Source organism: Thermoactinospora rubra (genome assembly GCF_002093975.1).
Lineage (GTDB): Bacteria > Actinomycetota > Actinomycetes > Streptosporangiales > Streptosporangiaceae > Nonomuraea > Nonomuraea rubra_A.
Window position 1 is genome coordinate 1 of sequence record NZ_KZ084327.1, and the last position, 54379, is coordinate 54379.

Here is a 54379-nt window from a genome sequence, read left to right on the forward strand (position 1 = left end):
GACCTCCCGCGGCGGGCTGGCGGTCAACGTCATCGAATGCTGACGGCGTCACCGATGCGCGTGGCGGTCACCGGTCGCCGTCCAGCGTGGACCGGCGTGAGCGGGTGAGCCTCATGATCGCCCATATGCCGATGAGAGCGATCAAGATGTCGAGCAGCAGGATGGAGACAACCACGATCCGGGGTCCTTCCAAACCGGATAATTCTACCTCAAAGGTTCTTAACAGTATCTTATTCTCAAAGCAACCCATAGGGGGTCGATCGTTGGCTTCCCGGGTGTGGAACTCCGTCCCTCGTCATCCGGTTTAGCCCGGATGGCAGGCGGTAGAGGCCAGGGAGTCCACCCAACGAGGACGGCCACTGATCATCTCATCCCGTGGATGCCCGAGGGCTGTCCTCACCGCCACGGAGGAGAAGATCCATGCTGGTCGTGGCACTGGCCACCCCTGTGGTGGTCTTCCTCTGGCTGATGCTCATGCAGGTCCTGGAGGACAGGCTGCTGCCCGTGCACGCGCCGCTCCAGCGCGAGGGGCCCGCTCCGGAGCCGGCGGGCGCCGCCGACCGGGAGGTCCCGGTCCCCTAGCGAGCGAGGTCACCCCCGCAGCCAGGTCCACACGCCCACCCGGACCCCTACGCCGGGGGAGGCCAGCACGCTCGCCGGCTCGCCGAGGTCGGGCAGGCCGGCCGCCCGTGTCAGGTCCTGGTCCAGGTCGAGCAGCCGCGCGCGGTGCAGCGGCCAGGGCGGATGCTCCACGTCGGCGGCGGCCAGCCGCCCCGCCACGAGGGAGAACAGCCGGTACCTCGCGGTGAGGAAGTGCGTCAGCTCATCCTGCTCCTCGCCCTTGAGGGGCTCCCCGACCTCCACCCGGGCGTCGCAGCGGGCGCCGGGGCTGCCGGGCCAGCGGCGGCGCGACCGGTAGGTCAAGCGGCCGTCGGCGGCCTGGACCGACATCGAGGACCAGTGGTACGGCAGCCAGTACCCGGCCCGGCCGCTCAGCGCGGCGGGCAGCAGACCGGCGTCCAGCGAGAAGAACCAGATGCCGCTGCGTCCCCGCGAATCGCGCGCGTAGGTGCGCAGGTTCGTCTCGGGGAAGGACGACACCCACGGCAGCGCGGGCAGCCCGGGGACGCGCACGTTGCGCATGTGGAACGGCGTCAGGCCGACCCAGGCCGCGCCGTCGAAGGTCTCCACCGTCAGCTCGCCGGGCACGAACGCCTGGACGTCCGGCACCGGCAGCCGCCAGTGGATGAAGGTCATGGCCGACCAGTCGTGGCACATGATCGGCCAGGCGACCCGAGGTGAAGGAGGAGCCTGCATGGAGTGCTCCTACCCTGGCGCGGGCTCCCTACAGGTGGACATTTCCCGCTATATATGCCGTTTTGCGTGTTTTGTTGGCATTTTGTAGGAGTGCTGTAAGCGCCTGCCGATCCAATGCCGGCTCGAAGCCATGCAGCGTGCCGGTAGGGGGCCGGAGAGTCACGCGGCTTCGGGAAGAACGATCTCTCGGGAGAACCATGAAGAAGCCGGCCACAGGCCTGCTCACGGCCGCTGTCACGGGAGCGGCGGCCCTTTCACTGACCGCCACGACCGCCAGCGCCACGACCGCCAGCGCCACGACCGCCAGCGCCACGACCGCCAGCGCCACGACGGGCGGCGCCACGACCGCCCAACCGGCCGCGGCGACGACGAGCGATGTCAGGTATTGGGGGCCGTACTACGCCGCGAACAAGATGGCCATGGCCAGAGGCATGATCCGCGTCATCACGCACGAGGGCGGCGGCACTTACGCCGCCATCCGGGTCACCCTGCGGGACATGGACACCCGCTCCTCGGAGCAAGGCGGACAGTGCGCATACGTGAAAATCCAGTGGAGCGACGCCAACGGGAACAGGCGCGGATACCGCAGCCAGTACCTCTGCGGCGATCACGCCACGAAGAGCTACCAGATCGGGGCGAAGGACGTGGGCACGGTCCGCGTCCAGGTCTGCTCCTACAACGAGGCGACCAAAGGCGTCACGGGATGCGATGGGTCGCATGTGATCTACCGGGCGTCCCCGCAGACGTCCGGGGGGAGCGAGGCCGCCTTCGCCGCCGAGGTCATCAAGCTGACGAACCAGGCCCGCGAAGCGGCGGGGTGCGCACGGCTGGCCCAGGACTCGCGGCTGCGGGCCGCCGCGCAGGGGCACTCCACCGACATGGCGGGCAAGGGATACTTCAGCCACACGTCGGCCGACGGCCGCACCCCGGCCCAGCGGATCGCGGCCGCGGGATACGCTCCGGTCTCCGCCTGGGCCGAGAACATCGCGAGGGGTCAGAGCAGTCCCGCCGAGGTCGTCAAGACCTGGCTGGAAAGTCCCGGCCACGCGGCCAACATCAAGAACTGCGCCCTGACCCACATCGGGGTGGGCTACGACGCGCGAGGCTCCTACTGGACCCAGGTCTTCGGGCGCCACTGACGGTGTGAGATCCGAGCTGTGACATCCGACCTGTGACATCCGACCTGCCCCGGTGTCGTCCGCGAGCGAGCCGGGGCAGGCGCCTGCGCGGGCCCACCCTCGAGACTTCGAGCTCCTCGAGATCGGCGACCCGCCGGGCCGATCGACGTGCGGGGATCCCCCGGAGCGGAACCCGGCTAGGGCGCCCTCGTCGGAGAGGCGGTGGCCGTGGGGGTGGGCGCGGTCGTCGTCGACGTGCCGCCGTCGGAGGCGGCGAGCACCAGCACCCAGGCCCCGACGGCCGTCAGTGTCATGGCCGCGGCCGTGCCGTACAGGACTCTCCGGACCGCGCGCCCGCGCCGCTCGCGCCGCAGGGCTTCCTCGCGCCGCTGAGCGGCACGCCTGAGCTTCACCTTTCGTTCTGACATGGACACTCCCGAAACATCCCGCGGGCGTCACCCTAGGCCGGAGCGCGTAATGCGGAGCTAAGCGCTCACCGGTCCGGCAGCGCGTCGCGGGCCGTACGCTCCTCCAAACCGGGGAAGTTGTGGCACAGTGGAAACCGGAAGCTCGGCAAGTCGCGGGCGGGATGATCACAACGCGGGACGGCTGGGACGGACAACCGCCTTCCGTGCACCGACATCCCGAGGATGTCACGGCAGGCGACAGCAGGAAGGCCCAGCGTGGATCCCACACCTCCGTCACGCCCCGCCCCATCCTCCCTCCGGGTCTGCGTCCAGGCCTGGCCCGAGGCGTCCGCGACGGTGGTGACGTTGTTCGGCGAGCTGGACTGGACGACCATCGACGTGTTCGCCGCCGAGCTGGCGCTGGTGCCCGGCGAGCCCGTCCCTCCCCGGATCGTGCTGGATCTGGCCGGCCTGGACTTCTGCGACTCCGCCGGTCTCAGCGCGCTGATCAAGGTGTGGAACGGCGTCCAGCAGTCCGGAGGCGCCCTGGTGATGGCGGGCGTGCGCGGCCGGTGCGAGCGGCTGTTCCAGGTCACCGGCCTAAGCCGGGTCTTCGCCTTCTACCCGACCGTCGCCGACGCCCGCGGCGCCCTGGGAGCGCCGCCCGTCGAGCCCGTCTGACGGGCGGCCGGCGGGACGGTCGTGCGGGTTTTCGCCGCTTCGGGTCTCCAGCTGGTCGATGATGGCGTGCGCGAGCGCGCTGCGGGCCCGCAGCCACTCCTCCAGGGTCTGCTCGGCGGGTCGGCGGGCCATCACGACTCCATCTTCCGGGTGTCGCGCGGTTCCACGTACGGCTCCCGCTCCGGCGGGTGACCGGCCTCGATGGCCCGGCCTCGGGCGAGCTCGGCGTCGAACTCCACGCCGAGCAGCACGGCGATGTTGGTGATCCACAGCCAGACCAGGAACACGATGACGCCGGCCATGGCGGCGTAGGTCTTGCTGTAGGAGCCGAAGTTGGCCACGTAGAACCCGAACGCCGCCGAGGCCAGCACCCACAGCGCCACCGCCAGCATGCTGCCGGGCGTGACCCAGCGGAAGCCCGGCTGCCTGACGTTGGGCGCGGCCCAGTACAGCAGCGCCAGGATGAGCGTCACGATGACCACCAGGGCGGGCCACTTGGCGATGCCCCAGACGGTCAGCGCGACCTGGCCGATGCCCAGCACGCGGCCGGCCTGGTCGGCCAGCTGCCCGGTGAACACCACGGCCACCGTGCCGGCGGCCATCAGGATCACCAGGACGGTGGTGATGGCGACGCGCAGCGGCAGCGTCTTCCAGATGGGCCGGCCTTCCTCCATCTCGTAGACGATGTTGCCCGCGCGGATGAAGGCGCCCACGTAGCCGGAGGCCGACCAGATGGCGACCGCCAGGCCGATGACGGTGGCGATGCTCGCGGCGCGTGGCTGGCCCTGCAAGCCCTGCAGGACCTGGCTGAGGATGCTGCGGGCCGGTCCGGGGGCCAGCGCGCCGACGTTGTCCAGCAGCGGCTGGGTGGCGACCGGGCCGAAGAAGCCCAGCAGCGAGATCGCGGCCAGTAAGGCGGGGAACAGGGACAGCACGCCGTAGTAGGTGAGCGCGGCGGCCCAGTCGGTCAGCTTGTCGTCTTGGAACTCCTTGACGGTGCGTTTGAGCACCCCGATCCAGGACGGCTTGGCCAGATCGGTGGGACCTTCCGGAGGCCGCCGGCGATCGGCGAGCCTGCCGTCCGGGGATCGCCTGTTGGACGAAGGCATGGTCGTCGGCCCTTCCTGACGAGGATCTCCCACCACGGGATCCCCTGCGGGCTACCCGTCAGGAGCGGCTTCAGGCATGGGCGGCGGCCACGCCGCGGAGACGTTCCCCGCAATCCGGAAGAATGCGGTTACAGCGGATCAGGACTCGAGGCAGGGACGGGCGCGCATGGACAACGTGGTGGGAACGGTCGCGGCACTGTGCCGCTACCCGGTCAAGTCCATGCTCGGCGAACGGCTGGCCGCCGCCGAGGTCACCGAGCGCGGCCTGGCCGGCGACCGGCGTCTTGCCGTCCTGGACCGGGAGACGGGCAAGATCGCCAGTGCCAAGAATCCGCGGCTGTGGCGGGCCCTGCTGACCTGCGCCGCATCGCTCACCGAAGACGCCACGCGAATCACCGGGCCGGACGGCAAGACGCTGTGGAGCACGGACGCCGACGTCGACGAGGCGCTGTCGGCCATCCTGGGACGGGCCGTCACACTGACCGGCACGCCGCCGCCGCGGGCCACCCTGGACCGCGCCCAGCCCGACCGGGTGCTGCGCGAGGGCCTGGACGCCGACGTGCCGGCCGCCGTCGTCCAGGTCGGCTCGGCGTCTCCCGCGGGCACGTTCTTCGACTTCGCGCCGATCCACCTGGTGACCACCTCGACGCTGCGCCGGGTGGCCGCCCTGAGCCCGCGCGGGGCCGCCGAGGCCGAGCGGTACCGCCCGAACCTCGTGGTCGACACGGACGGTGAGGGCTTCGTGGAGCACGAGTGGGTCGGCCGGGAGCTGCGCGTCGGGGACGGGCTCACGCTGCGGGTGGTCGCCTCGACGCCGCGCTGCGCGGTGCCGACGCTCGCGCACGGCGGCCTGCCGCGGGACCCGTCCGCCCTGCGGGTGCTCGCCGCCCACAACCGCGTCCCCGCCATGCCCGGCCGCGACCCCGAACCGTGTGCCGGGGTGTATGCGCAGGTACTGCGGGGCGGACGGGTCGAGGTGGGGGACGTCGTGCGCCGGTGACCGGCGCGGCCGTCAGTCGAGGCGCGGGACCACGATGGCGGTGAGGAGCAGGCCCCGCTCGCCCAGCCAGCGGCCGGAGAAGCCGCGAAGCTCGCGGCCGTTCACCGCCGGCCCGCCGACCAGCAGGCGGGCGGAGAACCGCCCCGCCGGGTCGACGGTGACGTGCGCGTCCTCGAAGCCCAGCCGGCGGCCCGTGAGCGGGAACCACGCCTTGTAGACGGCCTCCTTGGCGCAGAACACCAGCCGGTCCCAGCGCACCTGCGGCCGCTCGGCCAGCAGCCGGGCGATCTGGGCCCGCTCCTCGGGCAGGGAGACGGCCTCCAGGACGCCTCTGGGCAGGGGCTCGTCGGGCTCGGCGTCGATGCCCACGGCGGCGGTCCGCGCGGACTCGCCCAGCACCGCGCCGCGGTACCCCGCGCAGTGCGTGATGCTGCCGACGACGCCGGCGGGCCAGCGCGGCTCGCCGCGCGGCCCGGGAAGCACCGGCGCGGGCGGCCTGCCCAGCAGCTCAAGGGCTCGCCGGGCGCAGGCGCGTCCGGTGACGAACTCCCTGCGCCGCTTGTCGACGGCCTTGCCGATCACGGCCTCCTCCTCGGGGAAGAGGATCCGCTCGCCGGGATCCACGTCGTCGAAGGTGTCGGCGGACACGACGAAGGGGGGCAGGATCGCCTCGATCACGCCCTGATCGTAAAGCGGCCGGGAAGGCGGTGGCGTCTCGGAGCCGGCGTCTCGGAGCCGGCGTCTAGGAGGTGGCCGCGAACGAGTGGTGCTCGTGCGCCACCACCCACCGGTCCCGCTCCTTGCGCAGCCCGAGCGTCAGCCGCAGGCGGCTGTCCGGCCGCTCGGCGAGCTCCTCCGGAGTGCCGCACCGCAGCAGGGCGTAGGCGTAGGCCACCGTGTCCCCGGCGGTCACGTCGAGGGACACGATCTCGAACCGCGCCCCCTGCCGCAGCCACTCGAAGAACGGCGGCCACGTCGCGCGATAGGCCTCGATGCCCCGCACGCCCTCATGCGGCGGCGGCACGTCGAACATGACGATGTCGGCGGCGTGGTGCGCCAGGACCCCCTCGAGGTCGCCCCGGCGCACCGCCGCCGCCCAGTCCTCGATCAGGGTGCGGATCTGCTTGTCGTCCTCGGACATGCCGGCCTCCTGTGAGATGTCCGTCCTACCGGGACGGACTCGCCGGGGCCGGGAAACTCATCGGCGCGCGTCACCCTTGGTAGACGATCACCACGCGCCGGTTCCTGGCCCTGCCCGCCGGGTAGTCCTTGCCGTCGCGGGTGTTGGGCGCGATGGGCCGGGCTTCGCCGTACCCCACGGCGACGATCCTGACGCCGCCGCCGGTCAGCCGGTCCAGCTCCTGCTTGACCCGCAGCGCGCGCAGGCGCGACAGGCGCAGGTTGTAGGCGGGCGTGCCGAGCGCGTCGGTGTGCCCCTCGACCCGGACCGTCCCCCGCAGGGCGGGCGCCAGCGCGGCGATCTCGCGCTTGGCGGCCTCGGTCAGCTCGGCCTTGCCGAAGGCGAACAGCACGTCGGAGGAGATCGTCACCCGGGTCCGCCCGTTCTGCGAGACCTGCGAGCGCAGCGACTGCACCGGCAGCTCCAGGCCGCGGACCGACTCCTCCATCGCCAGCGGCCTGATCGACTCCTGGAGCGCGGAGTCGGGCACGGGGGCGGGGTCCAGCAGCGCCAGCGCGAGCAGGACGTGGCCGATCACGAGCTCACCGGGACATCGCGGAAGGGCGCCCAGTCGGAGACGTGCACGTCCATCGACGTCACGTTCTCCGGCGGGGCCGCGAACGTGTAGGTCATGACGAGCTGCTGGCCGACCAGGATGTTCGTCCACACGTCGTCCGGCTTGAGCTCCTTGCCCGCCGAGTCCTTGACCACCATGTGCCGCTTGAGGTTGACCGTGTCGATCAGCGTCACCTCGAAGCTCTTGTCGCCCACGATGTCGTACGGGCTGACCTTCCTCTCCTTCGGCTCCACGCCGGAGGGCAGCCGTGGCGTGAGGGAGAAGACCAGGTCGACGAGCTTGCCGCGGCGGGTGAGGCTGTGCACGGCGACGTCGACCTTCCCCTGCTCCTGGAACGGCGAGTCGTAGGTGGCCTTCGCCAGCACGGTGGCCGGGTCCGTCGTGACCGCCCTGCCGTCGGAGTCCTGCTGCTCGGCGTCCTTCTTCGGTTCGGTGTCCTTCTTCGGCTCTGCGTCCTGCGGCGACTCGGCGGCGGGCGGCGACGCGCCCTGCCCCGGCAGCAGCCCGCATCCCGACGACGCCGTCACCATGGCCATCACCACGCCGGCGCTCACGAACAGACTTCTCAACTCGACATCCTCCACGATCAGGGACAGGTGATCACTTGGGCCGCCCAGTCCGGCTCGCGGTGGCCCAGCGGAAGACGGTCCGCCCCTCCTGCCGGAACCGCGGCTCCCAGCCGCCCTCGATGCGTGCGGCGTGGCCCGGCGAAGCGTCGCCGCCGCGGATGGCCAGGTCGGCGTTGGTGGGCACTCGCTCGGGCTGGTAGTGGCCCACCGAAACCACTCGCGATCCGGACATATCGCCTCCCTTGCGCCGAGGACTATAGCGTCCGAACGATCGGTCGCTAAACTCGGGACGTGAGTCCACGCCGATCAGCGGCGCAGGCGCGGAACACGCGGGCGGCCATCGTCGCACGCGCGATGGCCGTCGCCTCCGTCGAGGGCCTGGAAGGGCTCACCATCGGCCGCCTGGCCGACGACCTCGGGCTGAGCAAGTCGGGGCTGCTCGGCCACTTCGGCAGCAAGCAAGGGCTCCAGCTGGCGGTCGTCGAGGCGGCGGCGGAGGTGTTCCGGCGCGAGGTCGTCGCGCCCGCGTCCGGGAACGCTCCCGGGCTGCCCCGGCTGCGCGCCCAGTGCGAGGCGTGGATCTCCTACCTGGAGCGTGCGGCGTTCCCCGGCGGCTGCCTGCTCACGGCGGCCGCGGTGGAGTTCGACGACCGGGACGGCCCGGTGCGCGAGGCCGTGCTGGCGCAGCAGGACGCCTGGCTGGCGGAGCTGCGGAGCCAGGGCGAGCGGGCGGCCCGCTCCGGCGACCTGCCGGCGGGCGCGGACCCCGAGCAGCTGGCTTTCGACCTGCTCGGCGTCATGCTGGCGCTCAACCAGCGCCTGCGCCTGCACCGCGACCCGGAGGCGCCGCGCCGCGCCCGCCGGGCCGTCGACCGGCTGCTCGGCGCTCGCGAGCCGGCGTGACCCGGCTCCTCACCGCTCGTGACGGCCCGGCGCAACGTCTTTCGGTGGGGCGAAGGCCGCGCGACCATGGAGGAGTATCCGCCTGGAGGAGGCCCGCGATGAGCCGCTACAGCGGGCCGGCCACCCTGGTGACCGGGGCCGGCGTGGAGATTGCCGTGGAGGTCGACCTGGAGGAGGAGCCGGGGGCGCCGAGCCGCTGGCGCGGCCGGGCCGTGACCGACGACCCAGCCGGCCTCGATCCCTCGGACGACGTCGGGAACGCCGTGCTGCGCCTGCCCGACGGGCGCGCGGGCCGGGTCGTGGTCGCGCACGTGGCGTTCGGGCGTCCCGTCACGATCGAGCTCGCCGGGGGAGGCCCGCCGCCCTTCGGCTGACCGGCCCGGAAAGGCCGGCACAGAAACCGACGCGGAAAAGAACCGACGCGGAAAAGATTCGGCGCGGCCTTCCGAAGGTGATTCCACCTGTGGCGGGGATCCAGCGGAGGGGATTCCCTCAGTCCAAGGTGGACGCAGTGAAGGCCGCGCAGGGGTGTCGTACCCGGCCGGATGGCGCTCTAACGCTCTCCGGCCTCCTGCATCTCCCTCGCGAGGGCGGTCAGCATGGCCAGCGCGTGGTCCCAGTTCTCGGCGCTCCACGGCGGGACGTCGAAACCCGTCTCGACCACCCGCACCCGCGTCCGGCCGCCCTCCCCGGTCAGCGTGAGCGTCACCAGCGTGGTGCGGTCGTCCTGCACCGAGTGCCCGGGCGCCAGGCACCACCGCCACGACAGCAGGCGCGGCGGATCGACGCGCTCGACGACGCCGTTGATGATGTCCTCGGCCCCCAGGTCGAACCGGGCGGGCGCGCCCTCCCTGAGCTCCATGGCCGCGCCGGGGAACCAGCGGGCGAGCGACGCCGGACTGGCGATCAGATCCCAGACCCGCTCCACCGGGGCCGCGATGGCGATCTCGCGCTCGATCCTGTCCACTCGGGCCTCCTCCGGCCGCAATCCCCTCAAGGGGAGCGTAGGCCCGCGGCGGGCGGCCCCTCAACGAAGCGGCGGTCAGCCTTTGGTGAAGGTGAGGCGACGGTGAAGGTGGGGCGATGCCGTACCGGAAAGGCGCCGTGACCGGACGCGCGGGCAGCCGGTGGCCGGGACGCGCCCGGGCCACCGGCTGGACAGGGCCGTCAGGCGGCCAGGGAGGCGACCAGGCTCTCGTTGACCACCTGCTCGTAGACCTTCTCGTACCCCTCGGCCATGCTCGTCGCGTCGAAGCGCAGCTCCACGTGGGTACGGCAGGCGGCCGGGCGCAGCGCCCCGGCGGCCTCGACCGCGGCGGGCAGCTCCTCGGCCCGGGTGCAGACGATGCCCGTCACCCCGTCGTCGACCACCTCGGGCACCGAGCCCCTGCGCAGCGCGACCACCGGCGTGCCGCAGGCCATCGCCTCGATCATGACCATGCCGAAGGGCTCCTCCCACTGGATCGGGAAGAGCAGGCAGCGCGCGCCGGCCAGCAGCTCGCGCTTGAACGTGCTGTCGGCCTCGCCGACGTACTCGGCGTCCGCGCCCAGGCGCGGGCGGATGAACGTGTCGAAGTACTCGTGCTCGGCCGGCTCGTTGATCTTGCCGGCCAGGACGATCCGCCGGCCCGCCGCGCGGGCGGCGTCGATGGCCAGGTGGGCGCCCTTGTCGGGGCTGAACCGGCCCAGGAACAGCGTGTAGTCGTCCTTGTCCTCGCGGAAGGGGAAGGTGGACACGTCGACGGCGTTGTGGACGGTGCCCACCCAGTTGAGGCCGGGGGCGCGCAGCTGCTGGGCGTCGGAGATCGACACCAGGCTGATCGAACGGCCCAGCAGGCGGTAGTACTCGGCCAGCTCGCCCTCGGCCGGGCCGTGCATCGTGACCACCGTCGGCGTGGCGCGGTTCACGGCCAGGAGAGGACCGGCCAGCGAGTGGTCGTGCACCACGTCGGCGTCGAGCTCGTTGAGGATCTTCGCCACGGACGCGGCGTGGACGACCTCGGGCATCGGCTCACCCAGCCGCGAGGAGGGCGGCTCCTCGTAGGTGGCGACGAAGTCGGCGGGCGTGCCCGAACGGCCGGCGCCGATGAGGGTGACCTGGTGGCCTCGCCGTACGAGGGCGCGGACGAGGTCGTTGAGCACAGCCTCGATGCCTCCGTACGCGCGTGGCGGCACCTCGAACCACGGGGGCGCCACCATCGCGACGTGCAGCCGAGACCGTCCGGGCATGATCATCTCCTCTCAAAGCTCCACATGCACCTTGCGTAAAGCTGCATCCAGGATTATAAGTTCTCTCAAACTAAAGAGACAGAGTTGGTTCTCCCATCAACAGGGAGACTCCGACCGAACGGACGGCTGGTCACGATGTCGCTGCTTCGCCTCCTGCCGTGCGCTCTGGCGGCCCTGCTGGGCGTGACCGTCCTCGCCCCCGCGGCGCACGCGCAAACGCTCACGTTGTCCACGCCCTATCCCTCGATCGAGGTGGAGCCGGGCGAGACGGTGTCACTGGACGTCGAGGTCAAGGGATCGCCGCCCGGCCGGGCCGACCTCGACGTGGACGCGCCCAAGGGCTGGAAGCACAGCCTGCGCGGCGGCGGTTTCGTGGTCTCCAGCGTGCACGCGGGCAGCGCCGAGGTGACGCTGGACGTCACCGTCCCGGCCGAGGCCAAGGGCACCCACGAGGTCACCGTCACCGCCCGCGGACGCGGCGGCGAGCGCGCCCGGCTGCCGATCACGATGGCGGTGCGCGGCGGCGAGGAGGCCGGCGTGCGCCTGGAAGCCGAGTTCGGCAAGCTCACCGGCAAGCCGGGCGACACCTTCAGCTACAACGTCACGCTCCGCAACGGCGCCCCCAAGGCCATCACCTTCGCCCTGGCCGTCCGCGGCCCCTCGGGCTGGAACGTCTCGGCCAACCCGGCCAGCCAGGCCCGCGCCACCACCGTCAAGGTCGACGGCGGCAGCACGGCCGCCCTCACCGTCACCGCCGACCCGCCGGACGGCGTCACCGCCGGCGGCTACCCCATCCAGCTCGGCGTCACCGGCGGCGGACGCCAGGCGGCCATCGAGCTGACCGCCGAGGTGACCGGCACGGTCGAGATGGAGCTCGGCACCCCCGACGACCGGCTCAACGCCTCCGGCTCCACCGGGCAGCAGACCCGCGTGTCCCTCGTCCTCACCAACAAGGGCTCGGCGCCCCTGACCGGCGTGACGCTGTCGGCCTCGCCGCCCAGCGGCTGGGAGGTGAAGTTCGAGCCCGAGACCGTCGACGTCGCGCCCCGGCAGACCGCCCGCGTCACCGCGCTCGTCACCCCCTCCGACGACGCCGTGACCGGCGACTACATGGTCACCCTCACCGCCGACAAGGACGGCACGCGCTCCTCGGCCGACATCCGTTTCACCGTCGAGACCTCACGCTGGTGGGGACTGTTCGGGCTGCTGGTCATCCTGGCCGTGGCCGGCGGGCTCTGGTACGTCTTCCGCACCTTCGGACGCCGCTGACATGGAGCCGACATGGTCGACACGGACGCCCCCGTCATCTCCATCCACCGGCTGACCAAGCGGTACGGCCCGGTCACCGCCGTGCGCGAGCTGGACCTGGAGGTACGGCGGGGCGAGGTCTTCGGCCTGCTCGGGCCCAACGGGGCGGGGAAGACCACCACCATCCTCACGCTCCTCGGCCTCGCCGAACCCACCTCGGGCACCGTGCGGGTGCTCGGCCTCGACCCCACCCGCGAGGCCGTCAAGGTCAAGCGGCAGGTCGGCTACGTGCCCGACAGTGTCGGCTTCTACCCCGGCCTCACCGCGCGGCAGAACCTCCGCTACACGGCCCGGCTGAACGGCCTGCGCGACGTCGAGGACCGCATCACCGAGGTGCTGGAGCAGGTCGGCCTCGGCCACGCCGCCGACGCCAGGGCCGGCACCTTCTCCCGCGGCATGCTGCAACGCCTCGGCATCGCCGACGCGCTGGTCAAGAACCCCTCGGTGATGATCCTGGACGAGCCGACCATCGCCATCGACCCCGAGGGCGTCCGGCAGGTCCTCTCGCTCATCCGCACCCTGCGCGAGGAGCACCGGATGACCGTGCTGCTGTCCTCCCACCTCCTCTACCAGGTGCAGGAGGTCTGCGACCGGGTCGGCATCTTCGTCAAGGGCCGCCTGGTGGCCGTCGGCTCGGTCGCCGAGCTGGCCGACCGCCTGTCCGAGGGCCGCGTCGTCGTCGAGGTGGGCGTCGCCGGCGACCCCGACGCCGCCGCCCGCCGCCTGGCCGAGGTGGACGGCGTCCAGGAGGTGTCCAGGGAGGGCGACCTCCTGCTGGCCGTCTGCGGCGGCCAGTCCCGCGCCCGGATCGCCGGCGCCCTCACCGGCGCCGGCCACACGCTGCTGCACCTGCGGCAGCGCAGCAGCCACCTGGACGAGATCTACCACAGGTACTTCCACCATGAACGGACCGAGTAAGGGCTGGTGGGTGGTCGCGCGCAAGGAGATCGCCGACCACCTGCACTCGGCGCGCCTGGCCGTCGTCGCCGCGCTGCTGTCCCTCAGCGGGATCGCCGCCGTCTACGCGGCCGGCGGCCGCATCAGGGACGTCGCCGCCCAGGCCGGCGACGACCCCGCCCTGTTCCTCAAGCTGTTCACCGTGGCGATCGAGAACACCCCGTTCGCCTTCGTCAACTTCGTCGCGCTCATCGGCCCGCTGCTGGGCATCGCCTTCGGCTTCGACGCCGTCAGCTCCGAACGCGCCCAGCGCACCCTGCCGCGGCTGCTGGCCCAGCCCATCCACCGCGACGACGTCGTCAACGGCAAGTTCGTGGCGGGGCTGGCGGTCATCGGCGTCCTGCTGGCGGCGCTGATGGCGCTGGTGGCCGCGATCGGCATCGTCCGGCTCGGCATCGTGCCGCGCGCCGAGGACGTGGGGCGGCTGCTGGTCTACCTCGTCGTCTCGATCGTCTACATCGGCTGCTGGCTGGCGTTCGCGCTCATGCTGTCCATCGTGCTGCAGCGCGCGGCGACCGCGGCGCTGACCGCGATCGGGACGTGGCTGGTGTTCTCGCTGCTGGCCGCGTTGCTGGCGCAGATCCTCGCCGGGGTGTTCGCCGAGCCCGGCACGGTCGAGCACGCGGGGTTGGAGCAGGCGTTCGGGCGGGCCTCACCGGCCATCGTGTACGAGGAGGTCACGGCCGCGCTCCTCACGCCGGAACTGCGCACGCTCGGGGTGATCCTGCCCGAGCAGGCCTTCCGCGCCGTGCCCGGCCGCCTGCCGCTGGACGAGAGCCTGCTGCTGGTCTGGCCGCAGATCACGGGCCTGGTGGCGCTGGCGGCGGTGCTGTTCGGCGTCGCCTACGTGGCGTTCCTCCGCCAGGAGGTGCGCGTCTGACGGGCTCTGGGGTCACCGTACGGCGTAGCCGGGCACCGAGGGCCAGCGGACGGTCAGCACGAGGGAGTCCTCCTCCGAGTGCCAGGAGTGGTCGACGCCCTCGCCCCAGACGACGTAGTCGCCCTGCCGGGCCAGCAGGACGCTGCGTCCCGGCAGCTCGACGCGGAACCGCCCGCTGATCAGCATCAGCATCGCGGTGCGCGTCTCGCCCGTGACCCATCGCGCCCGCCGTTCTCCCGCCGGGTGGCGGCCCCACTTCACCTCGACGTCGCGGCTGTGCCGTACGTCGTCCGGGGGTTTGAAGTGCCCCAGCAGCCACCCGCGGTCACCGGGGGCGTCGGCGTCGGCGTTGCCCACGTAGACGTTGCCCACACGGACGTCGTCAGTCATGAACGCCGACCCTACCGCCCGCCCGTCGGTCCCCGAAAGCGGCACAAGCAGCGAAAAGCTTTGCCATTGGCGGTGCTGGTGTGGCCGATGGTGCGGGGTAGAACGCGGCCATGGGCACACTACGACACGCGCTGGCCGTGGCGGTCGTCCTGCTGGCCGTCACCGCCGCGCCCGCGGCCGCGGACAGCGTGAAGGTCAACCCCTACCGCGCCGAGCCGGGCGACTCGGTGCGGATCGTCGTCTACGGATGCGAGGACGCCGACCAGGTCTTCGCCGTGTCGAGCGTCTTCGAGGAGGACGTGGAGCTGGTGCCGACGGGCGACTTCTGGTCCGGAGCCGCCGAGGTGAACCGGGACGCCCGCACGGGACGCGCCTGGGTCGAGGTGGGCTGCGACGACGAGGCCGAGGTGCTGGAGGGATCGTTCGTGGTCGTCGACGGCTTCGGGCCCGACACCGGGAGCGGCGGGCTGGCCATGGGCGCCGAGGACCACTCCGGGCTGGCGTGGGGGGTCGCCGTCATGGTGGCCGCGGGCGCCGCGGTGGTCGCCGTGTCCGTGCTGGCGGGCCGCCGCCGTGCGGCCAGGATGCGTGGCTGAGGCGCGCCGCCTGGCGGGCGTCCTGCTGCTGCTCGCCGCGGCGGTCGCCTGCAAGGCGGACGGCGCGGCCCGGCTGTCCCTGCCGGTCGTGGTGCAGGCGAGAGCCTGGCCGCGCCCCGCGGCGCAGGCGAGGGCGCAGTGGGCCCGCCCCGTGCGCGTGCTCGTGCCGCGGGCGGGCGTCGACGCCCCCGTGATCGGCCTCGGCGGCGAGGACGGCCACCTGGGCGCCCCACCGGCCGGCGAGGCGAACCTGGTCGGCTGGGACCGGCAGGGCCCGGCGCCCGGCGACCCCGGCGCCGCCGTCCTCGTGGGCCACCTGGACACCCGCGCCGGCCCCGCCGTCTTCGCCCGGCTGCGCCAGGTCAGGCCCGGCGACACGGTCGCGGTGGTCCGCTCCGACGACCGCGTCGCCGTCTACCGCGTGACCGGCTCGCAGGAGGCGGGCAAGGAGGACTTCCCGGTGCGCAGGGTCTTCCGGGCCTCGCCCAGGCCCGCCATCCGGCTCGTCACCTGCGGCGGCCGGTTCGACCGCGTGCGCCACGCCTACGAGGACAACCTCATCGTGTACGGCGAGCACGCCGGAACCTACCGCCTGGCCGATCTCGTCGAGCGTCCCGGCGCGGCCTGACGGTCAGTCCCACCAGAACGACCAGGCGTGCCGGCCGACGATCTCCTCGGCGTACCCGCGCAGGTCGCCGCTGCCCTGCAGGATGTTGTCGGGGCAGAACGCCCAGTGCTCGGCGGCCACGTGGACGGCGTGGTCCAGGTCGGTCGGCGGGGCCGCCACGCTCATCTCGAGCGTGTTGAACCCCAGGCACACGACCCGGGCGCCGAACCTGTCCTCCCAGCTGCGCACCACGGCCGCCATCGGGACGATCCACTCGTTGTGGTGCAGGGGGCCCTGCCAGCCCAGCGTCACCAGGGCGTCCGCGCCCCTCGCCCCGGCGGCCAGGCCGATCGGCATGCCGCGCTGGGCGAGCTCCTTGGCGTACCACTCGGCGACCAGGTCGGGGTCGGCGGCGAGCACGCCGGCCTCGGCCAGCCCCGGGCACAGCGCGCCGAACGGCTCGATCTCGCCCAGCGCCTCCTCCGGCGCCTGCGCCACCCACTCCTGCCAGACCTCGGCCATGAAGCCCTCGGCGGTGAAGTGGTCGATCAGCATCGGGTCGTCGGGCGCGACGCGGGCCACCGACCAGGGCTGGGCCGACTCCTCCAGCAGCAGCGGCCACAGCCCGGAGCGCGGGTGCTCGGCCCGCAGCGCCGCCCACAGCGCGCCGGTGGCGGGCGTGTGGCTCATCCAGAAGGCCGGCCGGCCGTCGTCGGCGCACATCACCTCGCCGGGGGGCAGGTCGGCAGCGAGTGCCCGCCCCTTGCCGCCGTCGGCGAACAGCCGGCGCAGGTCCGGTGGCAGCTGGTGATCGTCCATGTCCAGGCATATCGTAGTGGCCCGGTCCGGCGCGATCCTGGACAATGGGGGGCCGTGATCCCCTATGACGCGATCCTGTGCGACTTCGACGGCGTGCTGCGCCACCACGACCTGTCGGTCCAGGCCGACATCGAGCGCCGGTACGGCATGGCCTCCGGAACCCTGCTGGGAGTCGCCCTGGCGCCCGAGGTCGTGACCCCGGCGATCCTGGGACGGATCACCGAGGAGGAGTGGCGCGCGGCGATCGCCGAGGCGCTCGGCGGCGACGAGCGCGCCCGGCGGATCGCGGCGGAGTTCGCCGAGGTTCCCTCCTGGATCGACGAGGAGGTCAGGAGCCTGCTGGCCAAGGCGCAGGAGCACGTCCCGATCGTGCTGGTCACCAACGCCACGACGAAGCTGGAGGAGGACCTCGAACGGCTGGGCCTGGCCTACTTCGCCGACGCCGTGGTCAGCAGCGCCAGGGTCGGCGTGGCCAAGCCCGACCGCCGGATCTTCGAGATCGCCGCGAAGGAGGCCGGAGCCGCGCCCGAGCGGTGCCTGTTCGTCGACGACTCGCCGGCCAACGTCGAGGCGGCCAGGGCGCTCGGCATGACCGGCGTCCACTTCACCTCTGTCGCCGACCTGGCCACCGCTCTCAGGCTCGGGTGAGCGCCCGCTCCAGCGAGCGGAACACGTGCGAGCGCCAGCCGCGGCCCATGTTCCTGAAGGCGAAGGCGTGCACCGGATCGTCCAGGTCGAAGCCATCGTGGACCAGGAACAGCCGGGTGCCCCGGCCCTCGGGCACGAGCGTCCACGTCACGACCGTGTCGAGCGCGTCGTCGCCCCACCGGATGCTCAGCCGCCGCTCCTGCTCGATCTCCAGCACCTCGCAGTGGATGACGCCGTCGAAGCCCACCGCCGGGATGGGCTCGGCGGTGAAGGTGAAGCGGTGCCCGGCGACCGGCTTGAAGTCGTTGGGCATCAGCCAGCGGGCCAGCAGATCCGGATCGGTGAGCGCCCGCCACACCTTGGCCGGCGGGTGCGGCAGGAACTCGTCGACCTCGATCGCGTGACTCATGACTCGTCCTCCTCCAGGACGGCCCGCAGCCCGGCGAGCTTGTCACGCCAGAACCGCTCGTACGGCCCCAGCCACTGCGACAGCTCGCGGAACGGCTCGGCCTCCAGCCGATAGAGCCGCCGCCTGCCGTACCGCCGCTCGCTGACCAGGCCGGCGTCCCTGAGCACCTTGAGGTGCTCGGAGACGCTGGGCCTGCTCATCGAGAAGTTGGCGGCCAGCTCGCCGGCCGACCGCGGCCGCTCCAGCAGCAGCTGGACGAGCTCGCGGCGGACCGGGCTGGCCAGCGCGCCGAAGACGTCCATCACCACTTCTCGGTCAGGACGATCTCGTTGCCGTCGGGGTCGGCGAAGGTGGCCTGCCGTCCCCAGGGCAGCCGGTCGGGGCCGTCGACGGCCACGCCCGCCTCGCGCAGCGTCGCGCAGTCGGCGTCGAGGTCGGAGCTCTCCAGCATCAGCCCCCGCATGCCGCCGGGGGTCGCGCCGGGGAGGGCGGCCAGGACGATGCTGGTCGCCGCGCCCTCGGGCGCCACCTGGAGCCACCGCATCGGGCCGTCGCTGTTGTCGGCCAGCACCTGGAAGCCGAGGGTGCCGGCGTAGAAGGCCTTGGCGGCGTCCTGGTCGGAGACGGGCACGGTCAGCACTTTCACCTGAGTGATGGTCATAGAGCCGACAATATGTAGGAGAATTCCTACCTGTCAACCGTAGGAGATTTCCTACGCTTCCATGGCCATGTCGAAGAACCGGCGCTCCAGCGCGACGGCCCGGCGGAAGACCGCCAGCACGTCGTCACGGTGCGCCGGTCCGACCCGGTCCAGCTCGCCGCGCAGGAGCCGGCGCAGGCCACGGCGGCCCCCGGCAGGGCGGTGAAGGAGTCGACGGACTGGAAGTCCTGCATCAGGTAGCGCCGCATGCCGGCCTCGCCCTTGAGGATGGCCGGCGAACGGGTGCCCGGCCACCGCCTCCCAGTCCTGCGCGCACTGCTCGCGCAGCCAGCCGGTGAATCTCATGCCGCCATTTCGGCCGCGGCTGTGCTGCGGTGCTGTTGTGTCCTTCCGGTACGGCCCGCGCCCGCCGTACCGAAAGGGGCCGGTCGGGCCGTCCCAGGGAGACGGGCGGGTCAGTAGCCCCCGGGCGGTTCCTGGGACTGCCGCTGGTTGCCGGACTGGGACTGGGACGGCGAGGAGGAGGGAGTCGGCTGGACGGCGGGGCCGGAGCCGGCGGGACGGATCATGCCGACCAGGCCGTGCTTGGCGCCGTCGATGCCGGCGGCGAACCACAGGGCGTTCGTGCCGCCCGTCTCGGCGGTGCCGGGCTCCAGGTCCCACAGGCCGGGCAGGACGATCTTCTGGCCGTTCGCCTGGCGCAGCGGGCCCAGGTGCCGGCCGCGCTTGAACACGTGGACGGTGCCGTCGCCGAAGTTGCCGATCAGCAGCGCGCCGGAGTAGGCGCCGAAGTCACGAGGCGCGAGCGTCACGGCCCACGGCGCGTTGAGCGGGCCGCGCCCGATGCGGCCGGTGAGGCGGCCCTCCTCGGTGAAGCGGCTGACGAACCCCTTGCCCCGGCCGGGCACGGCCTTGCCGGTGTTCGGGTCGCGCAGGGCGTAGGAGACCCAGACCGCGTCGTTGATCACCGAGACGTTGAAGGGGTGGTAGTTGTCCGGGAGGAACGGGTCGCGGAACTGCCAGCGGGCCAGCCGTACCCGGCGGAAGTCGTCGTCGAAGGCGTGGATGCGGCCGCCTGCGAAGTCGGCGGCCAGCAGGAACCTGCCCTCGTCGGTCTCCAGCATGGCCAGGCCCTTGTAGTCGGCGCCGCGGGTGAAGGCCCCGATGACGGCGTTGGCGGGGTCGGCCTCGGCGTTCCACCCGGTGATGGCGCCGCTGGGGCTCGCGAAGATGAACGTGGCGGGCTTGCCCTTGACGGTGAAGCCCTCGCCGGAGGTGTTGGCGACCTGGCCGGTGGGCGCGCCGCCGGGGACGGCCACCTCGGTGGCCTCCTTCCTGCCCTGGCCCGAGTAGACCGTCGCGGTGCCGGTGCCCGTGTTGGCCACCCACAGGGTCTTGCCCATGGCCAGCCCCCAGGGGTTGACGACCTTGGGATCGTGGACCGCGGCTTTGCCCTTGACGTCCGAGACCAGATTGACCACCTCGAACCTGGCCCGCGTCGTGGTCGCCTCGGCGGGGGGTGCGAGGAGAGCCCCGAGGGCGATCGTCGCAGCGCAGAGCGTCATGATGCGGTGCTGCATCCGTGCCTCCTTGGTATGCGCTTGTGACGCGAGATACGCGAGAGGCGTATGGGCGGTTCGGTATCGTCGGAAATCGTGAGCGAACCCATCCAGTACCAGAGCAATCGGGACGAGGCCGCGGCCAAGCGGTCGCAAGCCGCGAAGTTCGACGAATGGGCCGAGAAGGCCGCCGGGCTGGTCGAGGGGATCTCACGCCAGCTGGACGGGCAGGACGTGTGGAGCGGGCCCGCCGCGGACGCCTGGGAGGCGGAGCTCAACGGCCCGAGCGGCATCACCCGCGAAATCCGGAAATATCCGGAGGCGTACCGGACGACGGCCCGCAACATGCGGGAGACCGCCAGGAAGCTGATGGAAACGCCCGGCGCCTAGACGGATACCTTCCGCCAGTCCAGGGCATTCCGCTCCCATGACCGCATCTCCTGTGAACGCGTCTTCCGCGAACACGCCCCCCAGGACCGCGCTCGGCATCGACATCGGCGGCTCGGGCGTCAAGGGCGCGCCCGTCGACGTGACCACCGGTTCGCTCACCCAGGACCGGCTGCGCATCCCCACCCCGCAGCCGGCCACCCCCGACGCCGTCGCCGCGGTCGTCAGGGAGATCGTCAAGCACTTCGCGTGGACCGGGCCGGTGGGCGTCACGTTCCCCGGCGTCGTGGTCGACGGCGTCGTCCGCACCGCCGCGAACGTGGACCGCTCCTGGGTGGGGGTGGACGCCCGCGCGCTCTTCGACGGCGCGGCGGTGCTGAACGACGCGGACGCCGCCGGGATCGCGGAGATGACCTTCGGCCAGGGGCGCGGCCGTACCGGGACGGTGCTGGTGCTCACCTTCGGCACCGGCATCGGCAGCGCGCTGTTCGCCGGCGGCGTGCTGGTGCCCAACACCGAGCTCGGGCACCTGGAGCTGCACGGCAGGGACGCCGAGCACCGAGCCTCCGACCGGGCCAGGGAGGAGCACGACCTGAGCTGGGAGAAGTGGGCCGAGCGGGTGGAGGAGTACCTGCGCCACGTGGAGATGCTCTTCTCCCCCTCGCTCATCGTCATCGGCGGCGGCGTGTCGAAGAAGGCCGACAAGTTCCTGCCCCACATCGGCATCGACACCCCGGTCGTGCCCGCGGCCCTGCAGAACCAGGCGGGCATCGTCGGCGCCGCCATGGCCGCGTCTCGGTGACGCCCGCGGGGATATTGGGATGCGGGCCGTCCCCGCGTGGGGCACGATGGGCGGTTGGCTCCCCTCACGGGGAGGGGGAACCGCCCGCATATCCTTGAAAGCAACATGGGAACATCCGACCTTCACTCCCGCCTGTCCGATCGCCTGTCTGAGCTGATGCCGCGCGACCAGCGGCGGATCCGGCGCAGGCTCGACGGCGTGCGCAGGGTGCGCAGCCGGGAGGCGCGGGAGAAGATCACCGCGGAGATCCTGGCCGACGTGGAGCGGGCCGAGCAGCGGGTGGCCCGGCGCCGCGAGGCCGTACCGGCCGTGACGTATCCGGAGAACCTGCCGGTCTCCCAGCGCAAGGACGACATCCTCGAGGCCATCCGCGACAACCAGGTCGTGATCATCGCGGGCGAGACCGGGTCCGGCAAGACCACCCAGATCCCGAAGATCTGCCTGGAGCTCGGCAGGGGCGTGCGCGGGGTGATCGGCCACACCCAGCCGCGCAGGATCGCCGCCCGCACGGTGGCCGAGCGCGTCGCCGAGGAACTCGGCACGCCGCTCGGCGAGGTCGTCGGCTACAAGGTCCGCTTCACCGACAAGGCGAGCGACCGGACCCTGGTCAAGCTCATGACCGACGGCATCCTGCTGGCCGAGCTGCAGCACGACCGGCTGCTGGAGCAGTACGACACGATCATCGTGGACGAGGCGCACGAGCGCAGCCTCAACATCGACTTCATCCTCGGCTACCTCAAACAGCTCCTCCCCAGGCGCCCCGACCTCAAGGTCATCATCACCAGCGCCACCATCGACCCCGAGCGCTTCTCCAAGCACTTCGACGGCGCGCCGATCATCGAGGTGTCCGGCCGGACCTACCCGGTGGAGGTCCGCTACCGGCCGCTGGGCGAGGACGACGACCAGACCCAGGGCATCCTGGAGGCCTGCCGGGAGCTCATCGCCGAGGGCCCCGGCGACATCCTCGTCTTCCTCAGCGGCGAGCGCGAGATCCGCGACACCGCCGACGCGCTGGTCAAGGCGGACTTCCGCAACACCGAGGTGCTGCCGCTCTACGCCCGCCTGTCGGCCGCCGAGCAGCACCGCGTCTTCCAGCCGCACACCGGCCGCCGCATCGTGCTGGCCACCAACGTCGCCGAGACGTCGCTGACCGTCCCCGGCATCAAGTACGTCGTCGACCCCGGCTTCGCCCGCATCTCCCGCTACAGCAACCGCACCAAGGTCCAGCGCCTGCCGATCGAGCCCATCTCGCAGGCCAGCGCCAACCAGCGCAAGGGCCGCTGCGGACGCACCTCAGACGGCGTCTGCATCCGCCTGTACGAGGAGGAGGACTTCCTCAAGCGGCCGGAGTTCACCGACCCGGAGATCCTGCGCACCAACCTGGCCAGCGTCATCCTTCAGATGACCGCCATCGGCCTGGGCGACATCGAGGCGTTCCCGTTCGTCGAGCCGCCGGACCGCCGCCAGATCAAGGACGGCGTCAACCTGCTCCACGAGCTGGGAGCCTTCGACGCCGACGGGAACATCACCCCGATCGGCCGCCGACTGGCCCAGCTGCCGGTCGACCCCCGCCTGGCGCGCATGGTGCTGGAGGCCGAGAAGAACGGCTGCCTGCGCGAGGTCATGGTCATCGCGGCGGCGCTGTCGATCCAGGACCCGCGCGAGCGCCCGGCCGACAAGCAGCAGCAGGCCGACGAGAAGCACCGCAGGTTCGCCGACCCGGAGTCGGACTTCCTGACCTACCTCAACCTGTGGAACTACCTGCGCGACAAGCAGAAGGAGCTGTCCTCCAGCGCCTTCCGCCGCATGTGCAAGGCCGAGTTCCTCAACTACCTGCGCGTGCGCGAGTGGCAGGACATCTACAGCCAGCTGCGCCAGACTCTCGGCGCCGACCTCGACAGCACCCCGGCCGAGCCGTACCGGATCCACGTGTCCCTGCTGGCGGGACTGCTGTCGCACATCGGCGTCAAGGACGTCGTGGACAGGCAGCAGGGACCACGCCGGCCGCTGACCGAATACATCGGCGCGCGAAACGCCCGCTTCGCCATCTGGCCCGGCTCCGCGCTGGCCAAGAAGCAGCCCGCCTGGGTGATGGCGGCCGAGCTGGTGGAGACCTCGCGGCTGTGGGCGCGGATCAACGCCAGGATCGAGCCCGCCTGGGTCGAGCCGCTGGCCCAGCACCTGGTCAAACGGACCTACTCCGAGCCGCACTGGGACAGGGAGCAGGGCGCGGTCATCGCGCTGGAGAAGGTCACCCTGTACGGCGTGCCGCTCGTGACCGGCCGCAAGGTCAACTACGGCCGCATCGACCCCGAGACCTCCCGCGAGCTGTTCATCCGCCACGCCCTCGTGCAGGGGGAGTGGGACACCCACCACGGGTTCCTCCGCGAGAACCGACGCCTGCTGGAGGAGGTCGAGGAGCTGGAGAACAGGGCGCGCCGCCGTGACATCCTCGTCGACGACGAGACCCTGTTCGACTTCTACGACCAGCGCGTCCCCGCCGAGGTGGTCTCCGCCCGCCACTTCGACGCCTGGTGGAAGAAGGTCCCCGACAAGTCGCTGCTGACCTTCACGCCCGAGATGCTGGTCAACCAGGGCGCCGACGTCAGCAAGCGGGACTACCCCGACACCTGGCGGCACCTCGGCCAGCGGATGCGGCTCACCTACCAGTTCGAGCCCGGCGCCGACGCCGACGGCGTGACCGTCCACGTCCCGCTGCAGATGCTCAACCAGGTCAGCTCCGAGGGCTTCGACTGGCAGATCCCCGGCCTGCGCGAGGAGTTGGTCACCGAGCTGATCCGGTCGCTGCCCAAGAACCTGCGCCGCAACTTCGTGCCGGCGCCCAACTACGCCCGGCAGGTGCTGGCAGGCGTGCGGCCGGGGGAGGAGCCGCTGCTGGACGCGCTGGAGCGGGAGCTGCTGCGGCTCACCGGCGTGCGGGTGCCGCGCGAGGCCTGGCAGCTCGACCGGATCCCCGACCACCTGCGCGTCACCTACCGCGTCGTCGACGAACGCAAGAAGAAGATCGCCGAGGACAAGGACCTGGAGGCGCTGAAGAAGCGGCTGGCGCCCAGGCTGCGGCAGCGCCTGTCGGCCGCCGCCGACGACCTGGAGCGCTCCGGGCTGCGCACGTGGAGCTTCGGGACCCTGCCCAAGGTGTTCGAGCAGGGCCGCATGAAGGGCTACCCGGCGCTGGCCGACGACGGCGACTCGGTCTCCGTCAAGATCTTCGAGACGGAGGCGGAGCAGCGGCGGTCGATGTGGACGGGCACGCGGCGGCTGCTCCTGCTCAACGTGACCAACCCGTCCAAGACGCTCCTCGGCACCCTGTCCAACCAGGCCAAGCTCGCGCTGTCCCGCTCGCCGCACGGCGGCGCGGTCGCGCTGTTCGACGACGTCGTCAACGCCGCCGTCGACCAGCTCATGGCCGACATGAGCGGCCCGGCCTGGGACACGGCCGGCTTCGACCGGCTCCTCCAGCACGTGCGGGCCGAGCTCTACGACACCGCGGCAGGCATCCTGGCCAAGGTCGAGCAGATCCTCGCCACCTGGCACGCGATCGGCACGCGGCTGGAGTCGATGCGGCCCGGCGACTCCACCCAGGACATCCGCCACCAGCTGGACGGCCTGGTGTATCCGGGCTTCGTCGCGGCGACGGGCGCGGCGCGGCTGCCGGACGTCGCACGGTACCTGCGCGCGATCGACCGGCGCCTCACCAAGCTGCCGGAGGAGCCGTGGCGCGACGTGGAGTGGATGGACCGGGTGCACAAGGTCGAGGACGACTACCACGACCTGCTGGAGAAGCTGCCCCCGCAGCGGCGGGGCGACCCGGACGTGGTGGAGATCCGCTGGATGATCGAGGAACTGCGCGTGAGCTTCTTCGCGCAGACGCTGGGCACGCCGATGCCGATCTCCGAGAAGCGGATCGCGAAGGCGATGGAGAAGATCACGTCTTGAAGACGGACGTGTCGAGCTCGAAGTCGACGGGCTTGGGAAGGCGGAGCGGCATGCCCATCTCGACCTTGGTGACCGTCTTGTAGGCGCCGTCGATGAGATCGCTGTAGACCGTGACGCTGGGCGGTGCATCGAGCGGGTCGATCAGCAGATAGATCGGGACTCCTCCGTCGGCGTACATGCCGGGCTTCTCGTTCCGGTCGTAGTCCTTGCTGCCAGGTGAGACAACTTCCGCTACGAGGATCAGACCGGAGGAGATGAATTCTCTCTCGCCCCAAAGCGGGCAGTCACGCGGCGCGAGAACATAGTCCGGCTCGACAGGGTCCCGCGTCCCCTCGATGCAGACGCCGACGTTTCCCGGGTAGCCGCGCCATCCGTGCTGGCGGCGAAGCGGTAGCAGCTCATCGTGCAGATTGTTGGCCGCGTCGCCGTGCGGGGGAGGACCGAGCGGACTCACGATCAAGTTTCCTTTGATGACTTCGGCCCGGAAGCCGGGCATTTCGGGGAGGACGTCGAACAGCTCTCTGGCCGTGTGCGCGGTGACAGGGGACTTACGTCGCAAAGCCTTAACCATCGGGACATATCCCTTCGTGACCGTTCGAGCACCCTCAGTATTCCACAAGGCACCGGGAGTCGTCGCCTACACTGGGCAGGTGATCAAGGCGGTGGTGTTCGACGTCGGCGAGACCCTGATCGACGAGACGAGGATCTGGTCGCGCTGGGCCGACCGGCTGGGCGTGACCCGGCTGACGTTCATGGGCGTCATCGGCGGGATGGCGGCGCTGGACCGCTCCTACGCCGACGCCTTCCAGGTGGTCCGTCCCGGCATCGACATCGACGCCGAGGTTGCCGCCTGGGCACGCGAGGAGCCCGGCAGCCTGCGCAACCGCTTCGACGCGGACGACCTGTACCCCGACGTGCGGGAGGCCCTCCAGGCGTTGCGTGACGCGGGCCACCAGGTGATCATCGCGGGCAACCAGCCGGTCGAGGCGTACGACGCGCTGGCCGCGATGGGCCTGCCCGCCGACTCCATCCACACCTCGGACGGCTGGGGCGTGGCCAAGCCCCAGCCCGAGTTCTTCGCCAAGGTGGCCGCGGTGGCCGGGCGGGAGCCGCGGGAGATCCTGTACGTCGGCGACCGGCTCGACAACGACGTGCTGCCTGCCAAGCAGGCGGGCATGCGGGCCGCGCTGCTGCGCCGGGGCCCGTGGGGCTACCTGCACGCCGAGCGGCCGGAGGCGGCGCGGGCCGACATGGTGGTCGGCGACCTGCACGCGCTGGTGCGGGCGCTGGTCTGACGGCGGCAGCCGTACTGCCAGGCACGGTTCTGACAGACGGCAGCCGTACCGCGAGGCACGGCCCTGACGGCGCCGGCCGCCGTACCGCAAGGCGCTGCTACGAGCGCTGCTTGATCGCCTTCTCCAGCTGCTGCTTGGTCATGGACGAGCGCCCCGGGATGTCGAGCTTCTTGGCCCGCTCGTACAGCTCGTCCCGGGTCGGCGAGGACTGCGCCCCCTTCGCCGCCCCCTTCGCCGTGCCTTTCGCCGCGCCCTTGGCCGAGGGCCTGCCGTCGCCCCGCAGCGCCCGCAGCTCCTCGTCCTCCCGCTGCTTGAACGCCCTGCCCAGCTCCTCCAGCCGCTTCTTGCTCAGGCTCCTGGCCAGCTCCGGGAGGATCTCCTTCTCCTCCTCCTCGACGTGGTGCCGGACGGCCTCGACGAGCTTGGCCAGCGTGTCCTCGAACGCCGGTCCGGCCGGGTCGGCCTTCTTCAGCGCGTCGAGGAGGATCTCGGCCTTCTTGTGCTCCTCCAGGCCGTGGTGCGCCTCCTGGTTCTCGATCGCGCCGTAGACGCGATCCTCCTCGGCGCGCGCGTGCGCGGTCAGCAGCGCGTGCAGCTCCTTCACGAGGGCGGCCCGGTCGCCCTCGTCCTTCTGGAGGCGCTCGAACAGCGTCTCGACCACGCGATGGTCATTGGTGATGAGTGTGACGACGTCGGTTGCCATGCCTGTCGCGACTACCCGGCAGGTCAGCGTCCAATCGCGGCGCCGATGACCGAGCGCGGATCCGCCGCGCCCGCGAGCGTCCCGTCCGGCCGCACGTCGACGAGGTGCGCGTGACCGAAGGTCGAGCCGTACGGCATGGCGGTCACGGTGTGGCCGCGCTCCCGCAGCCCCTCGCCCCAGGGAGCCTCCGCCTCCAGTTCGACGGTGGTCTCGTCGGGTGCGCGCCAGGTGTCGAAGCCGGTGGCGCCAGAAGCGAGCCGCCAGCGCGGGGCGGCGATCGCCGGGCCGGGGGCCTCGCCGTACCGCAGCAGCCGGGTGATCACCTGGAGCAGGATCTGCGGCTGGGCGTCGCCGCCCATGGTGCCGACCACCGAGCGGAGCGAGCCGTCGGGGCGGGTGATCAGCGCGGGGGCGAGGGTGTGCGGGGGACGCCTGCCGGGGCCGTACTCGGCCGGGTGCCCGGGTTCCAGCGAGAAGCCGATGCCGCGGTTGTGGAGGTTGATCCCGGTGCGCGGCTCGAACAGCAGGCTGCCGAAGCCGGAGGCGTTGGACTGGATGAGCGACACGCCCATGCCCTCGCCGTCCACCACGCACAGGTACGTGGTGTCCCCGTCGGCGTTCGGCGGGGACAGCAGCCGTCTGGCCGCGGGGTCCACCATCGCGCGGCGGCGGGCGATCTCCTCCGCGGTCACCAGGCCGGCGGCGTGCTCGTGGAGGACCTTGAGCCGGTCGTGGCCGGCCGCCCTGGACGCCTCGGCCAGCAGGTGGGCGAACAGCGGGTCGTCGGGCGAGTCCGGCAGGTCCAGCCCGTCGGCGATGCCCAGGGCCAGCAGGAGCAGGTAGCCCTGCGAGTTGGGCGGGACCGACCACACCTCGTGGCCGAACGCCCGCACGCCGATCGGCGTGACCCAGTCGGCCAGCGGCCGGGCCAGGTCCGCCTCGGCGTACTCGCCCGCGCCCAGCTCCAGCAGCCCCTGGCCGAACTCGCCCAGGTAGAAGCCCTTGCGGCCCTCGGCGGCGATCGCCTCTAACGCCCTGGCCACGCCGGGGCGCCGCATCGGGTCGCCCGCGGCGCGGACCCCGGCGAAGTCGGAGCCGCCCCGCTGCGCCGCGACGATCTGCGCCCCGGGCGCGAGGAGCGGCGAGGCCGGGAAGCCGTCGCGGGCCAGCCTGATCGCGGGTTCGAGCAGCTCACCGAGGGGGAGCCGGCCGTAACGCTCGTGCAGCGCGATCCAGCCGTCCACGCAGCCGGGCACCGGCACCGAGCGGATGTCGTTGAGGTGCGGCATGCGGTCGTGCCCTTCGGCGCGCAGCCGCTCGGGGTCGGCGCCCGAGCCCGCCCGGCCCGAGGCGTTCAACGCCGTGACGGCGCCTTCGTGGTGGACGAGCGCGAACAGGTCGCCGCCCATGCCGCACATGTGGGGGGCGGTGACGGCGAGCACGGCGTTGGTGGCGATGGCGGCGTCGGCGGCCGACCCGCCCCGGTCGAGGGCGACGATCCCGGCGGCCGAGGCCAGGTGGTCGACGCTGCACACCATTCCATGGCGGGCGTATCGGGTGTTCTGCACGCCTCAGAGCGTACGGCTAGGCGCTCCCGGCCTGGACGCGGGGACGCCAGGCGGTACGGACGCGCAGGCCGGTCCGGGAAGGGAAATGCCGGGTCACCGGACGCCCTGGTTTCGGGCATGAATTCCGGCATGACCGGAATGTGAGGCGGGTCGCGGAGGCCACACCGTTGTCACCTCGTGTCACCTCGCCCCGCGCGTGTGATTCGAGAGCCGTGGGTAGGGAGCCGGTGAGTGGGGGAGGGCTTATGGCAGGATTGTCGCGATTTTCAGGATTGTCAGGGTGGAAGCCGCTCCGGCAGCGGGGCGCGTGGAGCCGGGGCCGCCCGGTGGTGGCGACGTCACCCGAGGACGCCGCGCGGGCGCACACCGGCCCGGAGTTCGCGCGCGTGCCGCCCCGCCGCGCGCACGGCGGCGACCTGCCCGCTCCCGCCGCCGTCCGCAGGGCGATGCGCGAGCTGCTGGAGGAGGTCGGCGAGGGACTGCTGACCAGGAGGCAGCTGGACGCCGCCCTCGCGCGGGCCGGCGTGCGCGAGCCGATGGCAGGCGACGCGGTCGCGCAGACCCTCGCGCTGCTGGCGTGCCACGCCCACGAGTGCGTCCTGGCCGCCAAGGAGATCGCCGCCGGGCGCGGCACGTCGTACCTGCGCGCCTGCCTGATCGAGGGCCTGCGCCTGTGGCCGCCGGTGCGCCACCTCACCCGCGTGGTCGACGTCCCGGTCGACTGGCACGGCGTACGGCTGGAGCCCGGCACGACCGTGCTCGTGCCGGTCGAGCTGCTGGGCGGGGGACGCGAGTTCGCGCCGGAGGAGTGGATCGGCTCCGGGCCCACGCCCCTGGACGGCTGCCCCGGCGCGGAGGACGCGCTGGAGGTGGGGCAGGCCGCACTGGCCGAGCTGCTGCGCGAGCGCGGCTACGAGCTGCTGGACGCCGACCTCGGACCGGGACGGCCGCTGCCGGCCAGGCTCGACTCGCGCCGCCTCCGGTTCGCCGTGCACCGGGTGGGTCGGGCCGTGGTACGGCATGCCGTACCGGCCGGGGCGGTCCCGCGGCAGCGCGTGGACGACTCGGCGCACGCGGCCGCCCGGCCTGCGTCGTAGCCACGGGCGGCCAGCCATCTTCCCCGGCCGGGTTGGGATCCGTGCCGGGTGTGGGTGGCGGGTGCGCCCGGTGCCTGCCTGTGCGGGAAGGCTCCGGGCGCACGGAGGGGCGACCCGGAGGTCAGCCCTGGCCGGGTGGGCGCGCGGCCTGGCCGGTGGTCTGTGCCGCCCCGGCCGCGGTGTCCCGCACCTGCTGGGCGGCCTCCTGGACCGTCGCCCTGGCCTCCTGTCCCAGCGAGCCCACGGACTCCTTCAGCGACTCGGCCACCGGCTCGACGTACTCGCGAGCCTGCCGCGCCGCCGCCCTCTCGGCCCTGGTCTCGGGGATCACCGCGGCGGCCAGCAACCCCACGCCGAAGGCGACGAGCCCGGCGGCCAGCGGGTTGCCCTCGGCCTGCCGCACGATCTCACCGGGTGCCCGGCGGACCGCCTCGCCCGCCTGCGCGACGCCCTGCCGTACCGTGCCGGACATCTCCGAGGCGGTGCCGCGCGCCTGGGCGGTCGTCTCCTCCGCGGTGCCCATGACGCGGTCGCGCAGCTCGCGGAGGCCGGAACGCACGCGCTCGGCCCGCCGCCTGACGATCCGGCGCGGGCTGGTCCGGTCGGCCAGCCGCTCGACGTCGCCGGCCAGCTCGGCCCTGGTCTGGGCGATCTCCTGCCTCATCTGTTCAGATCGCGTGCCCATCGCGCGTCCTCCTTGAGCGTTTCGATGGTCTGCTCCGGCTTGGGCGAGACCTCGCGCATGCGGGTGCGCCCCGTCACGAACAGGACCGCGCCGGCGACGGCCCACACGGCCGCCACGAGGAGCGCGGCCCAGGCCGCGTCCATCACGTTGGCCAGGCCGAACACGGCGGCCAGGCTGACCAGCACAGCCGTCATCAGGCCCGCGAAACCGGCCGCGCCGAGCAGCGTGGACGCCTTGGCGGCCTTGCCCGCCTCCTCGCGGAGCTCGGTCTTGGCCAGCTCCACCTCCTGGCGGAACAGCTTGGCCAGGTCCTGGCCGATCTCGCCGACGAGCTCGCCGATCGAGCGCCCGCCGGGCTCCTCGGCCGTCATGACCGGCCACCGGGGTAGGGCGGGCCGCCCGGGGCAGGCGGCTGTCCCTCTTCGGGCGGGCCGCCGGTTTCCGCCGGACCGCCGGCCGTGGCGGGACGGCCCGGCTCGGACACGTAGCCGGGCCCGGCCGGGTACCCGGGTCCGGCGGCCGGCTGGCCCGGCGTGGCCGTCCCGGTGCCAGCCTCGGCTCCGGTTCCAGCTCCAGCCCTGGTCTCAGCTCCGGCTTCGGTCCCAGCCCCGGTTCCGGTGTACGGCGTGGCGGACCCGGTGTCGGCGAACGGGGAGCGCCCCGGGGGCCCGGTCGCCTCCCGCTCGGCCCGCGTGACGCCCGTCGCCCCCAGGTCGCCGCCCTCGAAGCCGCCCGCGCCCTCCTGCTGCTCCTGCCGTTCCTGCTGCTCCCGGGCCAGCCTCGCGCTCGCCCTGGCCACGCGGCCCACGACGAAGCCCGCCGCCAGCGCGGCCGCCAGGAACAGCCCGGGACGCCGCCTGGCGAAGCGCTGCAGGTCGTCGGTGAGTCCGGACAGGCCGCGCTCGTCGAGGTAGTCGGCGGCGCGGCGGCCCTGCTCGGCCACGCGCCGCACGACGCCCTGGACGGGCGAGTCCGGCTTGCCCATGTCGGTCATGGTGTGCAGGTCCTCCGCCCACTGCCGGATGGCCTGGGCGGCCCGCCTGCCCTGGGAGTCGGCCTCGTCGCGGACGCGCTCGCGCAGCCGGCCGACGGCCTGGCCGGTCTGGTGGCGGAGCTCGCCGGTCACTTCCCGCGCCTGCTCGCGCACGGTCCCGGCCGTCTCCGCCGCCGCCTGCTTGGTGCGCTCCATCGCGCCCGGGCCCTCGGCTCGCGTTGGATCTTCGCTCACCGGTGCCTCCTTGGATTGGGGATGCCCGTGGCTACCCCGCAAGGCGGGCAAGCAATCCTCAAGCGCTCCTGACCTGCCCGCCCGTCACCGTGGCCAGGCACGGCGCCCCTTCCAGGAGCTCGGAGTACGGCACGCGGCCCCGGATCCCGAAGACGGCGAAGTCGGCCCGGCTCCCCGGCCCGAGGCAGCCGATCCGGCCCCGGCCCTCGGCCATGCCCAGGGCCCGCGCGCCCGCCAGCGTGGCCGCCTCGACGAGCCTGCGGTCCAGCTCCGCCGTACCGGACCTGACGTGCCGGGCGAGCGCGAGCGGGTCGCCGCCGCCCAGGGCGAAGCCGTCCCCGCCGTCCAGCAGGTCCTCCAGCAGCGCGCCCGCGGCCCGCGGCGTCACCGCGGCCACGACGGTCCTGCGCAGGCGCAGCAGCTTGCGCTCGCCGGGGTCGAGCTGCCTGGCGCACACGACGTGGCAGTGGGGGCCGAGCACGCCCGTCTCGTCCAGCACGGCGGGGGAGTGGCGTTCCAGGTCGGCCAGCAGGCGCAGGCCGAAGGTGCGCGCCAGCACCGCGACGTCCTCCAGCACCAGCGGGTCGGGGGAGCGGGCGGCGATGCCGACGGGGTGCTCGGCCTCCCGGACGGCGGTGATCAGCGCATCCCGCTCCGACTCCTCCCACGCCCGCTCGCCGGGGCAGTCCACGGGGAGGTACACCAGGCCGGGCACGCCGGAGGCCTCGCCCAGCGAGGCGCGCGCCGTCACCCCGGGGGCGGGCGGTCCCTGCCCGAAGGCGTCGACGAGGCCGGCGACGATCGCGCCGGTCCAGCGGACGTGGTCGCGGACGGGACAGGACGCGAGCAGGTCGCGGACCGGCCCCACCCGCAGCACGCGGCTCCCCCGGACGGCGACGGCCCCGTCACGCACCGGGTCGCCGCGCACGGGCAACACGAGCGCGGCCGAGTGCAGCACGACGGGCTCGGTGGCGCGCGTGCCGAGGACCCTTCCAGCCGCCATGTGATCTCCCGAGGTCATTAAACCGGGCGGTGCTCCCCATGGCCATCGGTCGCGGATTGATCTCCCAAGAAAGCGTCTATAACGTCAAAAATCGTGAAAAAGCCGATGCTGCTGGCCGTGGTCTTCCTCTTACCACTGTCCCTGGCAGCCACCCCCGCCTCCGCAGACCCCGACCCCGACCCCCGGCCTCCCTGGCGCCAGGACCACTGGCCGCAGACCCAGCCCTGGCAGCGAGACGAACCGCCCGCGCAGACCCTGCGCACCCCGTCCCCCGCCCCCATCGACCCGCAGAACTGGGTCAACCCCGACCACATGACGTGGGCGGACTACAAGAAGATCCCCGGCACCAACTGGGCCGACCCGAACGTCAAGGGCTCGGTGCGCACCTTCAAGGGCGCCCTGGTGCTGCTGGACTACCCCAACCAGCCCTTCGTGGTCACCCAGCCCCAGGGCTCGACGATCTACGCCAACCCCAGCGCCGAGGCCCACGACATCCCCCGCGACCAGGTCGCCAAGTTCTACCAGGACTTCCTCAACACCCCCGGCGAGCTCAACCGGGGCCACACCATCCACGAGTACTGGATGGAGGACTCCGGCGGCCGCATCGGCGTGGAGCTGACCGGCTTCGGCCCCTACACCATGCCGGGCAAGGACCACGAGTACGCCATGGAGTACCAGCGCGACTCCTGCCCGGCCGGCGACACCTGCACGCGCAACCTGCGCACCGACGGCCACGCGGCCTGGCTGGCCGCCGTGGGCGAGGAGGTCGTCAAGCAGTACGACTTCGTCTTCTACCTCAGCGCCGGGCAGGACGAGTCCTCCACCTGGCAGGAGTTCGGGATGATGAAGTTCCCGAACAAGGAGGCCGTCCCCGACGAGTGGGGCCCGCCGGACGAGAGCCTGCCCAACTGGTCGCCCACCCGCTACGTGGAGTGGACCTCCTGGCAGGCCGGGTCGAACTTCTGGCCCAACGCCCGCTTCGGCGTCGACTCCGTCCAGGCGGAAAGCTCCGGCATGGCGGTCTACGCCCACGAGCTGAGCCACATCCTCGGCATCGCCGACAACTACAACAACCCCTACGCGGTCCCGCCACGGCGCGCCTACACCGGCATCTGGGAGATGCTCAGCCGCGGCAGCTTCAACGGCCCGGGCGGCCCGCACAGCCGCTGGCTGATCCCGCCCACGGCCGGGGCGTCCATGGGCGCCCAGCACATGCTGCGCAACAAGATCAAGCTGGGCATCGTGGACGAGAAGAACGTGCTGCGCCTGTCCCGGGAGGCGCTCGACGAGTCCGGCGTGGTGATCGCCAGGGTGACGGCGCGAGCCGTACAGCCGGGCGAGAACGGCCTGGCGGGCGTCAACGTCGCCTTCGACACCGGCGACAGGTCCCCGGCCTGCGACTGGCGGACCGACCCGCTGTGCGACGGCGGCGGCTACGAGAACTACACCGTCGAGGTCGTCGACCGGATGGGCACCGACTCCTTCACCCCCGACTCGGGCGTGCTGCTGGCCAAGACCAAGAACGAGGACCGGGCGCCGTTCGAGTGGGTGATCGACGCCAACCCGCAGGACATCGGGATGACCGACTACGTCCTGCCGGACGGCACGCGGGTGCCGATCACGATCGGCGACTACCGGCAGCTGGCCGACGCGCTGTTCCACGCGGGCACCGACTCCGGCAGCGAGTACGAGTACGTCGACCAGGCCAACCGCCTGCACTTCTACGTCGTGGACGTGCACCGCGACCGGCGGGGCATCCTGTCCTACACCGTCGCGATCCGCTCGCTCGACGGCTCCGGCCCGCACCGGCGCGGCCTGCGCCTGCTGCCCGCGGCGGGCGTGCCGGGCCGCGACGGCGTGTCCACCTGCCGCTTCCCGCTGGTCAACACCGGCAGGACCGCGCCTGTCCAGGCCGCGCACCCGGAGGACGTCTCGGCCTACCTCGGCGGGGACGTCTACCGGCTGTCGGCCACCGTGGAGGGCCGCGGCTGGTCGGCGCGGCTGCCCAACGCCCTGGCCGCCGTGGACGCCCGCGGGCACGAGCTCGTCACCGTCCACGCGGTCCGGTCGGACGGCGGCAGCCGCCTGGCCACGGTCAGGCTGACCGCCACGTCGGAAAGCGACCCGACCAAGACCATGACCGCCACTTGTCATGTAGTCGGGATATAGAGTAAAGGTTGGGTACGGCGACCGTAAAGCCGTACCCAACCAGGTGAATTAGCATGAGACGTGACTTCGAGCTGGGCGCGCGAAGGTAACCTGCCGGCGGACCTGACGACCTTCGTCGGCCGCCGCCGGGAGGTCGCCGAGCTCGCCCGCATGGTTCGATCCTCCAGGCTGGTGACCCTCACCGGCGCCGCCGGTGTGGGCAAGACCCGCCTGGCCCTGCACGTGACGCGGATGATCCGCGCTGAGTTCCCCGACGGGGCCTGGATGGTCGAGCTGTCCGCCCTGCAGGATCCCGGGCTGCTCGCCCACACGGTCTGCACGACGCTCAGGACGGCCGGCCAGGCCGCCCGCTCGCCCGCCGGCGCGCTGGCCGGCCACCTGCGCGACAAGCGCCTGCTGCTGGTGCTCGACACCTGCGAGCACCTGGCGGAGGCCTGCGCGGGGCTGGTGAGGCGGCTGCTGGCCGAGGCCCCGGGCGTGACCGTCGTGGCCACCAGCCGCCGGCCCCTCGGCCTGGCGGCCGAGATCGTCTACCCGGTCGGCCCGCTGCCCGACGCCGACGCCCTGGACCTGCTCTTCGACCGCGCCCCGGTGGCCGTCCGCACCTCCGAGGCCACGCTGCTGGTCCGCAGGCTCGACGGCATCCCGCTGGCCATCGAGCTGGCGGCGGTACGGCTGCGCACCATGACGCTCGCCGAGATCGTCGAGCGGCTGGGGGACCGGTTCCAGCTGCTGCACGGCGACCTGGAGGGCCCGCCGCGCCACCAGACCATGCGCACCACGATCGGCTGGAGCCACGAGCTGTGCGAGCCGCTGGAGCGGCTGCTGTGGGCCAGGCTGTCTGTCTTCAGCGGCGACTTCGACCTGGAGGGCGCCCAGACCGTGTGCGGCGACCGGCGGCTGCCGCCCGGCAGGTTCCCGGCGGCGCTGGACGGCCTGGTCGCCAAGTCGATCGTGCAGCCGCTGCCGTGCGGCCGCTACCGCATGCTGGACCTGGTCCGCGAGTACGGCGCGCAGTGGCTGCGCCGGCTGGGCGAGGAGGGCCTGATGCGCTTCGCCCACCGCGACTACTACCTGGGCCTGGCGCGCCAGTTCGACGACGAGTGGTTCGGCCCCGACCAGGTCGCCTGGTGCCGCCGGATGCGGGCCGAGCTGCCGAACCTGCGCGCCGCCCTGGAGTTCTGCCTCACCGACGCCGACGAGCCCGACGTGGGGCTGGAGCTGGTGGCCAGGCTCGCCTTCCTGTGGATCGCGGGCGGCCACCTCGCCGAGGGGCGCCACCACGTCGACCGCGCCCTCGCCCTGGCCGACACCCCGCCCGAGGCCTGCCATCGGGCCCTGTGGGTGGGCGCCTGGCTGGCCACCTTCCAGGGCGACCTGGACCGCGCCGACGACCTGTCCGGCGAGTGCCTGGTCAGGTCCGTCGCCACGGGCGACGCCGACGGGGCCGGATGGGCGACGTGCTGCGCGGCGATCACCGCGGTGTACTCGGGGCGGATCACCGAGGCGCTCGCCCTGTACGACCGGGCCGAGTCCTTCCACCGCCGGGCGGGCGACCGGGGCGCGGGGCTGGCCCACATGCTCATCGGCAAGGCGTTCGTGCTGTGCGAGCTGGGCCGTCCCGGCAACGCCCTGGCCTACCTCGACCGGCTGCGGACGCTGTGCCGTACCAGAGGAGACCTGTGGATGGACTCCTACGGCGAGTGGCTGCGGGCCCTCATCGAGCTCGGGCGGGGCGAGGCGGAGGCGGCCGACCGGCACGCCAGGGCGGCCCTGCGCGTCAAGGCCCGCCTGCACGACACGCTCGGCATGGCCACCGCGCTGGTGGCGCTGGCCGGCAGCGCCCTGGCCCAGGGGCAGGCCGAGCGCACGGCCCGCCTGCTCGGGATCGGCGCGCTCGTCGAGCACACCTACGGCCTGCGCCTGGGCAGCACGCGGCTGGGCGACATCCGGCGGCGCGCCGACCGCGAGGCCCGTGCCCTGCTGGGCGACTGCGACTTCGCCACCGCCTACATGGAAGGCTTCTCCCTCACTCTCGATCAAGCAGTGGCCTACGCGGCAGAATCGAAGACATGACGGGGCCCTTGCCTTCGCCGCCCGAGGAACGCCGCCCGGCACGCCGTCGCCGCGTCTTCCTGGCGGCTCCGGTCGCGGCCGGCGCGGCCGCCGCCGCGGCGAGCATCCTGGCGGCGGCCCTGGAATGGGACATCCCGACCGGTGCGAAGATCGGCGTCACGCTGGGCGCCGCCCTGCTCGTCGGCCTGACCACCTGGGCCACCACCACCTTCTCGCCCAAGGCCGCCCCCCGCGGCGAGCCCGCCACGCTCCCGCCGGACCAGTGGCCACCGGCGCCCGAGCACTTCACCGGCCGCCGGGAGGCCCTGGCCGAGCTGCGCCGCGTCTTCACCGAGCGGCGCCGCTCCAGCGAGCCGGTCCCGCCGCTGGTGGTCTCCGTGTACGGCAGGGCCGGCGTGGGCAAGTCGGCGCTGATGGCCAGGTTCGGCCAGGAGCTGGCGGACTGGTTCCCCGACGGCCGCCTCTACGCCGACCTGCGCGGCGTGGCCGCCTCGCCGGTGCGCCCCGACGAGGTGCTGACCGGCTTCCTGCGCGCGCTCGGCGTCCGCCTGACCACCGACCCCGGCGGCCCGGACGAGCTGCGCAAGCTCTGGCTCACCTGGACCAAGGGCCGCAGGATCCTCATCGGCCTGGACAACGCCCACGACGGCGACCAGGTCAAGCCGCTCATCCCGGCCGAGCCGGGCTGCGCCGTCCTGGTCACCTCGCGCCAGCCGCTGTTCCTCATGAACGCCCACGACACCCAGCTGCCCGTCTTCAGCGAGGCCCAGGGCGTGGAACTGCTGGCCAGGCTGGCCGGCGGGGCGCGGGTGGCCGACGACCTGGCCTCGGCCAAGGAGATCGTCCGGCTGTGCGACCACCTGCCGCTGGCGATCGGCATCTGCGGCGCCCGCCTGGCCACCCGCTCCACCTGGACGCTGCGCGGGCTCGCCGGCCGCCTCGCCGACGAGCGCCGCCGCCTGGACCACCTGCAGCTGGCCGGCTCGATCGACAAGAGCGTGCGCGCCTCCGTCCAGCTCAGCTACGACGACTGCACCGGGCTGCAGCGCCGCCTGCTGCGCCTGATGTCCGCGCTGACCGCGCCCGACGTCCCCGGCTGGGTGGCGGGGGAGCTGCTGGACGTCTCCGAGCTGGACGGCGCCGACCAGCTGGAGGCGCTGATCGACGCCCAGCTCGCCGAGTGCTCCGGCACCGACCCGACCGGCGCCATGCGGTACCGCCTGCACGACCTGGTCCGGGTCTTCGCCCTGGAGCTGGCCGAGGAGGACGAGGAGGAACGCCGCCGCGCCGCCGTCGAGAGGGTCCTGTACGCCTACCGCCGCCGCGCCGAGGAGCACGCCCAGAACCGCTGGCCGCAGGACTGGGGCAGGGCGGGCCGCGGCGTCCAGCCCAGCGGTGTCCAAAGCGGCGGTGTCCATGCCGGCGTCCATGCCGGTGTCCATGCCGGCGACGTCCAGGCCGGCGCCGCCGACTGGCTCAACGCCGAACGGCTGGCCATGGTGGCCATGGTGCAGCTGGCCCGCGACCTGAAGGCGTGGGAGCTGGCCTGGGGCCTGGGACGGGCGTTCTGCTCGCTGTGCCACTCGTTGCGCGCCTACTGGTCGGACTGGCGGACGGTGGCCGAGATCTCCTGCGAGGCGGCCGAGCGCATGGGCGACCGGCGCGCCCTGGCGATCTCCTTACTGGACCGGTCGGCCGCGCTGGCCGGGTTCGGCGCCCACGAGACCGGCAGGATCGGCGCCGAGCAGGCGCTGGAGATCTTCACCGACCTGGGGGAGGCCTGGTGGGCGGCCCGCGCCATGCGGACGGTCGGCATGAGCCTGGTCAGCGACGGCCACCTGGACCGCGCCCAGGGCTACCTCATCGGGGCGATCACCGGCTTCCACGACGAGGGCGACGAGTGGTGGACGGCCCGCACCCGGCGCAACCTGGCCGAGCTGCGCCTGCTGCAGGGGCACTACGACGAGGCGCGTGAGCTGCTGGAGGACGCGCTGGCGGTGTTCAAGCGCGACGGCAACCGCTACTCCGAGGCCCAGACGCTGCGCGCCTACGGCGAGGTGCTGGCCGCGCAGGCGCGCCGCTGGCATCGGGAGGGCCGGACGCGGGCGGCCGAGGAGCTGTTCACCAAGGCCGGCTTCAGCCTGGACCGGGCCGCCGAGATGTTCCGCCGGCGCGGCGAGCTGTGGGAGGAGGCCCGCTGCCTGCGGGCCGCCGGGTCGGTGGGGGACCCGGTCAACGGGCTGGCGGAGCTGGCCTTCGTCCAGCGGGCCGAGGAGATCCTCGCGGCGCTGGGCGACTCGTGGGGCGTGGCACGGACCACCCTGTCCACGGGCCGGGCGCTGGCCCGGCTGCGCCGGTTCGGGGAGGCCGAGCAGACCATGCGCCGGGCGGTCGAGGCCTTCGAGGAGCTTGGCGACCGCTCCTGGACGGCACGCAGCCTGGTCTACCTCGGGGAGATCATGGTGGAGGCGGGCGAGCCCGCCCGCGCCGTCGCGCCGCTCCACCAGGCCAGGGACCTCTACCGCAGCCTGGGCAACGAGGCCGAGATGCGCAGGACGCTCGAAGTGCTCAGGCGGGCCGAAGGCCTCACGTGAGGCTGTCGCGCATGAGGTGACCCGCGGCCAGCTTGGCCTGGTCGATGCTCTCCTCGAACAGCTTCCTGGCGTTGGCCGCCTGCTGGGCCAGCTCCCTGATGTGGGCGCGGGCCAGGTCGTCCTGCACGGTGTCGGCCACCAGCCGCTGGTAGTCGTGCGTGCGCGCGGCCAGCTCCTCCAGCCGGCGGTGGACCTGGAAGACCTCGTCGGCCTTGCGCACCTGGGCGGCGTACCTCTCCAGCTGCTTGACCCGCTTGGACAGGGAGGTCCAGGCGGCGTCCAGCGCGGTGCTGTAGGGCTTGAACGCCTCATCCAGCGCGGGCGGCAGTTCCTTCGGGACGAGCTTGCGGTGCTCCCGGTGCATGGCGCTCAGCCGGGCCAGCCGGGTGGCGATCTGCCACACCTCCTCCGGCAGCGTCACCCTGTTGTCAATCGTGTCGATGTAGCCGGCCCTGTTGACCTCCGAGCCGAGGACGGCGTCGACCGCGTCCTGCGCCCGGCGCAGCAGCTGCTGGCAGGGGTAGTCGAGGTCGGTGGGCAGCACGTAGCGGTCGGCGTGCTCCCAGGCCAGCCGCAGCCGCTTGCTGGTGCCGCCGTTGACGGCCGCCAGGCGCAGCAGCAGGAACACCGACATGCCCAGCCCGCCGAGGACGACGCCGCCCGTGCCGGCGATCATGAAGATCAGCAGCAGGAAGGCGGGCACGGCGAACACCAGCCCCGGATTGCTCCCCGTCCTCGGCTGGCGGCCCTGCCTGGCCTGGAGCAGGACGGACGGACTCTCGCGGAGGACGACTGAGACCTGCGGATGCAGGGAAGGATCTATGACCAGCCGCGGCGGCAACCTTCGCGGATCCACCTGACCTCCCTTCGCCACTCTCCCTTCATACTGCGTTATGGAACGCCCGGTTAGGGTGGGACCGATGAAGAACATCGACAGATGGGTGGATCTGGAAGGCGCCGCCAACGTCCGCGACCTGGGCGGCCTGCCGACTGCCGACGGCGCGGTCACGCGCTTCGGCCGGATCCTGCGTTCCGACAACCTCCAGGGCCTGACGCCGTCCGACGTCGACCGGCTGGTGGGGGAGTTCAAGGTGCGGCACGTGGTGGACCTGCGGTCGGTGGCCGAGGTGGCGCTCGAGGGACCGGGCCCGCTGACGTCGGTCCCCGAGGTGCGCATCCACCACCTGACCCTGTTCGCCGAGGGCGGCCGGCACACCGACGTCGAGGCCGACGTGATCGACGCCGACAAGGTGCTGCCGTGGCAGAAGCGCTCCTCCGGCGACGCGGAGCTGCGCGTGACCGGCTTCTACTACGGCTACCTGCGGGACCGTCCCGACGCGGTCGTCGAGGCGCTGCGGACCATGGCGCTGGACGACGGGGCGGCCATCGTGCACTGCGCCGCGGGCAAGGACCGCACGGGCGTGCTGTGCGCGCTGGCCCTGGAGGTGGCGGGCGTCACCCGCGAGGCGATCGTGGCCGACTACACCGCGACGGGGGAACGGCTCGAGCGCGTGCTGGCCAGGCTGCGGGCGAGCGAGACCTACCGCGCCGACCTGGACTCGCGCCCGGCCGACGACCACATGCCCCGCCCGCAGTACATCACCCACTTCCTGGGCGTGCTGGACGATCGGTTCGGCGGGCCCCTGGCGTGGCTGGAGCGCCACGGCTGGACCGACGCGGACACCGGCGCCCTGCGCTCGCGCCTGCTGGACTGACGGCTGGGCCGACGGCTGGACCGATGGCGTCGAGGGAGGGCCTAGTCGCGGTCCTCCCGCTCGGCCAGGAAGCGCTCGAACTGCGCGGCCAGCTCCTCGCCGGTGGGCATCGGCGTCGAATCGGCCAGCAGGTTCTCCTTGTCCGCCCCGCCGGCGAACGCGTCGTACTGCTGTTCCAGGCCCACGATCGCGGCCGACAGCTCGCTGGAGGCCCGGATCTGCTCCTCGATCTCCGCGTTGGTGCGCTCGGCCATCTCCCGCAGCGGCTCCATCGGGAACACCAGCCCGGTGCTGCGGGTGATCGCCTCCAGCGCGGTCACCGCGGCCTGCGGGTACTCGGCCTGGGACAGGTAGTGCGGCACGTGGACGGCGAAGCCGAGGGCGTCGCGGCCCTGGGCGCCCAGCCGGAACTCCAGCAGCGCGGCGACGCTGCCCGGCACCTGGACCCGCCCGAAGGCGCTGGTCTGCGGGGCGATCAGCTCCGGACGGCTGGCATGCGCGGTCACGCCGAGGGGGCGGGTGTGGGGGACGGCCATGGGGATGCCGTGCGCGGTGACCAGCCTGCTCACGCCGAGCTGGGCGGCGAGCTCGCCCACCGCCGCGGTGAAACGCTCCCACTCGCGGTCCGGCTCCGGGCCGCTCATCACCAGGAAAGGCCTGCCGGTCACGTCCCGCGTGGCGTAGACGGCCAGCTCGGGGCTCTCGCACGCGACCCAGCGGTCGGTGTCGAAGGTCATGATGGGCCGCCGGGACCGGTAGTCGAGCAGCCGGTCGACGTCGAACGTGGCAACCGTGCGGTGCTCGAGCTCGGCGAGCAGGTGGCCGACCGCCAGGCGACCGGCCCCGCCCGCGTCGACGAAGCCGTCGAAGTGGTACACCAACACCGGCTCGTCCAGCTCGGGCGCGTCCGCTGCGAGCGTGTACAGATCCATCTCAGCCTTTCGTCAAGTTCTCCTCTTCCGAAACCTACGACGAGCCAGAACGATTCCATACCTACACCAGTGATCATGACTGGGGCACCTGAGCCGGGAATTCGCGACCTGGACGCTCGCCCTGACACGGTCCGCATGTCCGGCAATAATGAGCATGTTCCGGACATGAGTTATAAATAGCCGAAAAGTGACGAGTGTGGCGACTTGAACGTTCCAACGTCATGCTGGGGAAGTGGCTACTACTCCTGCGCATACATTAAGTAGGCGACCACTCACCATTCCGCCGCTGCCCTGTCCGTTCCCGAGCGAGATCAACCCGCATGCCGTCGAGGTCGACGCCGAGAGCCATGCCTGGCTGGCGGCCTCGGGGATGCTGGCGGGAACAGGGACGATCGACCACTTCCGCCGGTCGAAAATCGGCATCCTGGCGGCACGCACCAACCCCACGGTGCCCCGCGAAAGCCTCCGGCTGATCAACGACTGGTACAACTGGCTGTTCGCGTTCGACGACGCCTTCTGCGAGGGCGACCAGGTCGGGAACCGGGCCTCCGCACTGGCCCGGGCGCTCCCGCCGCTGCTCGAGATCCTCGACGGAGGCGGCGAACCCGAGGACCCCTTCGGCCGATCCCTGAAGGAACTTCTGCATCGCATCTCCGACAGCGCGACCCCCGCCCAGGTCGACCGGTGGCGCACCACCGTCAAGGAGTACCTCTTCGCCCAGGTCTGGGAGGCGGCCAACCGGGAGATCGACCTCATCCCCACACCCGACGACTACATCCTCATGCGGCGCATCACCGGCGCCACCTACACCTGCTTCGCCCTCATCGACGTCGGCGGCGGCTATCGCCTGGAGGCCGAGGAGTGGCATCACCCGGACGTGCGGGCGCTGTCCGACCTCGCCTGCGACCTCATCGGCTGGGACAACGACCTGCTCTCCTGGGCCAAGGAGCGCGGCAGGGACAAGGCCCGGCACAACCTCGTCACCGTGCTGGCCACCCATCGCACCCGCGGCGTCCAGCGGGCTCTGGAAGAGGTGGCGGCCATGCACAACGCGGCGATCGCGGCCTTCATCGCGCGGAGGGCGGCACTGGAACGCTGGGCTTCGATCGTCGTCCGCCGCTACGTCCGCGGGCTGGAGCACTGGGTCCGCGGGCACATCGAGTTCTCCCTCGAAAGCGCGCGCTACATCCAGGCCTGGCCCACAGGCACCCGCTGGCCTCAGGCCGGCTGACCTGACCCGCCGGGTCAGGCCGAGAACGGGGCGTCCAGCTCGCCCAGCGCGAGCGCGGACGCCTCGTCGATGTCCAGCCTCGCGCCTTCCTCGAACGCCTGCTTGTAGGCGTCCTCACCGATGGCTCGCAGGCACTCCTTGACGCACCGCTCGTGATCGGAGGTGAGGAAGGGGGCGCCGAGCATGGGCAGGCCGGAGCTCTTCCAGTTCTGGTGTAGCGCGCCCAGCAGCCTGGCGGCCAGCTCGATGCGGCTCATGGCCGTGTAGATCCGCGCCATCGTCTCCAGCACGAGCAGCGTGCCGAGGGTGTCGTGGAAGTGCCGCTTGATCCTCAGCCCCTCCTGGGCGCTGTTCAGCGACTCCTCGACCCTTCCCGACCCCAGCTGCACGATGCACAGCGCCCACAGCGCGTAGGAGCTCAGCCACAGCTCGCCGCGCTCGTGGCAGACCGTCAGGCAGTCCCTCAGCAGCGACTCGGCCTCCATCAGCTCGCCCTGCGCCGACAGCACCAGGGACAGCTCCACGATGGCCGGCAGCAGGCCCGGGTTGAGCTCCTTGTTGTCGGTGTTGAACTCGATCGCGACGCCCAGCAGGGCGCTGGCCTTCTGCAGGTCGCCCTGCAGGAGCGCGGCGGTGCCCTGCATCTTCGACGCCAGGATCACCGCCCTGGAGTCGCCGACCCTGACCGCCTCGGTGCTGCACAGCTCGGCCGCCTCCTGCGCGCCCGCGCTGTCGCCCTGCGCGCTGCGCACGTAGGACAGCACCCACAGCGCCTTGCACCGTTCCTTGCTGGGCGTGGGATTGGCCTGCAGCGCCCGCTCCAGGTACGCGCGTCCCTCCCGGACGAACCCGCAGCACACCCACATGAACCACAGCGACGACAGCAGCTTCAGGGCCAGCAGGGACTCGCCCGGGCTGTGCAGCGCGTGCTCCAGCGCCACCCGCACGTTGTCGTGCTCCTGGCGCATCCGGACGAACCAGTAGATCTGCCGTGGCCCGGACCAGGCGTCCTCGCTGCGTTCGGCCAGGCTCAGGTAGTACTCCAGGTGCCGGTGGCGGATCGTCTCGGTCTCGCCGAGCTTGTCCAGCCACTCGGCGCCGTACTCGGCGAGGGTGTCGATCAGCTTGTAACGCACCCCGGCGTGGTTGCTGGCGATGAGCAGCACCGACTTCTCCACCAGCCCGCTCACCAGGTCGGTGATGTCCTCTGAGCGCAGCCGCGCGTCGGAGCAGACGAACCGCGCCGCGTCCAGCTCGAAGTCGCCGGCGAACACCGACAGCCGCGCCCACAGCAGCCGCTCCTCCGGCGCGCACAGCTCGTGGCTCCAGCCGATGGCCGCGCGCAGCGTCTGGTGGCGCGGCAGCGCCGTACGGCTGGCGCCGGCCAGCAGGCTGAACCGGTCGGTCAGCAGGGCGAGGATCTGGTCCACCGACAGGGCGCGCAGCCGGACGGCGGCCAGCTCGATCGCCAGCGGGATGCCGTCGAGGCGGCGGCACAGCTCGGCCACCGAGCCGATGTTGTTCTCATCCAGCACGAAGTCGGGCACCACGGCCCCGGCGCGGGAGGCGAACAGCTGCACCGACTCGTTGGTGAACAGGCTCTCCGTCGGGTCGTCGCCCGGCACCTGCAGCGGCGGCACCGGCACCACGTGCTCGTACGGCACGTGCAGCGACTGGCGGCTGGTGGCCAGGATGCGCAGGTTGGGGTTGGCCTCCAGCAGCTCCTCCACCAGCTCGGCGCAACCCTGGATGAGGTGCTCGCAGGTGTCGAGGATGAGCAGCATGTCACGCTCGGCCACCCACTCCGACAGCGACTCGGAGGGGGCGCGGGAGGAGTTGTCGGCGATGCCCAGCGAGGAGGCGATGGTCTGCTTGACCATCCCGGCGTCCTGCAGCCGGGCCAGGTCGGCGAACCACACGCCGTCGGCGTACTGCCCGCGCACCTGGTGCGCCAGCCGCAGCACCGTGCGGGACTTGCCGACCCCGCCGATTCCCGTGACGGTCACCAGCCGTGACTGGCTCAGACTCCGCTTGAGGTTGGCGAGTAAGCGCGTCCGTCCGACGAAGCTCGTCAGCTCCGCGGGGAGATTGCCTTCTCGCCGCCAGCCGGATGCGGTGGCCATGGGCAGCCTCACGAGGGGTAGGCGACTCCTGCCCTCGCATGGTACCCCGCCCCTCCTTGACTGTCCCTTGACACAGGCGGTGGCGGGGGTGGAGTTTTCTACCTCCGGATACCATGTGCCGGTGAGCGATTTTCTCCCGGAGCAGACTTCCGACGACACCGACCTCGGCTGGGGCGAGTGGCGCGAGGACGACTCCGTCGCCTTCCACCTGGACAACAGGCCGCCCCACTGGGGTTAAGACACCGCTAGGAGACGACGTCCTTGCGGCGGAAGCGGCGGAAGGCGACGGCGATGAGGATCGCCGCGTAGGTCACCGAGATCGACGCGCCCTTGGCCATGCCGCCGAAGTCGAGCTCCGGCGCGAGGGCGTCGAGCCAGGCGGTGTTCCAGAAGGTGGGCAAGAACTCGCGCAGCGTCCCCAGCGCCTCCACCGCCTGCAGGATCGTGCTGACGATCCACAGCCCCACCGCGCCGCCGACCGCGCCTAGCGGCGAGTCGGTGACCGTGGACAGCAGGAACGCCAGCGCCGCCACCACCAGCTGGCTGACCAGGGCGTAGCCGATGACGATGCCGAAGCGGGGCAGCACGTCCAGCGCCGGGATGGTCTCGCCCGTGCCCGGCACCTGGATGTCGGACCAGCCGAAGGCCAGCGTCCCGGCCGCCAGCGCCATCAGCGGCAGGCTGATCACCGCGGCCGCCGAGTAGCCGAGCGCGACGATCAGCTTCTGGCGCAGCAGCCGGTCGCGCGGCACCGGTGCGGCCAGCAGGTAGCGCAGCGACGACCAGTTCGCCTCGCTGGCCACGGTGTCGCCGCAGAACAACGCCACCGCCACGACCAGCAGGAAGCTCGCCGACACCGACAGGGCGAAGGCCGCGAAGTTCAGGCCGCCGGCCGTGGCCAGGTCGGAGATGCGCAGGCTGTTGCCCTGCGGGTTGTTCGACTGGGGCCCCACCTTGAAGGCGATCACCAGGATCCAGGGCAGCGCGAGCAGCAGGCCGAACATCACCATCGTGCGGCGCCGCTTGAACTGCCTGACGATCTCCACCCGCAGCGGCAGGGTACGGCCGGCGACGTAGGTCATCGTTGCTCCCCGATGAGGTCCAGGAACACGTCCTCCAGGCGCGGGCCGTGCCCGTTGGAAGAGGGCCCGTCAGACGAGGCCAGCAGGCGGCTCACCGGGCCCTGCGAGACCAGCCGGCCCCGGTGCATGACCACGACGTGGCTGCAGGTCTGCTCCACCTCGGCCAGCAGGTGGCTGGAGACGATCACCGTGCGCCCGTCCCGCGCGTAGCGCTTGAGCACCTCGCGCATCTCCCTGATCTGGGGCGGGTCCAGGCCGTTGGTGGGCTCGTCGAGGACCAGCAGGTCCGGCAGGCCGAGCATCGCCTGGGCGATCGCCAGGCGCTGGCGCATGCCCTGGGAGTAGGTGCGCACGGGGCGCTCGACGGCCGTGCCGAGGGCCGCGATCTCCAGGGCCTCGTCCATGTGCGACTCCTCGGCGGGACGGCCGGTCGCGGCCCAGTACAGCTCCAGGTTGTCCCGCCCGGACAGGTGCGGCAGGAAGCCGGGGCCCTCCACGAAGCAGCCCAGGCGCGACAGGACCGGGGCGCCGGGGGTGACGGGCTCGCCGAAGATGCTGATCTCCCCGGCGTCGGGGTGGATGAGGCCCATCATCATCCGCATCGTCGTGGTCTTGCCCGCGCCGTTGGGTCCCAGCAGGCCGAGGACCTGGCCCTGCTCGACGTGGAAGGACAGGTCGTCGACCGCCTTCTCGCCGTTGCGGTAGGCCTTGGTGAGGCCGGTGATGACGAGCGGGTGCGGGGCCTCGCCGGCGTCCCCTCCCGCCGCCCCCGGAGTCCGCCGGGGCACGGGGACGAGGGGGGAGGCCGGGGTACGGCGGGGCCGGACGCGGCCGGTGGCCAGCAGGAGCGCGGCCACGGCGACGGCGGCCAGCGGCATCGCCCACGTCCACCACGCGATGCCCGCCGGGCCGGCGGTCAGGGCCGCGACCGTGGGCACCGACATCGCAGGGGAGGCCAGCGCCACCCGGTAGGTCGCGGGCTCGTCCGGCGTGGCGTACCCCATGTCCGTGGTCGTCACCGCCAGCCGCAGCCGGTGGCCCACGGCGAACAGGTGGTCGACCGCCGGAAGCGTGACGGCGACCTCGGCGCTGCCCGCGCCCTCGGGGATCCGCACCCGCAGCGGCGCGACGAGCCCCGACGGCAGGTTCGGCGGCTGCATCGAGTCGGCGACGTCGTAGAGCTTGGCGAACAGCGTGACCTCGCCCGAGCCGGACACCCGCAGCCGGACCGCGGGGCTCCCGGTCAGCTGCAGCGGCCGGGACAGCGGCGCCGACTCGAAGACGGCCGTCTGGCCGGGCATGTCGAGCGACAGGCTCACGTTGCCCTGGCTGAGCGCCGCGCCCACGCCCGGCAGGGTCGAGATCGAGGCCGGCGCGCCGCCCGGCGGGTTGACGATGTTCTGCTCCGGCCCGGACAGCGGCACCGCCGTCGTCGCGGTCCCGGCCAGCCCCGGGTAGGCCCGCGCCGAGGGGTGGAGCCGGATCCGCTGCCGGGTGCCGGGGTCGCGTCCGCCGTCCCTGGTGATCGTGAACGCCTCCGCCGCCGCGGGCTCCTCGCGGCGCAGCCACCGGTCGAGCCAGGCCTTGCTCTGCTCGTAGAGCCAGTCGGCCTCGCCGTTGCCGCCGTCGTGCCCGCCGTCGAACCACATCACCCGGACCGGCCCGGCGACCGCCCTGGCGTTGGCGTCGGCCTGGGCGAGGGTGAACAGCGAGTCGCGCTGCCCCTGGATGAGCAGGGTGGGCGCCTTGATCCTGCCCTGCACCGAGACCGGGCTGGAGCGGCGCAGCAGCGCCACCGCCTCCGGGGTGGCCCGGCCGGTGGCGCCGATCGTCTGGTAAACGTCGCAGATCTCGGGCAGGAAGCGGCCGCAGCGCGCCTCCTCGGGCGACAGCGGCCGGCCGGGGCGGGCCGAGAAGGCCTGCAGGCCGTTTTGCACCACGCCGCCGCGGCCGAAGAAGAACCCGGCCCAGCCGCGCTTGAACACCCCGGTTTCCGGCCCCTGCCCTGCGGCGTCGGGGAAGAGGGCGTCGGCCAGGTCGTGCCAGGTGATCTGCGGCACGATCGCGTCGACGCGGGCGTCGTGGGCGGCGGTCATCAGCGCGATGGCCCCGCCGTACGAGCCGCCCACCATGCCGACGCGCGGGTCGCCCTGCGCGTCGAGCAGCACCTCGGGCCGCCGGGCCAGCCAGTCGATGAGCTGCTTGACGTCCTTGACGTCGTAGTCGGGCGAGTTGAGGGTGATCTGCCCGGTCGAACGGCCGAAGCCCCGGGCCGACCAGGTCAGGACGGCGTAGCCGTCACGCGCCAGCCGCAGCGCCTCGGCCCGCACGCTGTCCTTGGACCCGCCGAACCCGTGGGCGAGCAGCACGGCCGGGACCCGGCCGCCGCCCTCGGGCGCGAAGAAGGTGGTGTCGATCTCGACCCGCTGATCGTCCTTCGGGCCGTCGACCACCGTGATGCGCTGCTCGGCACGCCGCACGCCGGGAGCGGACGGCCACAGCAGCCACACCGAGACCCCGAGCACGACGAGCGCGACGACCAGCATGGCCGCTCGTCTCATGCCGCGAGCCTAGGGGACGGAGCTGAGAGGATGCTGAGACGATCTCAGCCGAGCACTCAGCCGAGCAGCGCGTAGACCGTGGAGGCGCGGGCCGCCGGTCCCGGCGCGCCGTCGGCCGTGAGCGTCACGTCGCAGAACGCCAGGGTACGGCCCAGCTTGGTGATCCGCACGTCGACCACGACGTCCTTGCCCGCCACCGGCCGCTCGAACGTGGTCGACTGCTGCACCGTCGTCATGGGCACGAACCCGCCGCGGGCCGCGGAGATCGCGATGACGGTCGCGGTGTCGGCGGCGGCCATCATCGCCTGACCGCACAGCCCGCCGCCCTCCCTGGCCAGCCGATCCGACCAGGGCAGCCGCACGACCGCGCGGTGGTCGCCGACCTGCTCGACGCTCAGGCCGAGGTCCTGGATCCATGGTGCGAAGTGGTCGCGGAGTATCGCCTGCCCCTCTTCTGGCGTCATGTAATGATGATGCACTCTGGGCTCATGGGTGTGGAGAGGGTCTTCCTGCCGTCCACCTACGCCTCCGGCGTGCCGTACGAGCTGTTCGCGCAGTTGCGCGCCACCGAGCCGGTCTGCTGGATACCCGAGCCCGCGGTCGGCCCGTGGAAGGCGGGGCCGGGCTACTGGGGCGTGTTCCGGCACGCCGACGTCAAGCACGTGCTGCGCACGCCCGAGGACTTCTCCTCCCACCTGGGCGCGACCCAGATCCGCGATCCCGACACGCCGCAGGACCTGGCGTTCGTGCAGCGCATGATGCTCAACACCGACCCGCCGGAGCACTCCAGGCTGCGCCGCATCGTCGCGGGGGCGTTCACGCCGCGTGCCGTACGCGCCCTGGAGCGGACCATCGCCGAGCGGGCGGCGACGCTGTTCGAGGCGGGGGAGTGCGACTTCGTCGAGGTGGCCGCCGACCTGCCGGTGTGGACGCTCGCCCACGTCATGGGCGTGCCGCAGGAGGACAGGCGGCTGCTGTACGACTGGGCCTCGCGCGTGATCGGCTACCAGGACCCCGAGTACGCCGGGCTGTCCACCGCCGAGGGGCTCAGCCCGATCGGGCGGCTCGCGCTCGCGCAGCGGGTCAGGCTGGAGCCGGGCATGAACCCGCGCTCGAGGGCGGCGCTGCGCGACATGTTCGCCTACGCCCACGCGCTGGCCCAGGCGCCCCTGGACGAGGAGTCGGTGATGGCGGCGATGCTGCGCGGCGGTCTCACCGAGGCCGAGTTCGAGAACATGTTCTTCCTGTTCGCGGTGGCCGGGAACGAGACCCTGCGCAACGGCATCCCGGGCGGGCTGCTGTGCCTGCTGGAGCACCCGGACCAGTTCGAGCGGCTGCGTGCCCGCCCTGACCTGCTGGACTCGGCGGTGGAGGAGATGCTGCGCTACTGGCCGCCGGTGATGGACTTCCGCCGTACGGCGACGCGGGACCTGGAGCTGGGCGGCAAGCGGATCAAGGCCGGTGACAAGGTCGTCGTCTACCACGCCTCGGCCAACCGGGACCCGGCCGTCTTCCCCGACCCGGACGTCTTCGACATCGCCCGGCAGCCCAACGACCACGTCAGCTTCGGCTTCGGCCCCCACTTCTGCCTGGGCGCGCACCTGGCGCGCGTCCAGATGCGCGCCGTCTTCAGGGAACTGCTGGCCTGGCGGGTCGAGCTGCTCGCCGAGCCGGTGCGGCTGGTCTCGAACTTCCAGAACGGCCTGAAGCACCTTCAGGTCAGGCTGAGCCGGTAGAGCGACTCCTCGACCTCGAGGTCGTGGTGCGTCATGGTGCGCCCGGTGAAGGCGAAGCCGTACCGCTCGTAGAACCGGCGGCCCTGGGCGTTGCCCGACGCCACCCACAGCACGACCTCGGTGAACCCCTGGGCGCGCAGCCGCTGGACCGCCTCGTCCATCAGCGCCCGCCCGGCGCCAGTCCATCGTGCATGCGGACGACCGCCTCCTGATCCACGGCCAGGCGGTCGAAGACGTTGTCCGGTTCCGCGGGCCTCATTGCAATGGAATGGTCTAAGCTCGGGGACGTCCCGCGATAGCCAAGCGGGGCATGCTGGACGGCCGCCGGGCGGGCGGTTGCTGCGCGGGAAGGGCTACGCGATGGCGGGCCGGTGCACCGCGAACCACCAGACCCGACCACGGCGGGAGCTGGAATCCCTCTCGTTCAGGAGGGAGGACGTCAAGGAACGCTAAAGTAGCGCCTCGTGAAAGCTCTGATCAGGTGGTTTTCGCCCTACTGGACGCGGGGCCCGGCCGGGCGCGAGACGCCGCCCGAGCTGTTCCGCGTCCTGTACCTGGGCTGGCTCGTGGCGCTGAGCCTCAAGCTGCTCGGCTCGGCCTGGGACGTCTCGTGGCACTTCAAGTGGCTGCGCGACGACCTGGCCCCGCCCCACCTGCTGAACTCCGCCGGAACGGTCATCGCCCTGGCCCTCACGATCATCCACGGCTACACCGGGTACGGCGTGGACAGGACGGCGCTGCGGCTCATCCAGTGGGGGACCGGGATCTTCCTGGTCGCCGTGCCGCTCGACCTGATCAACCACCGGATCAACGGGCTCGACATCACGTCCTGGAGCCCCTCGCACATCCTGCTCTACGTCGGCACGTTCTTCATGATCGCCGGCGTGATCCGCGGCTGGCTCCTCGGCGGCGGGTCCAAGCTCGTGCTCGGCGCGTTCTTCGCCTTCTTCCTGGAGAACGTCCACTTCCCCGAGCAGCACCAGGAGTACGGCGTGCTGTCCATCGGGGCGTGGGACAACGGCGTGGCCTACGCCGAGCCGATCCTGCAGAACTTCGCGGCCGACCAGATGGGCCGGCCCGTCGACCGTGTCATGATCGTCAACTTCTCGCTGCCGGTGCCCGACTGGCTGTATCCGGTGTACGCGGTCATCGCCGGCATGGCGGTGCTGACGGTCGCGCGCATGGTCATCGGCCGGTTCGGCGCGGCCACGCTGGTCGCGGCCGGGTACGTCGGGTTCCGCACGCTGATCTGGCCGCTGCTCACGGCCGGCGGCTTCCCGCCGTCCGCGGTGCCGTACTTCCTGCTGGCCGGGGGGCTGTGCGTGGACCTGGCCTTCGCGCTGCGCCACCCCGTCGCGCGGGCGGTCGCGGGGTCGCTGCTGGCCACCGCCGGGGTCTACGGCGTGCTGGCCGTGCAGAGCGCGGTCATGGGCCAGGTGTACGGCACGCTGAAGGGCCAGACCGGGCTGCTGGGCGCGCCGCCCCTGGCGCCCGGGTCGGCCGTCTACGCCGGAGCGGGGCTGCTGGCGGTGTGGCTGGCGTGCGAGTGGTTCGTCACGCGCTTCGGGCTGCGCGCCGAGGATCAGCCGATCGAGGCGCGGGTGATCGCCACGGCGACGCCGTAGGCCAGGCCCATCACGGTCACCTCGGCCGCCGCCCACGCCACGACGGGGGTGGCGGCCCCGCGCATCAGGCGGAAGCGGATGTTGGCCGCCAGGGCGGCCAGGGCGACCGTCAGCGCCACCTTGGCGACCACCAGCACGCCGTAGTCGGTGGTCAGCAGCGCGCCGGGCAGCTCGCCGCCGGGCGTGAGCGCCATCGTGCCCAGGCCGCTGACCAGGCCGGACAGGGTCACCAGCGCCAGGCAGAGGGTGGCGAGCCTGGAGAACTTCGGCAGCACGTCGGCCAGCAGCGGGCGGGCGAAGGCCACGACGGCGATCAGGCCGCCGGTCCACAGCGCCGCGCCCATCACGTGCAGCTCCATGGAGATCATGAGGGGGTCGTGCCAGACCGAGTCGACGGCGTGGCCGGTCACGGGGATCGGCAGCAGGCCGAACAGCGCCACCACGACGCGCAGCTCGGCGGGCACCTTCTCGCCGAACCGGACCGCCATGAGGCCGATGCCGGCGGCGGCCAGCGCGCAGGCGGCGCTGAACAGCAGGCCCTGGCCGGCGCCGACGCCGTCCACGTAGGCGGCGATCATGCCGAGGGTCGGGACGCCGCCGGGGTTCAGCTCGGCGGTCTGGAGCACGATCGCCAGCAGGGCGCACAGCGCCCACGCCCACGCGGCCTGCACCGCCAGCGGGCGCACGCGGCGCATCACCGGCTCGGTGCGCCCGGGGTCGTCGAAGCCCAGCAGCTTGGGCAGCACGCTCAGGCCCACCACGCCCACGGCGGCCGCGTCGAGCAGCGCGCGCACGACCGGCAGGCCGTACTCCACCACCGTCCCGGGCATGGGGATGCCGGGCACCGCCTCCTGCCCGTTGAGCGTGCTGGCCACGACGGCGGCCACCACGGCACCGCCCAGGAACCCGCCCACGACCAGCCCGGCCGGCCCGGTGGCCCGCTCCTTCGCCGCCGTCGCCTGCCCGCTCACGCCCGGGCCTTCCCATCCCGCTCGCCGTCCCCCGGCGCCCGGCCCTCGGCCCGTACGGCTGGCACCGCGGCCCCGGATGATCCCTCCCGGTCCTCAGCCCGTGCGGCCGGGGCCTGCGGAGCGCCGCCCGAGCGCCGCAAGGCCACCACCGTGCCCAGCCCCAGCACCACGAGCGCCCCGGCGATCCACACCACGGCCATCCCCGCGCCCCCGTTGGCCGCCGCCTCGGCCGCCTCGGCGGCCGGGTCGGGCGCCTGGTCACGCGCCGGAGCGCTCGCTGGAGCGCTCGCCGAGGGCGCCGGACTCGCCGCCCCGCCCGCGAACGTGAACGTCACCTTGCCCGACACCGGATGCCCGTCCGACGACAGCACCCGATACCCCACCACGTACTTGCCCGGCCGCACCAGCGGCCTGACCCTGACGCTCACCCGCTCCTTGCCGACCGTCGCCTCGCCGTCCGCCCACGCCGACCCGTCGCTCCCGGTCACGGTCACCTTCGCGTACCCCTGCCGCACCGCCGCGCTGAAGACCAGCGTGACGGTCGCGGGCGGCTCCTCCAGCCGCGCCCCGTCCTTGGGATCGCTGTCCACCAGCACGTCGTGCGCCCACGCCGTACCGGGAACCCACGACACCAGCGCCAGCAGGACCACCGCGAGCAACCGCCGCACAGCCGTTGACCTCCCCCTCAACCGTGCACAACCCGTCTATGGTCCCACTTATGACAGACCTCTTCGGCGGGGCTGCGCCCTACTACGCCAAATACCGCCACGCCTACGGCGAGGCCGCCATCGCGCACCTGGCCGCCGCGCTGGGCCGCGACAGCCGGGTCCTGGACCTCGGCTGCGGCCCCGGCACGGTCGCGATTCCGCTGTCCGCGTACGTCAGGGAGGTGCTCGCGGTCGACCCCGACGAGGG

Annotated in this window: 58 protein-coding genes (1 of these 58 cut by a window edge); 25 read left to right on the forward strand and 33 right to left on the reverse strand. The window is 72.4% G+C overall.

The window, feature by feature from the left end:
- The first annotated feature begins 420 nt into the window (after positions 1 to 420).
- Positions 421 to 582: a hypothetical protein gene (locus BSB02_RS40475; protein ID WP_158088562.1), complete on the forward strand. Its 162-nt coding sequence runs from the start codon at positions 421 to 423 to the stop codon at positions 580 to 582.
- A gap of 9 nt (positions 583 to 591) precedes the next feature.
- Here the strand turns inward: BSB02_RS40475 and BSB02_RS05915 are convergent, their stop codons facing one another.
- Complete coding sequence (locus tag BSB02_RS05915) at positions 592 to 1317, reverse strand: YqjF family protein (RefSeq protein WP_084957648.1); 726 nt, start codon at positions 1315 to 1317, stop codon at positions 592 to 594.
- 197 nt (positions 1318 to 1514) lie between these two features.
- On the opposite strand from BSB02_RS05915, the gene BSB02_RS05920 reads away from it, so the two are divergent.
- Positions 1515 to 2456, forward strand: coding sequence for a CAP domain-containing protein (locus BSB02_RS05920; protein WP_084957650.1), 942 nt, complete (start codon positions 1515 to 1517; stop codon positions 2454 to 2456).
- A gap of 176 nt (positions 2457 to 2632) precedes the next feature.
- On the opposite strand, the gene BSB02_RS05925 is transcribed toward BSB02_RS05920, so the two are convergent.
- Positions 2633 to 2863: a hypothetical protein gene (locus BSB02_RS05925; RefSeq protein WP_143590292.1), complete on the reverse strand. Its 231-nt coding sequence runs from the start codon at positions 2861 to 2863 to the stop codon at positions 2633 to 2635.
- A gap of 255 nt (positions 2864 to 3118) precedes the next feature.
- On the opposite strand from BSB02_RS05925, the gene BSB02_RS05930 reads away from it, so the two are divergent.
- Positions 3119 to 3523: an STAS domain-containing protein gene (locus BSB02_RS05930; RefSeq protein WP_158088564.1), complete on the forward strand. Its 405-nt coding sequence runs from the start codon at positions 3119 to 3121 to the stop codon at positions 3521 to 3523.
- Positions 3524 to 3654: 131 nt separating this feature from the next.
- Here the strand turns inward: BSB02_RS05930 and BSB02_RS05935 are convergent, their stop codons facing one another.
- Positions 3655 to 4632, reverse strand: coding sequence for a YihY/virulence factor BrkB family protein (locus BSB02_RS05935; protein ID WP_084957656.1), 978 nt, complete (start codon positions 4630 to 4632; stop codon positions 3655 to 3657).
- Positions 4633 to 4798: 166 nt separating this feature from the next.
- Between BSB02_RS05935 and BSB02_RS05940 the strand changes: the two genes are divergently transcribed.
- A complete protein-coding gene (locus BSB02_RS05940; RefSeq protein WP_084957658.1) occupies positions 4799 to 5632 on the forward strand; it encodes an MOSC domain-containing protein in 834 nt (277 codons plus the stop codon).
- Between the two features lie 12 nt (positions 5633 to 5644).
- Here the strand turns inward: BSB02_RS05940 and BSB02_RS05945 are convergent, their stop codons facing one another.
- The 5 genes from BSB02_RS05945 to BSB02_RS39375 all read right to left on the reverse strand — a co-directional run bounded on the left by BSB02_RS05945 (position 5645) and on the right by BSB02_RS39375 (position 8190).
- A complete protein-coding gene (locus BSB02_RS05945; RefSeq protein WP_084957660.1) occupies positions 5645 to 6310 on the reverse strand; it encodes a 4'-phosphopantetheinyl transferase family protein in 666 nt (221 codons plus the stop codon).
- Positions 6311 to 6374: 64 nt separating this feature from the next.
- Complete coding sequence (locus tag BSB02_RS05950) at positions 6375 to 6773, reverse strand: YybH family protein (protein WP_084957662.1); 399 nt, start codon at positions 6771 to 6773, stop codon at positions 6375 to 6377.
- 70 nt (positions 6774 to 6843) lie between these two features.
- Positions 6844 to 7350 (reverse strand): OmpA family protein, encoded by a 507-nt coding sequence (locus BSB02_RS42000; protein WP_084957664.1) that lies wholly within the window; start codon positions 7348 to 7350, stop codon positions 6844 to 6846.
- Positions 7347 to 7958, reverse strand: coding sequence for a hypothetical protein (locus BSB02_RS42005; RefSeq protein WP_143590294.1), 612 nt, complete (start codon positions 7956 to 7958; stop codon positions 7347 to 7349). Before BSB02_RS42005 ends, BSB02_RS42000 begins: the two co-directional genes overlap by 4 nt.
- Positions 7959 to 7989: 31 nt before the next feature.
- The gene (locus BSB02_RS39375; protein ID WP_143590296.1) at positions 7990 to 8190 is read right to left on the reverse strand and encodes a hypothetical protein; all 201 of its coding nucleotides are present in this window, start codon (positions 8188 to 8190) and stop codon (positions 7990 to 7992) included.
- Between the two features lie 59 nt (positions 8191 to 8249).
- Between BSB02_RS39375 and BSB02_RS05965 the strand changes: the two genes are divergently transcribed.
- Together BSB02_RS05965 and BSB02_RS05970 are read left to right on the forward strand one after the other, a co-directional pair.
- Positions 8250 to 8861: a TetR/AcrR family transcriptional regulator gene (locus BSB02_RS05965; RefSeq protein ID WP_206184534.1), complete on the forward strand. Its 612-nt coding sequence runs from the start codon at positions 8250 to 8252 to the stop codon at positions 8859 to 8861.
- Positions 8862 to 8959: 98 nt separating this feature from the next.
- Positions 8960 to 9235, forward strand: coding sequence for a fimbria/pilus outer membrane usher protein (locus tag BSB02_RS05970; protein ID WP_084957670.1), 276 nt, complete (start codon positions 8960 to 8962; stop codon positions 9233 to 9235).
- A gap of 179 nt (positions 9236 to 9414) precedes the next feature.
- Here the strand turns inward: BSB02_RS05970 and BSB02_RS05975 are convergent, their stop codons facing one another.
- Both BSB02_RS05975 and BSB02_RS05980 read right to left on the reverse strand, forming a co-directional pair.
- Complete coding sequence (locus tag BSB02_RS05975) at positions 9415 to 9828, reverse strand: SRPBCC domain-containing protein (protein WP_158088565.1); 414 nt, start codon at positions 9826 to 9828, stop codon at positions 9415 to 9417.
- Between the two features lie 200 nt (positions 9829 to 10028).
- Positions 10029 to 11090: a glycosyltransferase family 4 protein gene (locus BSB02_RS05980; RefSeq protein WP_169729359.1), complete on the reverse strand. Its 1062-nt coding sequence runs from the start codon at positions 11088 to 11090 to the stop codon at positions 10029 to 10031.
- 135 nt (positions 11091 to 11225) lie between these two features.
- On the opposite strand from BSB02_RS05980, the gene BSB02_RS05985 reads away from it, so the two are divergent.
- Genes BSB02_RS05985 through BSB02_RS05995 form a run of 3 tightly spaced genes read left to right on the forward strand, consistent with a single transcriptional unit; the run spans position 11226 to position 14235 of the window.
- A complete protein-coding gene (locus BSB02_RS05985; RefSeq protein WP_084957676.1) occupies positions 11226 to 12359 on the forward strand; it encodes a COG1470 family protein in 1134 nt (377 codons plus the stop codon).
- 12 nt (positions 12360 to 12371) lie between these two features.
- On the forward strand, positions 12372 to 13316 hold the full coding sequence (locus tag BSB02_RS05990) for an ABC transporter ATP-binding protein (RefSeq protein ID WP_084957678.1): 945 nt from the start codon (positions 12372 to 12374) through the stop codon (positions 13314 to 13316).
- Positions 13300 to 14235 carry an ABC transporter permease gene (locus BSB02_RS05995; protein ID WP_084957679.1) on the forward strand — a complete coding sequence of 312 codons (936 nt, stop codon included), beginning with the start codon at positions 13300 to 13302 and terminating at the stop codon, positions 14233 to 14235. The genes BSB02_RS05990 and BSB02_RS05995 overlap by 17 nt, the downstream gene beginning before the upstream one ends.
- Before the next feature lie 12 nt (positions 14236 to 14247).
- Here BSB02_RS05995 and BSB02_RS06000 read toward each other — a convergent pair whose 3' ends face one another.
- Entirely contained in the window at positions 14248 to 14625 is a 378-nt protein-coding gene (locus BSB02_RS06000; RefSeq protein ID WP_084957680.1) for a signal peptidase I, read from the reverse strand.
- 110 nt (positions 14626 to 14735) lie between these two features.
- Between BSB02_RS06000 and BSB02_RS06005 the strand changes: the two genes are divergently transcribed.
- Together BSB02_RS06005 and BSB02_RS06010 are read left to right on the forward strand one after the other, a co-directional pair.
- On the forward strand, positions 14736 to 15221 hold the full coding sequence (locus tag BSB02_RS06005; protein WP_143590298.1) for a hypothetical protein: 486 nt from the start codon (positions 14736 to 14738) through the stop codon (positions 15219 to 15221).
- The gene (locus BSB02_RS06010; RefSeq protein ID WP_158088566.1) at positions 15214 to 15849 is read left to right on the forward strand and encodes a class F sortase; all 636 of its coding nucleotides are present in this window, start codon (positions 15214 to 15216) and stop codon (positions 15847 to 15849) included. The genes BSB02_RS06005 and BSB02_RS06010 overlap by 8 nt, the downstream gene beginning before the upstream one ends.
- Before the next feature lie 3 nt (positions 15850 to 15852).
- Here the strand turns inward: BSB02_RS06010 and BSB02_RS06015 are convergent, their stop codons facing one another.
- On the reverse strand, positions 15853 to 16647 hold the full coding sequence (locus BSB02_RS06015) for a DUF4253 domain-containing protein (RefSeq protein WP_084957683.1): 795 nt from the start codon (positions 16645 to 16647) through the stop codon (positions 15853 to 15855).
- A 54-nt stretch (positions 16648 to 16701) separates the two neighbouring features.
- Between BSB02_RS06015 and BSB02_RS06020 the strand changes: the two genes are divergently transcribed.
- Positions 16702 to 17295, forward strand: coding sequence for an HAD family hydrolase (locus tag BSB02_RS06020; protein WP_240506217.1), 594 nt, complete (start codon positions 16702 to 16704; stop codon positions 17293 to 17295).
- On the opposite strand, the gene BSB02_RS06025 is transcribed toward BSB02_RS06020, so the two are convergent.
- From BSB02_RS06025 to BSB02_RS06040, 5 genes are all read right to left on the reverse strand, one after another.
- On the reverse strand, positions 17282 to 17704 hold the full coding sequence (locus BSB02_RS06025) for an SRPBCC family protein (protein ID WP_084957684.1): 423 nt from the start codon (positions 17702 to 17704) through the stop codon (positions 17282 to 17284). The two genes, BSB02_RS06020 and BSB02_RS06025, sit on opposite strands and share 14 nt — an antisense overlap.
- Positions 17701 to 18006: a metalloregulator ArsR/SmtB family transcription factor gene (locus tag BSB02_RS06030; RefSeq protein WP_084957900.1), complete on the reverse strand. Its 306-nt coding sequence runs from the start codon at positions 18004 to 18006 to the stop codon at positions 17701 to 17703. The genes BSB02_RS06025 and BSB02_RS06030 overlap by 4 nt, the downstream gene beginning before the upstream one ends.
- Positions 18006 to 18365 carry a VOC family protein gene (locus BSB02_RS06035; RefSeq protein WP_084957685.1) on the reverse strand — a complete coding sequence of 120 codons (360 nt, stop codon included), beginning with the start codon at positions 18363 to 18365 and terminating at the stop codon, positions 18006 to 18008. Before BSB02_RS06035 ends, BSB02_RS06030 begins: the two co-directional genes overlap by 1 nt.
- Before the next feature lie 51 nt (positions 18366 to 18416).
- Entirely contained in the window at positions 18417 to 18710 is a 294-nt protein-coding gene (locus BSB02_RS41275; protein WP_206184535.1) for a hypothetical protein, read from the reverse strand.
- A 110-nt stretch (positions 18711 to 18820) separates the two neighbouring features.
- Entirely contained in the window at positions 18821 to 19945 is a 1125-nt protein-coding gene (locus BSB02_RS06040) for a TIGR03118 family protein (protein ID WP_084957686.1), read from the reverse strand.
- 75 nt (positions 19946 to 20020) lie between these two features.
- On the opposite strand from BSB02_RS06040, the gene BSB02_RS06045 reads away from it, so the two are divergent.
- From BSB02_RS06045 to hrpA, 3 genes are all read left to right on the forward strand, one after another.
- Entirely contained in the window at positions 20021 to 20314 is a 294-nt protein-coding gene (locus BSB02_RS06045; RefSeq protein WP_084957687.1) for a hypothetical protein, read from the forward strand.
- A 52-nt stretch (positions 20315 to 20366) separates the two neighbouring features.
- Positions 20367 to 21113, forward strand: a complete 747-nt coding sequence (gene ppgK, locus BSB02_RS06050; protein WP_240506218.1) for a polyphosphate--glucose phosphotransferase — start codon at positions 20367 to 20369, stop codon at positions 21111 to 21113.
- Between the two features lie 105 nt (positions 21114 to 21218).
- A complete protein-coding gene (gene hrpA, locus BSB02_RS06055) occupies positions 21219 to 25070 on the forward strand; it encodes an ATP-dependent RNA helicase HrpA (RefSeq protein ID WP_084957689.1) in 3852 nt (1283 codons plus the stop codon).
- Here hrpA and BSB02_RS06060 read toward each other — a convergent pair.
- Positions 25060 to 25641 carry a Uma2 family endonuclease gene (locus BSB02_RS06060; protein ID WP_084957690.1) on the reverse strand — a complete coding sequence of 194 codons (582 nt, stop codon included), beginning with the start codon at positions 25639 to 25641 and terminating at the stop codon, positions 25060 to 25062. The genes hrpA and BSB02_RS06060 overlap by 11 nt on opposite strands.
- Before the next feature lie 79 nt (positions 25642 to 25720).
- Between BSB02_RS06060 and BSB02_RS06065 the strand changes: the two genes are divergently transcribed.
- Complete coding sequence (locus tag BSB02_RS06065; RefSeq protein ID WP_240506219.1) at positions 25721 to 26365, forward strand: HAD family hydrolase; 645 nt, start codon at positions 25721 to 25723, stop codon at positions 26363 to 26365.
- 97 nt (positions 26366 to 26462) lie between these two features.
- On the opposite strand, the gene BSB02_RS06070 is transcribed toward BSB02_RS06065, so the two are convergent.
- Complete coding sequence (locus BSB02_RS06070; protein WP_084957692.1) at positions 26463 to 27068, reverse strand: hemerythrin domain-containing protein; 606 nt, start codon at positions 27066 to 27068, stop codon at positions 26463 to 26465.
- 23 nt (positions 27069 to 27091) lie between these two features.
- Positions 27092 to 28636: a gamma-glutamyltransferase family protein gene (locus BSB02_RS06075; protein ID WP_084957693.1), complete on the reverse strand. Its 1545-nt coding sequence runs from the start codon at positions 28634 to 28636 to the stop codon at positions 27092 to 27094.
- A 326-nt stretch (positions 28637 to 28962) separates the two neighbouring features.
- On the opposite strand from BSB02_RS06075, the gene BSB02_RS06080 reads away from it, so the two are divergent.
- Entirely contained in the window at positions 28963 to 29733 is a 771-nt protein-coding gene (locus BSB02_RS06080; protein WP_084957694.1) for a cytochrome P450 family protein, read from the forward strand.
- A gap of 121 nt (positions 29734 to 29854) precedes the next feature.
- On the opposite strand, the gene BSB02_RS06085 is transcribed toward BSB02_RS06080, so the two are convergent.
- Genes BSB02_RS06085 through BSB02_RS06100 form a run of 4 tightly spaced genes read right to left on the reverse strand, consistent with a single transcriptional unit; the run spans position 29855 to position 32649 of the window.
- On the reverse strand, positions 29855 to 30418 hold the full coding sequence (locus BSB02_RS06085; RefSeq protein ID WP_084957695.1) for a DUF3618 domain-containing protein: 564 nt from the start codon (positions 30416 to 30418) through the stop codon (positions 29855 to 29857).
- A complete protein-coding gene (locus BSB02_RS06090; protein ID WP_084957696.1) occupies positions 30394 to 30789 on the reverse strand; it encodes a phage holin family protein in 396 nt (131 codons plus the stop codon). The genes BSB02_RS06085 and BSB02_RS06090 overlap by 25 nt, the downstream gene beginning before the upstream one ends.
- A complete protein-coding gene (locus BSB02_RS06095) occupies positions 30786 to 31646 on the reverse strand; it encodes a hypothetical protein (protein ID WP_143590300.1) in 861 nt (286 codons plus the stop codon). The genes BSB02_RS06090 and BSB02_RS06095 overlap by 4 nt, the downstream gene beginning before the upstream one ends.
- A gap of 58 nt (positions 31647 to 31704) precedes the next feature.
- Entirely contained in the window at positions 31705 to 32649 is a 945-nt protein-coding gene (locus BSB02_RS06100; protein ID WP_084957698.1) for an amidohydrolase family protein, read from the reverse strand.
- A 93-nt stretch (positions 32650 to 32742) separates the two neighbouring features.
- Between BSB02_RS06100 and BSB02_RS06105 the strand changes: the two genes are divergently transcribed.
- Genes BSB02_RS06105 through BSB02_RS06115 form a run of 3 tightly spaced genes read left to right on the forward strand, consistent with a single transcriptional unit; the run spans position 32743 to position 39488 of the window.
- Positions 32743 to 34818, forward strand: a complete 2076-nt coding sequence (locus BSB02_RS06105; protein ID WP_240506220.1) for a M6 family metalloprotease domain-containing protein — start codon at positions 32743 to 32745, stop codon at positions 34816 to 34818.
- Positions 34819 to 34878: 60 nt separating this feature from the next.
- Entirely contained in the window at positions 34879 to 36894 is a 2016-nt protein-coding gene (locus BSB02_RS06110) for an ATP-binding protein (RefSeq protein ID WP_084957700.1), read from the forward strand.
- Positions 36891 to 39488, forward strand: a complete 2598-nt coding sequence (locus BSB02_RS06115) for an ATP-binding protein (protein WP_158088567.1) — start codon at positions 36891 to 36893, stop codon at positions 39486 to 39488. The genes BSB02_RS06110 and BSB02_RS06115 overlap by 4 nt, the downstream gene beginning before the upstream one ends.
- Here the strand turns inward: BSB02_RS06115 and BSB02_RS06120 are convergent.
- Positions 39481 to 40344, reverse strand: coding sequence for a hypothetical protein (locus BSB02_RS06120; protein ID WP_143590304.1), 864 nt, complete (start codon positions 40342 to 40344; stop codon positions 39481 to 39483). The genes BSB02_RS06115 and BSB02_RS06120 overlap by 8 nt on opposite strands.
- A 64-nt stretch (positions 40345 to 40408) precedes the next feature.
- On the opposite strand from BSB02_RS06120, the gene BSB02_RS06125 reads away from it, so the two are divergent.
- On the forward strand, positions 40409 to 41203 hold the full coding sequence (locus BSB02_RS06125) for a tyrosine-protein phosphatase (protein ID WP_084957703.1): 795 nt from the start codon (positions 40409 to 40411) through the stop codon (positions 41201 to 41203).
- 41 nt (positions 41204 to 41244) lie between these two features.
- On the opposite strand, the gene BSB02_RS06130 is transcribed toward BSB02_RS06125, so the two are convergent.
- Positions 41245 to 42135: a proteasome assembly chaperone family protein gene (locus BSB02_RS06130; protein WP_084957704.1), complete on the reverse strand. Its 891-nt coding sequence runs from the start codon at positions 42133 to 42135 to the stop codon at positions 41245 to 41247.
- 232 nt (positions 42136 to 42367) lie between these two features.
- Here BSB02_RS06130 and BSB02_RS06135 point away from each other — a divergent pair, with 232 nt between their 5' ends.
- On the forward strand, positions 42368 to 43366 hold the full coding sequence (locus BSB02_RS06135; protein ID WP_143590306.1) for a terpene synthase family protein: 999 nt from the start codon (positions 42368 to 42370) through the stop codon (positions 43364 to 43366).
- 14 nt (positions 43367 to 43380) lie between these two features.
- Here the strand turns inward: BSB02_RS06135 and BSB02_RS06140 are convergent, their stop codons facing one another.
- The 4 genes from BSB02_RS06140 to BSB02_RS06155 all read right to left on the reverse strand — a co-directional run bounded on the left by BSB02_RS06140 (position 43381) and on the right by BSB02_RS06155 (position 49596).
- Entirely contained in the window at positions 43381 to 45372 is a 1992-nt protein-coding gene (locus BSB02_RS06140; protein ID WP_240506221.1) for an ATP-binding protein, read from the reverse strand.
- 362 nt (positions 45373 to 45734) lie between these two features.
- On the reverse strand, positions 45735 to 46571 hold the full coding sequence (locus BSB02_RS06145) for an ABC transporter permease (RefSeq protein ID WP_084957707.1): 837 nt from the start codon (positions 46569 to 46571) through the stop codon (positions 45735 to 45737).
- On the reverse strand, positions 46568 to 49132 hold the full coding sequence (locus BSB02_RS06150; protein WP_084957708.1) for an alpha/beta fold hydrolase: 2565 nt from the start codon (positions 49130 to 49132) through the stop codon (positions 46568 to 46570). The genes BSB02_RS06145 and BSB02_RS06150 overlap by 4 nt, the downstream gene beginning before the upstream one ends.
- 56 nt (positions 49133 to 49188) lie before the next feature.
- Positions 49189 to 49596, reverse strand: a complete 408-nt coding sequence (locus BSB02_RS06155) for a PaaI family thioesterase (RefSeq protein ID WP_084957709.1) — start codon at positions 49594 to 49596, stop codon at positions 49189 to 49191.
- A 24-nt stretch (positions 49597 to 49620) separates the two neighbouring features.
- Between BSB02_RS06155 and BSB02_RS06160 the strand changes: the two genes are divergently transcribed.
- Positions 49621 to 50868: a cytochrome P450 gene (locus BSB02_RS06160; RefSeq protein WP_084957710.1), complete on the forward strand. Its 1248-nt coding sequence runs from the start codon at positions 49621 to 49623 to the stop codon at positions 50866 to 50868.
- Here the strand turns inward: BSB02_RS06160 and BSB02_RS06165 are convergent.
- Entirely contained in the window at positions 50847 to 51029 is a 183-nt protein-coding gene (locus BSB02_RS06165) for a GNAT family N-acetyltransferase (RefSeq protein ID WP_084957711.1), read from the reverse strand. The two genes, BSB02_RS06160 and BSB02_RS06165, sit on opposite strands and share 22 nt — an antisense overlap.
- Before the next feature lie 303 nt (positions 51030 to 51332).
- Here BSB02_RS06165 and BSB02_RS06170 point away from each other — a divergent pair, with 303 nt between their 5' ends.
- A complete protein-coding gene (locus BSB02_RS06170) occupies positions 51333 to 52493 on the forward strand; it encodes a hypothetical protein (protein WP_084957712.1) in 1161 nt (386 codons plus the stop codon).
- Here BSB02_RS06170 and BSB02_RS06175 read toward each other — a convergent pair.
- Both BSB02_RS06175 and BSB02_RS42905 read right to left on the reverse strand, forming a co-directional pair.
- A complete protein-coding gene (locus tag BSB02_RS06175) occupies positions 52451 to 53464 on the reverse strand; it encodes a copper resistance D family protein (protein ID WP_084957713.1) in 1014 nt (337 codons plus the stop codon). The genes BSB02_RS06170 and BSB02_RS06175 overlap by 43 nt on opposite strands.
- Positions 53461 to 54132 carry a copper resistance CopC family protein gene (locus tag BSB02_RS42905; protein ID WP_084957714.1) on the reverse strand — a complete coding sequence of 224 codons (672 nt, stop codon included), beginning with the start codon at positions 54130 to 54132 and terminating at the stop codon, positions 53461 to 53463. The genes BSB02_RS06175 and BSB02_RS42905 overlap by 4 nt, the downstream gene beginning before the upstream one ends.
- 50 nt (positions 54133 to 54182) lie before the next feature.
- On the opposite strand from BSB02_RS42905, the gene BSB02_RS06185 reads away from it, so the two are divergent.
- Positions 54183 to 54379, forward strand: the beginning of a protein-coding gene (locus BSB02_RS06185) for a class I SAM-dependent methyltransferase (RefSeq protein WP_158088569.1). 571 nt of this gene lie beyond the right edge of the window; the window shows 197 of its 768 coding nt (coding positions 1–197); its start codon is at positions 54183 to 54185; the stop codon falls past the right edge of the window.

Excerpts from the sequence above, each read along its gene's own strand:
- BSB02_RS39375 (WP_143590296.1), bottom strand. The coding sequence starts at position 8,190 with ATGTCCGGATCGCGAGTGGTTTCGGTGGGCCACTACCAGCCCGAGCGA.
- BSB02_RS05950 (WP_084957662.1), bottom strand. The coding sequence starts at position 6,773 with ATGTCCGAGGACGACAAGCAGATCCGCACCCTGATCGAGGACTGGGCG.
- BSB02_RS05985 (WP_084957676.1), top strand. The coding sequence starts at position 11,226 with ATGTCGCTGCTTCGCCTCCTGCCGTGCGCTCTGGCGGCCCTGCTGGGC.
- BSB02_RS06130 (WP_084957704.1), bottom strand. The coding sequence starts at position 42,135 with ATGGATCTGTACACGCTCGCAGCGGACGCGCCCGAGCTGGACGAGCCG.
- BSB02_RS06070 (WP_084957692.1), bottom strand. The coding sequence starts at position 27,068 with ATGGCAACCGACGTCGTCACACTCATCACCAATGACCATCGCGTGGTC.
- BSB02_RS06060 (WP_084957690.1), bottom strand. The coding sequence starts at position 25,641 with ATGGTTAAGGCTTTGCGACGTAAGTCCCCTGTCACCGCGCACACGGCC.
- BSB02_RS06160 (WP_084957710.1), top strand. The coding sequence starts at position 49,621 with ATGGGTGTGGAGAGGGTCTTCCTGCCGTCCACCTACGCCTCCGGCGTG.
- BSB02_RS06035 (WP_084957685.1), bottom strand. The coding sequence starts at position 18,365 with ATGACCATCACTCAGGTGAAAGTGCTGACCGTGCCCGTCTCCGACCAG.
- BSB02_RS06150 (WP_084957708.1), bottom strand. The coding sequence starts at position 49,132 with ATGAGACGAGCGGCCATGCTGGTCGTCGCGCTCGTCGTGCTCGGGGTC.
- BSB02_RS05915 (WP_084957648.1), bottom strand. The coding sequence starts at position 1,317 with ATGCAGGCTCCTCCTTCACCTCGGGTCGCCTGGCCGATCATGTGCCAC.
- BSB02_RS06100 (WP_084957698.1), bottom strand. The coding sequence starts at position 32,649 with ATGGCGGCTGGAAGGGTCCTCGGCACGCGCGCCACCGAGCCCGTCGTG.
- BSB02_RS06145 (WP_084957707.1), bottom strand. The coding sequence starts at position 46,571 with ATGACCTACGTCGCCGGCCGTACCCTGCCGCTGCGGGTGGAGATCGTC.
- BSB02_RS05990 (WP_084957678.1), top strand. The coding sequence starts at position 12,372 with ATGGTCGACACGGACGCCCCCGTCATCTCCATCCACCGGCTGACCAAG.
- BSB02_RS05995 (WP_084957679.1), top strand. The coding sequence starts at position 13,300 with ATGAACGGACCGAGTAAGGGCTGGTGGGTGGTCGCGCGCAAGGAGATC.
- BSB02_RS05925 (WP_143590292.1), bottom strand. The coding sequence starts at position 2,863 with ATGTCAGAACGAAAGGTGAAGCTCAGGCGTGCCGCTCAGCGGCGCGAG.
- BSB02_RS06030 (WP_084957900.1), bottom strand. The coding sequence starts at position 18,006 with ATGGACGTCTTCGGCGCGCTGGCCAGCCCGGTCCGCCGCGAGCTCGTC.
- BSB02_RS06125 (WP_084957703.1), top strand. The coding sequence starts at position 40,409 with ATGAAGAACATCGACAGATGGGTGGATCTGGAAGGCGCCGCCAACGTC.
- hrpA (WP_084957689.1), top strand. The coding sequence starts at position 21,219 with ATGGGAACATCCGACCTTCACTCCCGCCTGTCCGATCGCCTGTCTGAG.
- BSB02_RS41275 (WP_206184535.1), bottom strand. The coding sequence starts at position 18,710 with ATGAGATTCACCGGCTGGCTGCGCGAGCAGTGCGCGCAGGACTGGGAG.
- BSB02_RS06090 (WP_084957696.1), bottom strand. The coding sequence starts at position 30,789 with ATGACGGCCGAGGAGCCCGGCGGGCGCTCGATCGGCGAGCTCGTCGGC.
- BSB02_RS06005 (WP_143590298.1), top strand. The coding sequence starts at position 14,736 with ATGGGCACACTACGACACGCGCTGGCCGTGGCGGTCGTCCTGCTGGCC.
- BSB02_RS05980 (WP_169729359.1), bottom strand. The coding sequence starts at position 11,090 with ATGCCCGGACGGTCTCGGCTGCACGTCGCGATGGTGGCGCCCCCGTGG.
- BSB02_RS06000 (WP_084957680.1), bottom strand. The coding sequence starts at position 14,625 with ATGACTGACGACGTCCGTGTGGGCAACGTCTACGTGGGCAACGCCGAC.
- BSB02_RS06025 (WP_084957684.1), bottom strand. The coding sequence starts at position 17,704 with ATGAGTCACGCGATCGAGGTCGACGAGTTCCTGCCGCACCCGCCGGCC.
- BSB02_RS40475 (WP_158088562.1), top strand. The coding sequence starts at position 421 with ATGCTGGTCGTGGCACTGGCCACCCCTGTGGTGGTCTTCCTCTGGCTG.
- BSB02_RS05920 (WP_084957650.1), top strand. The coding sequence starts at position 1,515 with ATGAAGAAGCCGGCCACAGGCCTGCTCACGGCCGCTGTCACGGGAGCG.
- BSB02_RS05970 (WP_084957670.1), top strand. The coding sequence starts at position 8,960 with ATGAGCCGCTACAGCGGGCCGGCCACCCTGGTGACCGGGGCCGGCGTG.
- BSB02_RS06165 (WP_084957711.1), bottom strand. The coding sequence starts at position 51,029 with ATGGACGAGGCGGTCCAGCGGCTGCGCGCCCAGGGGTTCACCGAGGTC.
- BSB02_RS06015 (WP_084957683.1), bottom strand. The coding sequence starts at position 16,647 with ATGGACGATCACCAGCTGCCACCGGACCTGCGCCGGCTGTTCGCCGAC.
- BSB02_RS06155 (WP_084957709.1), bottom strand. The coding sequence starts at position 49,596 with ATGACGCCAGAAGAGGGGCAGGCGATACTCCGCGACCACTTCGCACCA.
- BSB02_RS06040 (WP_084957686.1), bottom strand. The coding sequence starts at position 19,945 with ATGCAGCACCGCATCATGACGCTCTGCGCTGCGACGATCGCCCTCGGG.
- BSB02_RS06115 (WP_158088567.1), top strand. The coding sequence starts at position 36,891 with ATGACGGGGCCCTTGCCTTCGCCGCCCGAGGAACGCCGCCCGGCACGC.
- BSB02_RS06085 (WP_084957695.1), bottom strand. The coding sequence starts at position 30,418 with ATGGGCACGCGATCTGAACAGATGAGGCAGGAGATCGCCCAGACCAGG.
- BSB02_RS05935 (WP_084957656.1), bottom strand. The coding sequence starts at position 4,632 with ATGCCTTCGTCCAACAGGCGATCCCCGGACGGCAGGCTCGCCGATCGC.
- BSB02_RS05940 (WP_084957658.1), top strand. The coding sequence starts at position 4,799 with ATGGACAACGTGGTGGGAACGGTCGCGGCACTGTGCCGCTACCCGGTC.